At 67.5% G+C, this 57,671-nt stretch carries 48 protein-coding genes and 1 pseudogene (1 of these 49 running past the window's edge); 32 read left to right on the forward strand and 17 right to left on the reverse strand.

The window, feature by feature from the left end; genetic code table 11:
- A pseudogene (locus tag CJ014_RS28235) lies at positions 1-139 on the forward strand (IS110 family transposase); the annotation flags it as partial.
- 231 nt (positions 140-370) lie between these two features.
- Here the strand turns inward: CJ014_RS28235 and CJ014_RS23925 are convergent.
- Complete coding sequence (locus CJ014_RS23925; protein WP_100083023.1) at positions 371-1,387, reverse strand: LacI family DNA-binding transcriptional regulator; 1,017 nt, start codon at positions 1,385-1,387, stop codon at positions 371-373.
- A 521-nt stretch (positions 1,388-1,908) separates the two neighbouring features.
- On the opposite strand from CJ014_RS23925, the gene CJ014_RS23930 reads away from it, so the two are divergent.
- From CJ014_RS23930 to CJ014_RS23995, 14 genes are all read left to right on the forward strand, one after another.
- The gene (locus CJ014_RS23930; protein ID WP_100083024.1) at positions 1,909-2,889 is read left to right on the forward strand and encodes an ABC transporter permease; all 981 of its coding nucleotides are present in this window, start codon (positions 1,909-1,911) and stop codon (positions 2,887-2,889) included.
- A 129-nt stretch (positions 2,890-3,018) separates the two neighbouring features.
- Entirely contained in the window at positions 3,019-4,044 is a 1,026-nt protein-coding gene (locus CJ014_RS23935) for a sugar ABC transporter substrate-binding protein (RefSeq protein WP_100083025.1), read from the forward strand.
- Between the two features lie 158 nt (positions 4,045-4,202).
- Positions 4,203-6,407 (forward strand): ABC transporter permease, encoded by a 2,205-nt coding sequence (locus tag CJ014_RS23940; RefSeq protein WP_100083065.1) that lies wholly within the window; start codon positions 4,203-4,205, stop codon positions 6,405-6,407.
- A 3-nt stretch (positions 6,408-6,410) separates the two neighbouring features.
- Positions 6,411-7,490 carry an SMP-30/gluconolactonase/LRE family protein gene (locus tag CJ014_RS23945; RefSeq protein ID WP_100083026.1) on the forward strand — a complete coding sequence of 360 codons (1,080 nt, stop codon included), beginning with the start codon at positions 6,411-6,413 and terminating at the stop codon, positions 7,488-7,490.
- A complete protein-coding gene (locus tag CJ014_RS23950; RefSeq protein ID WP_100083027.1) occupies positions 7,487-8,974 on the forward strand; it encodes a sugar ABC transporter ATP-binding protein in 1,488 nt (495 codons plus the stop codon). The genes CJ014_RS23945 and CJ014_RS23950 overlap by 4 nt, the downstream gene beginning before the upstream one ends.
- Positions 8,975-9,009: 35 nt before the next feature.
- Positions 9,010-9,855 (forward strand): branched-chain amino acid aminotransferase, encoded by an 846-nt coding sequence (locus CJ014_RS23955; RefSeq protein WP_100083066.1) that lies wholly within the window; start codon positions 9,010-9,012, stop codon positions 9,853-9,855.
- 9 nt (positions 9,856-9,864) lie between these two features.
- Entirely contained in the window at positions 9,865-10,269 is a 405-nt protein-coding gene (locus tag CJ014_RS23960; RefSeq protein WP_100083028.1) for a carboxymuconolactone decarboxylase family protein, read from the forward strand.
- Between the two features lie 13 nt (positions 10,270-10,282).
- Complete coding sequence (locus tag CJ014_RS23965; RefSeq protein ID WP_100083029.1) at positions 10,283-11,257, forward strand: quinone oxidoreductase family protein; 975 nt, start codon at positions 10,283-10,285, stop codon at positions 11,255-11,257.
- Positions 11,258-11,326: 69 nt separating this feature from the next.
- Positions 11,327-12,250 carry a LysR family transcriptional regulator gene (locus tag CJ014_RS23970; protein WP_100083030.1) on the forward strand — a complete coding sequence of 308 codons (924 nt, stop codon included), beginning with the start codon at positions 11,327-11,329 and terminating at the stop codon, positions 12,248-12,250.
- A gap of 237 nt (positions 12,251-12,487) precedes the next feature.
- The gene (locus tag CJ014_RS23975) at positions 12,488-13,150 is read left to right on the forward strand and encodes an amino acid ABC transporter permease (protein WP_100083031.1); all 663 of its coding nucleotides are present in this window, start codon (positions 12,488-12,490) and stop codon (positions 13,148-13,150) included.
- Entirely contained in the window at positions 13,150-13,821 is a 672-nt protein-coding gene (locus CJ014_RS23980) for an amino acid ABC transporter permease (RefSeq protein WP_100083032.1), read from the forward strand. Before CJ014_RS23975 ends, CJ014_RS23980 begins: the two co-directional genes overlap by 1 nt.
- Positions 13,821-14,555 carry an amino acid ABC transporter ATP-binding protein gene (locus CJ014_RS23985; RefSeq protein WP_100083033.1) on the forward strand — a complete coding sequence of 245 codons (735 nt, stop codon included), beginning with the start codon at positions 13,821-13,823 and terminating at the stop codon, positions 14,553-14,555. Before CJ014_RS23980 ends, CJ014_RS23985 begins: the two co-directional genes overlap by 1 nt.
- Positions 14,556-14,558: 3 nt before the next feature.
- On the forward strand, positions 14,559-15,476 hold the full coding sequence (locus CJ014_RS23990; RefSeq protein WP_100083034.1) for a glycosylasparaginase: 918 nt from the start codon (positions 14,559-14,561) through the stop codon (positions 15,474-15,476).
- Between the two features lie 16 nt (positions 15,477-15,492).
- The gene (locus CJ014_RS23995) at positions 15,493-16,290 is read left to right on the forward strand and encodes a transporter substrate-binding domain-containing protein (protein WP_100083035.1); all 798 of its coding nucleotides are present in this window, start codon (positions 15,493-15,495) and stop codon (positions 16,288-16,290) included.
- A 90-nt stretch (positions 16,291-16,380) separates the two neighbouring features.
- Here CJ014_RS23995 and CJ014_RS24000 read toward each other — a convergent pair whose 3' ends face one another.
- The gene (locus CJ014_RS24000) at positions 16,381-17,373 is read right to left on the reverse strand and encodes a LacI family DNA-binding transcriptional regulator (protein WP_100083067.1); all 993 of its coding nucleotides are present in this window, start codon (positions 17,371-17,373) and stop codon (positions 16,381-16,383) included.
- A gap of 186 nt (positions 17,374-17,559) precedes the next feature.
- On the opposite strand from CJ014_RS24000, the gene CJ014_RS24005 reads away from it, so the two are divergent.
- Positions 17,560-19,242: a methyl-accepting chemotaxis domain-containing protein gene (locus CJ014_RS24005; protein ID WP_133121929.1), complete on the forward strand. Its 1,683-nt coding sequence runs from the start codon at positions 17,560-17,562 to the stop codon at positions 19,240-19,242.
- A gap of 185 nt (positions 19,243-19,427) precedes the next feature.
- Positions 19,428-20,378, forward strand: a complete 951-nt coding sequence (locus CJ014_RS24010; protein ID WP_100083037.1) for an aldo/keto reductase — start codon at positions 19,428-19,430, stop codon at positions 20,376-20,378.
- A gap of 66 nt (positions 20,379-20,444) precedes the next feature.
- Here the strand turns inward: CJ014_RS24010 and deoC are convergent, their stop codons facing one another.
- Together deoC and CJ014_RS24020 are read right to left on the reverse strand one after the other, a co-directional pair.
- A complete protein-coding gene (deoC, locus tag CJ014_RS24015) occupies positions 20,445-21,119 on the reverse strand; it encodes a deoxyribose-phosphate aldolase (RefSeq protein ID WP_100083038.1) in 675 nt (224 codons plus the stop codon).
- Positions 21,120-21,263: 144 nt separating this feature from the next.
- Entirely contained in the window at positions 21,264-23,372 is a 2,109-nt protein-coding gene (locus CJ014_RS24020) for an EAL domain-containing protein (protein WP_165790971.1), read from the reverse strand.
- Positions 23,373-24,048: 676 nt separating this feature from the next.
- On the opposite strand from CJ014_RS24020, the gene CJ014_RS24025 reads away from it, so the two are divergent.
- Both CJ014_RS24025 and CJ014_RS24030 read left to right on the forward strand, forming a co-directional pair.
- Complete coding sequence (locus CJ014_RS24025) at positions 24,049-27,876, forward strand: PAS domain-containing sensor histidine kinase (protein WP_100083040.1); 3,828 nt, start codon at positions 24,049-24,051, stop codon at positions 27,874-27,876.
- Positions 27,877-28,155: 279 nt separating this feature from the next.
- Entirely contained in the window at positions 28,156-28,449 is a 294-nt protein-coding gene (locus tag CJ014_RS24030) for a (2Fe-2S)-binding protein (protein ID WP_100083041.1), read from the forward strand.
- A 157-nt stretch (positions 28,450-28,606) separates the two neighbouring features.
- On the opposite strand, the gene bfr is transcribed toward CJ014_RS24030, so the two are convergent.
- The 5 genes from bfr to CJ014_RS24055 form a co-directional block, all read right to left on the reverse strand.
- On the reverse strand, positions 28,607-29,092 hold the full coding sequence (bfr, locus tag CJ014_RS24035) for a bacterioferritin (protein ID WP_100083042.1): 486 nt from the start codon (positions 29,090-29,092) through the stop codon (positions 28,607-28,609).
- Between the two features lie 225 nt (positions 29,093-29,317).
- Entirely contained in the window at positions 29,318-30,139 is an 822-nt protein-coding gene (locus CJ014_RS24040) for an ABC transporter permease (protein WP_100083043.1), read from the reverse strand.
- Between the two features lie 10 nt (positions 30,140-30,149).
- Positions 30,150-31,058: an ABC transporter permease subunit gene (locus CJ014_RS24045; RefSeq protein WP_100083044.1), complete on the reverse strand. Its 909-nt coding sequence runs from the start codon at positions 31,056-31,058 to the stop codon at positions 30,150-30,152.
- Positions 31,059-31,069: 11 nt separating this feature from the next.
- The gene (locus CJ014_RS24050) at positions 31,070-32,221 is read right to left on the reverse strand and encodes an ABC transporter ATP-binding protein (RefSeq protein WP_100083045.1); all 1,152 of its coding nucleotides are present in this window, start codon (positions 32,219-32,221) and stop codon (positions 31,070-31,072) included.
- Between the two features lie 109 nt (positions 32,222-32,330).
- A complete protein-coding gene (locus tag CJ014_RS24055) occupies positions 32,331-33,422 on the reverse strand; it encodes a polyamine ABC transporter substrate-binding protein (RefSeq protein ID WP_100083046.1) in 1,092 nt (363 codons plus the stop codon).
- Between the two features lie 369 nt (positions 33,423-33,791).
- Here CJ014_RS24055 and CJ014_RS24060 point away from each other — a divergent pair, with 369 nt between their 5' ends.
- The 11 genes from CJ014_RS24060 to CJ014_RS24110 all read left to right on the forward strand — a co-directional run bounded on the left by CJ014_RS24060 (position 33,792) and on the right by CJ014_RS24110 (position 46,679).
- On the forward strand, positions 33,792-35,207 hold the full coding sequence (locus tag CJ014_RS24060) for a glutamine synthetase family protein (protein ID WP_100083068.1): 1,416 nt from the start codon (positions 33,792-33,794) through the stop codon (positions 35,205-35,207).
- A 57-nt stretch (positions 35,208-35,264) separates the two neighbouring features.
- Complete coding sequence (locus CJ014_RS24065; RefSeq protein WP_100083047.1) at positions 35,265-35,504, forward strand: type II toxin-antitoxin system VapB family antitoxin; 240 nt, start codon at positions 35,265-35,267, stop codon at positions 35,502-35,504.
- Positions 35,505-35,921 (forward strand): type II toxin-antitoxin system VapC family toxin, encoded by a 417-nt coding sequence (locus CJ014_RS24070; RefSeq protein ID WP_100083048.1) that lies wholly within the window; start codon positions 35,505-35,507, stop codon positions 35,919-35,921.
- A 26-nt stretch (positions 35,922-35,947) separates the two neighbouring features.
- Complete coding sequence (locus tag CJ014_RS24075; protein WP_100083049.1) at positions 35,948-37,333, forward strand: aspartate aminotransferase family protein; 1,386 nt, start codon at positions 35,948-35,950, stop codon at positions 37,331-37,333.
- Positions 37,334-37,417: 84 nt separating this feature from the next.
- Positions 37,418-38,713 carry an NAD(P)/FAD-dependent oxidoreductase gene (locus CJ014_RS24080; protein ID WP_245427610.1) on the forward strand — a complete coding sequence of 432 codons (1,296 nt, stop codon included), beginning with the start codon at positions 37,418-37,420 and terminating at the stop codon, positions 38,711-38,713.
- A 185-nt stretch (positions 38,714-38,898) separates the two neighbouring features.
- The gene (locus CJ014_RS27950) at positions 38,899-39,189 is read left to right on the forward strand and encodes a DUF2849 domain-containing protein (protein WP_165790972.1); all 291 of its coding nucleotides are present in this window, start codon (positions 38,899-38,901) and stop codon (positions 39,187-39,189) included.
- 14 nt (positions 39,190-39,203) lie between these two features.
- Positions 39,204-40,859, forward strand: coding sequence for a nitrite/sulfite reductase (locus tag CJ014_RS24090; protein ID WP_100083051.1), 1,656 nt, complete (start codon positions 39,204-39,206; stop codon positions 40,857-40,859).
- Positions 40,849-41,601 carry a phosphoadenylyl-sulfate reductase gene (locus tag CJ014_RS24095; RefSeq protein WP_100083052.1) on the forward strand — a complete coding sequence of 251 codons (753 nt, stop codon included), beginning with the start codon at positions 40,849-40,851 and terminating at the stop codon, positions 41,599-41,601. Before CJ014_RS24090 ends, CJ014_RS24095 begins: the two co-directional genes overlap by 11 nt.
- A 3-nt stretch (positions 41,602-41,604) precedes the next feature.
- Positions 41,605-42,150, forward strand: coding sequence for a DUF934 domain-containing protein (locus tag CJ014_RS24100; protein WP_100083053.1), 546 nt, complete (start codon positions 41,605-41,607; stop codon positions 42,148-42,150).
- 141 nt (positions 42,151-42,291) lie between these two features.
- The gene (locus CJ014_RS24105; RefSeq protein ID WP_100083054.1) at positions 42,292-43,530 is read left to right on the forward strand and encodes an efflux RND transporter periplasmic adaptor subunit; all 1,239 of its coding nucleotides are present in this window, start codon (positions 42,292-42,294) and stop codon (positions 43,528-43,530) included.
- Complete coding sequence (locus tag CJ014_RS24110) at positions 43,527-46,679, forward strand: efflux RND transporter permease subunit (RefSeq protein ID WP_100083055.1); 3,153 nt, start codon at positions 43,527-43,529, stop codon at positions 46,677-46,679. Before CJ014_RS24105 ends, CJ014_RS24110 begins: the two co-directional genes overlap by 4 nt.
- A 105-nt stretch (positions 46,680-46,784) precedes the next feature.
- Here CJ014_RS24110 and CJ014_RS24115 read toward each other — a convergent pair whose 3' ends face one another.
- The 6 genes from CJ014_RS24115 to CJ014_RS24135 all read right to left on the reverse strand — a co-directional run bounded on the left by CJ014_RS24115 (position 46,785) and on the right by CJ014_RS24135 (position 53,112).
- Positions 46,785-47,951, reverse strand: a complete 1,167-nt coding sequence (locus tag CJ014_RS24115) for an ROK family transcriptional regulator (RefSeq protein ID WP_100083056.1) — start codon at positions 47,949-47,951, stop codon at positions 46,785-46,787.
- A 41-nt stretch (positions 47,952-47,992) separates the two neighbouring features.
- Positions 47,993-49,000, reverse strand: a complete 1,008-nt coding sequence (locus tag CJ014_RS24120; protein WP_100083057.1) for a substrate-binding domain-containing protein — start codon at positions 48,998-49,000, stop codon at positions 47,993-47,995.
- 37 nt (positions 49,001-49,037) lie between these two features.
- Positions 49,038-50,009 carry an ABC transporter permease gene (locus CJ014_RS24125; RefSeq protein WP_100083058.1) on the reverse strand — a complete coding sequence of 324 codons (972 nt, stop codon included), beginning with the start codon at positions 50,007-50,009 and terminating at the stop codon, positions 49,038-49,040.
- Between the two features lie 63 nt (positions 50,010-50,072).
- The gene (locus CJ014_RS24130; RefSeq protein ID WP_207765852.1) at positions 50,073-51,602 is read right to left on the reverse strand and encodes a sugar ABC transporter ATP-binding protein; all 1,530 of its coding nucleotides are present in this window, start codon (positions 51,600-51,602) and stop codon (positions 50,073-50,075) included.
- Between the two features lie 346 nt (positions 51,603-51,948).
- Complete coding sequence (locus CJ014_RS27955) at positions 51,949-52,098, reverse strand: class II D-tagatose-bisphosphate aldolase, non-catalytic subunit (RefSeq protein WP_165790973.1); 150 nt, start codon at positions 52,096-52,098, stop codon at positions 51,949-51,951.
- 54 nt (positions 52,099-52,152) lie between these two features.
- Positions 52,153-53,112 (reverse strand): tagatose kinase, encoded by a 960-nt coding sequence (locus tag CJ014_RS24135; RefSeq protein ID WP_100083059.1) that lies wholly within the window; start codon positions 53,110-53,112, stop codon positions 52,153-52,155.
- A gap of 359 nt (positions 53,113-53,471) precedes the next feature.
- Between CJ014_RS24135 and CJ014_RS24140 the strand changes: the two genes are divergently transcribed.
- The gene (locus CJ014_RS24140) at positions 53,472-54,347 is read left to right on the forward strand and encodes a D-psicose 3-epimerase (RefSeq protein WP_100083060.1); all 876 of its coding nucleotides are present in this window, start codon (positions 53,472-53,474) and stop codon (positions 54,345-54,347) included.
- A 289-nt stretch (positions 54,348-54,636) separates the two neighbouring features.
- Here the strand turns inward: CJ014_RS24140 and CJ014_RS24145 are convergent, their stop codons facing one another.
- Positions 54,637-55,926, reverse strand: a complete 1,290-nt coding sequence (locus CJ014_RS24145; RefSeq protein WP_100083061.1) for an ROK family transcriptional regulator — start codon at positions 55,924-55,926, stop codon at positions 54,637-54,639.
- A gap of 397 nt (positions 55,927-56,323) precedes the next feature.
- Here CJ014_RS24145 and CJ014_RS24150 point away from each other — a divergent pair, with 397 nt between their 5' ends.
- Positions 56,324-57,340: a substrate-binding domain-containing protein gene (locus CJ014_RS24150; protein WP_100083062.1), complete on the forward strand. Its 1,017-nt coding sequence runs from the start codon at positions 56,324-56,326 to the stop codon at positions 57,338-57,340.
- Positions 57,341-57,355: 15 nt separating this feature from the next.
- Here CJ014_RS24150 and CJ014_RS24155 read toward each other — a convergent pair whose 3' ends face one another.
- A protein-coding gene (locus tag CJ014_RS24155; protein WP_165790974.1) for an NUDIX domain-containing protein crosses the window boundary here: on the reverse strand, positions 57,356-57,671 show its 3' portion. 293 nt of this gene lie beyond the right edge of the window; 316 of the gene's 609 nt are visible here — the last part of the coding sequence; its start codon lies beyond the right edge, outside the window; its stop codon occupies positions 57,356-57,358.

Below are 57,671 nucleotides of genomic sequence, written 5' to 3' on the forward strand. Positions count from 1 at the left end.
CAAGGGGCCATTACGAGAGGTCTATCAACGCCTTGTCCAAAACGGAAAAAAGCCAATCGTCGCCATCGGAGCTCTCATGAGAAAGATCATCGTCATCCTCAATGCAAAACTGAGAGACCTCAACGCAAAACAGAGTTGATGACAGCTTTATATGAGGATGATAGCTTTATATATGAGGAACAAAGGGATAGGTCGGGCACACTGGTACCGGAGGCAAATTTCCGGGCACGCTGATTTCCGGGCACGCTGGCGCAATATTTCCGGTCCCGCATGGGCGGGATTATGCCATTTCAATTGCCTGATGAACATTGCCGCCGCTTTCCAAGCGGCGTTTCTCAAGCTGGCCCGGGAATTTGCCCCGGATACGTGGTCAGGCCGAGGTGCGCAGCATGATCTCGGCGTTGAGCAGCACGCGCTCGTTCGGCTGCGGCTCGACGTCCTCGTCGAAGCGGGCGTTGATCTTGTGCAGCAGCAGCTCGATGGCGATGCGGCCGATCTCGTTGTAGTTCTGCGCCACCGTGGTCAGCGGCGGGCAGGTGTAGCGCGACAGCGGGTGGTCGTCGTGGCCGGCGATGCGCAGGTCGCAATCGTCGCCGCGGCCGACCTTGAGGCCGGCTTGGTAGGCGGCGGCCAGCACGCCGAAGGCGATGCGGTCGTTGGCGCAGAGCACGGTGCGCGTCGGAAAGCCGCCCTCGCCCAGCATGCGGACCGCCTCGGTGAAGCCGAAGCGCTCGAAATCCCAGGAGGTATCCGGCAGCGTCGCCACGTAGCGCGGCTCCAGCTTCAGCGCCTCCATGGCGAGGCGATAGGCCTCCCGGCGCTCGGTGGCGTTGCGGTTGACCGAGGGCATGCCGAAATAGCAGGGCGCGTCGCCCGAGCGCGACAGGTAGTCGACGATCAGGCGGAAGCTCTGGCGGTTGTTGGTGCCGACGAAGGCCGAGGCGGCGTCGAGCTGCGAGTCGACGTAGATCAGCGGGATGCTGGCGCCGAGCCGGGCCAGCTTGTCGTGATGCGACTGCACGCCGAGCGGCGCGATGACGACACCGGCGACGTTCATCGCCTTGAAGGTCTCGATCGCCCGCTCCTCCAGCTTCGGCTTGCCGTCCGACGACAGCACGAAGGCGAGATAGCCCGCTTCCTCGGCCAGCACCTCGATGCGGCGGGTCAGCGCCATGTAGAACACGTCGGTCGAGTTGGGAATGATGATGCCGAGGATATTGGTGCGCCGGCGGTTGAGGTTGACGGCGAACAGATTGGGCCGGAAGCCGGATTCCCGGATCGCCTTCTCGATGGCTTCCCGCGTCTGGCGGCGGACGGAATTGGGATCGTTGAAATAGCGGGAGACGGTTGGCCGAGACAGTCCGACATAATCGGAAAACTCTTCCATCGTTCGGATCGTCGTGGTCACTCTGCCATCCCCGTTCCACCCACAACCGGAGCACCACGGCCATTGTAGATGCTTCCATGGCGGGACGCCAATCGGCAGATTGCCGCCCAAAGGCCGGCAAGGCCAAGTGCGCTTCTCGACTGGCGAATTTCGCAGCCGGCATTTCTTGCGTCAAGTTCTAATTTTCCGCATGTAAAAAACATGCCGGCTGAATTTGAGGCGTCCTCACCGGGGAAATGCGGCGGATGCGGGCATGCCCGTCTCAGGGCATGGCGAGGGAGAAAGCCCGGAAGAAAGTCCGGCCCTCCGTCGCCACGTGCCAAAAAACTTATGATCCCTGGACGCCTTTTCGGCGCAAAGCCATTCCACGAAATTCGCTCGCGCCGCACTTGCTTTGCGTTTCTTGCGCCTTTCGCCGCATCTATTCCCGTTCCGCATCGATTTCGATCCGAAATTTGCATTGGACGCATTTATGGCGGGCTTTTAGGCTGACTGCGTTTTCAGCAAAGAGAGTTGGCGGCATGTCCGTCCTGAAGTCCGGAACGCTCAGCCAGGAGCGCATCGTTTTCCTGTTCGCCATCGTGCTGTTCGCCGCCTACGCCGTCCTTCTCGACGGCTTTCTGGCGCCGAACAACCTGGTGGCGATCCTGCGCTCGGTATCGGTGCTGGGCATCCTCGCCGTCGGCATGGGCGTCGTGGTGATCGGCCGCGGCATCGACCTCTCGATGGTGGCGGTGATGGCCATGGCCACCGCCTGGCAGCTCGCCATGATGAACGCCGGCACCTCGCCGCTCATCGCCACGTCCATCGTGCTGGCCGGCGTGGTGGCGGTCGGCATCATCAACGGCCTGCTGATCGCCTATGCCGAGGTGCCGCCGGTGTTCGCCACGCTGGCCACCGCCAGCTTCGTGTTCGGCCTCGTCCGATCGCGCTTCATCGTGCAGGACGCCATACCGGTGCCGCCGTCGGCGTCGTTCATCCTGGAGTTCGGGCAGGCGCGGCTCGCCCACATGCCGATCGAGGTGGTGATGTTCGCCGTCGCCGCCTTCCTGAGCTTCCTGACGCTGCGCTTCACCAAGTTCGGCCGCTACGTCTACTACATGGGCGACAACTTCGAGGCCGCCCGCACCATGGGCATCCCGGTGCGGCCGATGGTGATCGGCCAGTATGTGGTGTCGGCGCTGATCGCCTGGCTGGCCGGCCTGATCACCGCCGCCGGCCTGCAGTCGATCAACACCCGCGTTGTCAACTCGACGCTGCTCTACGACGTGATCCTCGTCGTGGTGATCGGCGGCATCGGCCTCTCGGGCGGCAAGGGCGGCATGCGCAACGTCGTCATCGGCGCCCTCCTCATCGGCATCATGCTGAACGGCATGACCATCCTCGACCTGCCGAACATCTACCAGAACCTCATCAAGGCGACGATCCTGCTCGTCGCCCTCATCGTCGACAGCCGCCTCAACCCGCGCGACGAGCAGGTCGGGCAGCAGGGAGACATCTGATCCGCTTCCGGCGGCCGCAGCGCGATGCGGCCACCGGAAAGGGGACGGGAATTGGAAATCCATCGCTTGGCTCGAGGGGGGCGAAGCGATGCACTCACCGGGTCGGAACCCCTTGAAAAGGAACCACTCATGACCATCAAGACAACGCTGGCGCTTGCCGCTGCCCTCTGCCTCGCCACCCTGCCCGCATTCGCCCAGGAAACCGGCGACCCCGGCCCGGCCTACGTCCAGCAGTCGCTCGCCGGCAAGAAGGTGGTACTGATCCCGCTCGCCCTCGGCTTCGACCTGGCGCAGGGCTGGAACCACTATATCGGCACCGAAGTGCGCGGCTTCGGCGGCGTCTGGGAAACCCGCGATCCCAACTGGGACACGGCGGCCGGCGCCCAGGCGATCACCGATCTGATCTCCTCGGCCGACAAGCCGGCGGCGATCCTCGTCCATACGCCCGACCTCACCTCCTATTCCAGGCTGTTCAAGCGGGCGCAGGACGCCGGCATCTTCGTGATCCAGGTCGACAACCGCTCCAACTTCGCCTCCGACGCCTTCGTCGGCTCCAACTGGGAGACGCTCGGCGAGCTCGAGGCCAAGGCGGCCGTGGCGGCCTGCGGCGAGGGCTCGTCGAAGAAGATCGGCCTCATCCAGGGCGACCAGGTCAACTCGTCGTCGCTCGACCAGTATGCCGGCATCGCCAAGGTGCTGAAGGATCATCCGGACTTCGAGATCGTCGGCGCGCCGGACAGCAACTGGGACGTCACCACCGCCCGCAACGTGGCGACGACGTTGCTGCAGCAGCATCCGGAAGTGTGCTCGATCATCGACTTCTGGGACAACACGGCCGCCGGCACCGCCGCCGCCATCCGCGACGCCGGCCTCACCGACAAGGTCAAGCTGGTGACCACCGGCGGCGGCGAGGAGCTCGACTGCAAGGCGCTGGAGGACGGCACCTTCCACGCCGTGGTCATGACCGACGTCAAGGGCCAGTCGCGCGACATCTCGGCGCTCCTGAAGTTCCTGCTCCAGTCCGGCCTCAAGCCCGGCCAGGCCAAGAGCTGGATCTATACGCTGGAGACCGCCACCACCAAGGCCGATCTCAAGCCCGGCACCTGCTGGAGCCTCAAGGACGTGCAGGCCGCCGAGGCGGCGCTCGCCAAGTAAGGCACGCACGGCGGTCCTCCCTGTTCGAGCCGGGGACCCACGCGCGTCAACGAGGAGGCGGCCGAGCCAGCGGCCGCCTCCATCCGTCGTCCCGGATGGCGGACGCGGACCATTCCGATCCGGCCATGGGCCGGCCGATCGATCAGGTGGAAGTCTCCATGCGCCTACCCGAGAGCCTGTCGCGCCTCATCTACAACGCGATCCCCTCCCACCTCGTCGGCGAAATCCTCACCAAGCGCTGGGCCGACAACCTCGTGCCCTTCCTGCTGCTCGCCGCCGTGATCGCCATCTTCGGCACGGCGATCAACGGCTTCTTCGCGCCGGCCAGCCTGCTCGACACGACGCGCCAGCTCGGCGAGTTCCTGATCGTCGTCATCGGCCTGACCATCGTCATGCTGGGCGGCGGCATCGACCTGTCGGTCGGCTCGATCTACGCCCTGTCCGTGTTCATGTCGGTGGTCGGCATCTATCTCTGGGAACTGCCGGCCTCGCTCGCCCTCGTCCTGGCGATCGCCACCGGCGGCCTGTGCGGCGCCTTCAACGGCGTGCTGATCGGCTACCTGCGCCTGCGCGCCTTCCTGACGACGCTGGTCACCCTGATCATGGGCCGGTCGCTCTACGACATCCTGATCATCGCCTGGGGCAGAGAACTTCAGATGTCGCCGGTCCTCAACGACCGGTTCGACTATATCGGCACCGGTTCGCTCGGCGGCCTGCCGGTGTCGATCCTGATCGCCGGCGTCTTCGCCCTGCTCGCCCACGTGCTGCTCAGCCGCTCGCGGCTCGGCTGGCATATCTCCGCCGTCGGCGGCTCGCGGCGCTCGGCCTACAACGCCGGCATTCCGGTGCGCCGCACGGTGTTCCTCACCTACGTCATCTCCGGCCTCAGCGCCGGCATCGCCGGCTTCCTGTTCGCCGCCCGCCTGTCGGGCGCCGGTCCCGGCACCGGCTCGGGCCTCGAACTCGCCGCGCTGACCGCCGCCGTGGTCGGCGGCAATTCGCTGGGCGGCGGCCGCGGTTCGATCGCCAAGGGGCTGATGGGCGCCGTCGCCGTGCTGACCATGACCAACGGCCTGATCCGCCTCGGCTACGGCACCGGCTCCAACCAACTGGTGCTCGGCTTCATGCTGGCCTTCGCCGTGGTGCTCGACATCCGCTGGGCGAAGAACCGGCACAAGGTGTTGGCCGAGGTCTACGTGGCGCCCGTCCATCACCGGATGAGCGGCGACGAATCGGCGCTGCCGAACGGCGGCGGCGCCTATGCGCTCAACGATCGCCTGTCGGACGCCTCCCCGATCGCCCTCGGCGAGGTGGAGGGACCAGAGGACGTCATCCTCGACGAGGACGGCAACCTCTATGCCGGCACCCGCCACGGCGAGATCGTCCGCTGGTTCGCGCCCGACTACCGGCGCTCGGAAGTGTTCGCCCATATCGGCGGCTTCCCGCTCGGCCTCGCCATGGACCACGACGGCGCCATCAAGACCTGCGTCGGCGCCATGGGCCTCTATTCCATCGCCAAGGACGGCGAGGTGACGCGGCTGTCCACCGAGACCAACCGCTCGTGGGCCTCGGTGGTCGACGACGCCCGCCTGCGCGACCCCAACGACTGCGACATCGGTCCGGACGGCCGCATCTGGTTCACCGATTCCACCACCCGCTACGACGCCCACGACTGGGTGCTCGATTCCATCGAGAGCCGGCCGACCGGCCGCCTGCTGGTCTACGACCCGAAGACCGGCAAGACGAAGACGGTGCGCGACGGCCTGCGCTATGCCAACGGCGTCTGCCTTGCCCATGACGGCCGCTCGATCCTGATCGCCGAGAGCTGGGCCTGCTCGGTGCACCGCTACTGGATCGACGGACCGAAGGCCGGCAGCATGGAATGCCTGATCGCCGACATGCCCGGCTATCCCGACAACATCAACCGCGCCTCCGACGGCTGCTACTGGATGGCCTGGCTCGGCGTGCGCACGCCGACCTTCGACCTGTCGCTGCGCCATCCCGGCTTCCGCAAGCGGATGACCCGCCGCCTGCCGGGCGACGACTGGCTGTTTCCCAACATCAACACCGGCGGCGTCATCAAGTTCGACGAGACCGGCCGCATCGTCGGCACGCTCGGCGACCTCACCGGCAAGAGCCATCCGATGGTCACCTCGATGCGCGAGCACAAGGGCGAGCTGTTCGTCGGCGGCATCCTCAACAACCGCATCGGCCGGTTCAGGATTCCCGGCGCCGATTCGGAATGGACCAGCTGGAAGTCCTATTGGAGCGGCAAGACGCCCCCCGTCGCTGAAGGCGACCCGAGCCAAGCGGCGAGGCGGCGCGACAGCGCCGAAACCGCCCTTCCCGAAGGGAGGGCCTAGGATATGTGGTGGGACGCTCTTCTCGACCCCTTCCGCGGCAAGGCCGTCACCATCCCGCCGATGGACGGCGCCTTCCGGCCCAACACGCTTCTGGAAACCGCCGAAACCTTCGCCGAGGCGGCGCACCCGGAGGCGCTGCTCGTTCACGAGGGGCGGCTGCTGGTCGCCTCCGGCGCCGACCTTCTCGCCTTCCCATTGGAGGGTGGCGCGCCGGTGCCGCTCCATCGCTTCGAGACCCCGATCTCGGCCTTGGCGGCCTTTCCGGACGGCGGCCTCGCCATTGCGCTGGTGGCCGGTGAGGTGCGCATCCTTGGCGGCCGCTTCGATGGGCGCGTCGTCACCGAGGTGGCCGGCCGCCGCGTTCACGCGCCGACGGCTCTCGCGACGGTCGGCGACGGCGTCCTTTATGTTGCCGACGGGTCGGCGCGTTTTTCCGCCGACGACTGGCAGAGCGACCTGATGGCGCACGGGGCGAGCGGCGCCGTGCTGCGGCTCGATCTTGTCGAGGGCGACGGCCGGATCGTCGCCGACGGCCTCGCCTGGCCGGCCGGCCTTCTCGTCGAGCCCGACCGGTCGCTGATCGTGTCGGAAGCCTCGCGCCATCGGCTGGTGCGCATCACCGGCGACGGCCGATCGAAGCCGCAGCCCGTCCTTGCCAATCTGCCCGGCTACCCGGCCCGGCTGACGCGGGCGGCCGGCGGCGGCGCCTGGCTGGCGCTGATGGCGCCGCGCAACCGCCTCGTCGAGCTGGTGCTGAGCGAGCGCGCCTATCGCGAGGACATGATGGCCGGCATTGCGCGCGACCTGTGGATCGCGCCGCAGATGAGCTCGGGCAATTCCTTCCTCGAACCGCTGCAATGCGGCGGCGTCGTCACCATGGGCGTGCGCAAGCCCTGGGCGCCGGGCCGTTCCTACGGCCTGATCGCCCGGCTCGACGACCGTTTCCGGCCGGTATCGAGCCTGCACAGCCGGGCCGACGGCCGCCGGCACGGCATCAAGGACATGGCGGAAATCGGCGGCGTGCTGTTCGCCGCCTCGCGGGGCGGCAACGCCGTGCTCGAAATCGAGACAGGTGCGGCATGACGCTGATCGAGACGCGCGCCCTTTCCAAGAGCTATCGCGGCAACCTCGCCGTCGACGCCGTCGATTTCGACATCGCCGAGGGTGAGGTGCACGCCCTTCTCGGCGAGAACGGCGCCGGCAAGTCGACGCTGACCAAGATGATCGCCGGTGTGGTGCCGCCGTCGTCGGGCGACATACTGCTGGACGGCCAGCCGCTCGGCTTCGAGGGGCCGGCCGATGCGCTGAGGCAGGGCATCGCCATGGTGTTCCAGGAGACCTCGCTGGTGCCGTCGATGACGGTGGCGCAGAACCTCTATCTCGGCGACGAGAAATTCCTGAACCGGCTGCGCGGCGTCGCCATCTCGGCGCAGCAGTTCCTGCAATCGCTCAACTTCACCGTCGATCCGACGGCGACGGTGGCCACCCTCGGCGCCGCCAAGCGGCAGATGGTGGAGATCGCCCGCGCCGTGCGCCTCAAGGCGCGGGTCATCATCTTCGACGAGCCAACGGCGACGCTGACGCCCGAGGAGAAGCGGCATTTCTTCGCCCTCGTCCGCCGGCTCAAGGAACGCAAGGTGGCGGTGATCTTCATCAGCCATGCCCTCGAAGAGGCGCTGGAGATTTCCGACCGCATCACGGTGATGCGCGACGGCGCCCGCGTCGTCACCGACGTCACCGCCAACTTCACCCGCGAGACCATCGTCCGCGCCATGGTCGGCCGGACGCTCCTCGGCGGCGAGGCGGCGCGCAAGACGGCCGTCCGCCCGGCCGGCGACAAGGTGCTGTCGGTGCAGGACCTTTCGATGGGCGCCATCGTCAAGAACACGTCGTTCTCGGTGTTCGCCGGCCAGATCACCGGCCTGTTCGGCCTGGTCGGCTCCGGCCGCACCGAGACGGCCAAGATCGTCGCCGGCGTGATGAAGCGCGACTTCAACCGCGGCGGCGAGGTGGCGCTCGACGGCCGGCCGGTGCGCTACAACACGCCGCGGCCGGCGATGCGCGACGGCATCGTCTACGTCACCGAGGACAGGAAGCTCGAAGGCTTCTTCGAGACCATGTCGATCGCCGAGAACCTCTATTCGGGCCACCTCGCCGCCGGCCAGAACAGGCTGCCGGTGGTCAGCCGCGCCGAGATGACCCGCCTTGCCGAGAGCTGGAGCCGGACGCTCAGCATTCGCGCCATCAACCCGGATGCCCGCGTCGTCGAGCTCAGCGGCGGCAACCAGCAGAAGGTGGTGATCGGCAAGGGCCTGGTGCAGCGCCCGCGCCTCGTCATCTTCGACGAGCCGACGCGCGGCGTCGACGTGGCGGCGATCGCCGAGATCCATCACCTGATCGAGAAGCTCGCCGACGACGGCCTCGCGGTGGTGGTGATCTCCTCCTACCTGCCGGAAATCCTGAAACTCTCCGACCGCATCCTGGTCTGTCGCCAGGGCCGCGTGGTCGAGGAATTTTCCCCGCTGGATGCCAGCGAGGAGCGCATCATGTACGCTTCCGTCCATTGATGGGAAAGCGCAACGACAAGAGGAAAGCCAAGACCATGCCGCATATCTGGACCTATTACCACGGCGCCTGGCACGAGGGCGACGTTCGCGTGCTCGGTGCCAATTCGCACGCCACCTGGCTGGGATCGCTGGTGTTCGACGGCGCCCGCGCCTTCGAGGGCGTCTCCCCCGACCTCGACCTGCACGCGGCGCGCGTCAACCAGTCGGCCAGGAACCTCGGCCTAGAACCGACGCTCAGCGACGCCGACATCATCGGCCTGACGCAGGACGGCCTCAAGAAGTTCGGCCCCAATCCCGCCGTCTACATCCGGCCGATGTACTGGGCCGAGGAAGGCGACGCGTCGGTGGTGGCCGCCGATCCCGCCTCGACCGACTTCGCGCTCTGCCTCGAGCAAATGCCGATGGTCGAGCCGACGGGCTTCACCATCACCACGACGCGGTTCCGCCGGCCGACGGTGGAGTGCATGCCGACCAACGCCAAGGCGGCCTGCCTCTACCCCAACAACGCCCGCATGATCCGCGAGGCGCACGCCAAGGGCTTCCACAACGCGCTGGTGCAGGATTTCGCCGGCAACGTCGCGGAACTGGCCACCGCCAACGTCTTCCTGGTGAAGGACGGCGAATATTTCACGCCGGTGCCGAACGGCACCTTCCTCGCCGGCATCACCCGCAAGCGCGTCATCGGCCTGCTGCGCGAAGCCGGCGAGACGGTCCACGAGATCACCCTGTCGGTCGACGACTTCCGCGCCGCCGACGAAATCTTCTCGACCGGCAACATCTCCAAGGTGGTGCCGGTGATCGGCTTCGACGACAAGGCGCTTGTCTTCGGCCCCAAGGGCCGCAAGGCGCGCGAGCTCTACTGGGCCTGGGCCCACCGCTGAGGATTGATCATGACGACCGTGAAACTCTGGACCGACGCCGAGGTCGAGGCCGATCCGCGCGTCAAGGCGGTGTTCGACGACATCCGCGCCACCCGCAAGTCGGACTTCGTCAACAACTTCTGGCGCGGCCTCGCCAACCAGCCGCAGCTTCTCGAACGCACCTGGGCCAGCCTCAAGGAGGTGATGGTGGCGCCGGGCGAGCTGTCGCCGGTGGTCAAGGAGATGATCTACGTCGCCGTCTCCACGGTGAACGGCTGCAGCTACTGCATCCACTCGCATACGGCGCAGGCCAAGGCCAAGGGCATGACCGAGGGCATGCACGCCGAACTGCTGTCGGTCATCGGCATGGCGTCGGAGACCAACGCCATCGTGCAGGCGCTGCAAATCCCGGTCGATCCGGAATTCCAGGCCTGACGGGGTAGCCAGAATGTCGAAAGCCATGCTGCTCGGCGCACCCGGCGGTCCGGAGGCGCTGAGCTGGGAGGAGGTTGCCGACCGCGCGCCGGCGGCCGGCGAAGCCGCCGTGCGCCATACCGCCGTCGGCGTCAACTTCATCGATACCTACTATCGCTCCGGCCTCTACGCCTGGCCAGAGGCGCCGCTGGTCGTCGGCGCCGAGGCGGCCGGCGTGGTGGAGAGCGTCGGGCCGGGCGTCGAGGGACTGAAGGCCGGCGACCGGGTCGCCTACACGACGCCGCTCGGCGCCTACCGCGAGCGGCGGCTGATCGCCGCCGACCGGCTGGTCAGGCTGCCCGACGGCATTTCCGACGAGATCGCCGCCACCGTCATGCTGAAGGGGCTGACCGTGCAGTATCTCGTCACCTCGACCTTTCCGGTGAAGGCCGGCGACGTGGCGCTGGTGCACGCGGCGGCCGGCGGCGTCGGCCTCCTGATGGGCCAATGGCTGAAGGCGCTCGGCGCCACCACCATCGGCACCGTCGGCTCGCCCGAGAAGGCCGAACTCGCCCGCGCCCACGGCTATGACCATGTGATCGACTATCGCCGCGACGACTTCGTGGCGACGGCGCTTGGCATCACCGACGGCCGCGGCTGCGACGTGGTCTACGACAGCGTCGGCCGCGACACCTGGACCGGCTCGCTGAAATCCCTCCGGAAGCGCGGCGCCTTCGTCTCCTTCGGCCAGTCGTCGGGGCCGATCGAGGGCTTTTCGCTGTCGATGCTGGCGCAGGGCGGATCGCTTTCCGCTTCCAGACCCATGCTGTTCCATTTCATCGAGGAGCGGGCCGAGCTGGAAGCGCGGGCCGCCGACCTGTTCGGCCGCCTCGCCTCCGGCGCCGTGACGGCCGAGGTGCGCCAGCGGTTTGCCTTGTCGGCGGCCGCCGAAGCCCATCGCGCCCTCGAAGGACGGGCGACCACCGGCGCGTCGGTGCTGACGGTATGACGCTCCTCCCTTGAGGGGAATGGCCGGTCCGTGTAGGACGTAAGGCTTATTCCCAATGGGAGCCGGGCCATGGACGACAGGCTGCTGCAAAGCTTCATGACGGTTGCCGAATGCGGCAGCTTCACCATCGCCGCCGACAGGCTGTCGATCACCCAGTCGGCGCTGTCGCGGCAGATCCAGAGCGTCGAGCAGACGCTGGGGGTGGAGTTGTTCGAGCGGATCGGCAAGAAGATCCGCGTGTCGCCCGAGGGCGAGGCGCTGCGCGCCCGCATCAACGAGGTGCTGATCGCCACCAAGAATCTGCGGCTGTCGGCCGAAGAGCTGAAGAAGGGCGAGGCGGGCGTCCTCAAGGTCGGCGCCTGCTCGCAGCTCATCGAGCGCTATTTTCCCGACTTCCTGCGCGAGTGGCAGGACGAGCATCCGCGCGTCGACATCCGGCTCGAGGAAGGCGGCGGCGCCGACCTCGACGCCAAGCTGATGTCGGGCGTCGTGCAGCTCACCATCAATGCTTCCAGCTATGCCCGCACGCCGGACGTCGAGGCGCGGCCGCTCTGCCATCTCGCGGTGCTGGCCATCGGCGCGGCGGAGCGCATCGGCAGGAGCGGCGCGCCGATCGACATCGCCGATGTCTGCTCCCATCCGCTGTTGCTGCTCAACCGCCGCCACGTCAGCCGCGAGATGTTCGACGCCGCCTGCCGCCTCGCCGGGCTGGAGCCGCGCGTCGCCCTCGAAAGCGGCTCGCCGCATACCGTGTTCTCCATGGCGATCGGCAACGTCGGCGTCGCCGTGCTGCCGTCCTCCATCCGGGCGCTGAAGACCGACCTGACCGTCCGGCCGATCGCCATCGACGGACGGCCGGTCGAATTCGAGATCTCCGCCATCTGGTCGCGCTCGACGCCGCTGCCGGCCTACGGCCGCCGCTTCGTCGACGCCCTGGCCGCCCATATCGCCCGCGAGCAGGATCAAGGATCGGGGACCGCAGCGGTCGCTTGAAAGTATTTTCCGCCTCAGTCGCCGGCGGACCTCCGGTCCTTGGCTTCCGCTCCGCTTTGCGCCTGACGAGGCGATGCTCGCCACGTCAGGCCCGCTCCGCGCGGCGCCGCTTGGCGCCGGAAGCCGCTCACGCGGCTTCGGTGATGGTGCCGCCTGCCCCGTTTGCTTGACAGCCTCCGGAATCGTCCGTACAAAAAATGAAACCGCTTTCACAATAAAAACGGCGGGGGAACATTCGTGCGCTTTTGGAGGGTGATCGAGCCCTACATCGGCTTTCTGCTGCAGGGCTTCGCCCTGACGATCGCCGCTTGCCTGCTGGCCATCGCCGGCGCGGTGCTGCTCGGCGCGCTGACCGCCTCGATGCGCTCGTCGGGCAACAGGCTGGTGCGCGGCGCCGCCAACGCCTATGGCGACGTGTTCCGCAACGTTCCCTTCCTCGTGCAACTGTTCTTCTTTTTCTACGGCCTGCCCGAGCTCGGCATCTACATCGGCGCCTTCGAGACCGGCGTCATCGCCATGTCGATCGCCGGCGGCGCCTTCGTCTCCGACGTGATCCTCTCCGGCATCCTGACCGTCGATGCCGGCGTGATCGATGCCGCCAAGGTGTCGGGCCTCAGCCGGGTCAAGATCTTCACCCGCGTGGTGCTGCCGATCGCGCTGCGCGTCTCGGTGCGGCCGATGGGCTCGGTGCTGATCAACCTGGTGCTGACCTCGTCGATCCTGTCGACCATCACCGTCAACGAGCTGACCGGCGCCGCCAAGATCGTCGCCGCCACCACCTTCAAGCCCTTCGAGGTCTATGCGGTGCTGCTGGTGCTCTACGCCTCGCTGACGACGCTGCTCTCCTTCGCCATCTCGGCGGTGCATCGCCGCCTCAACCGCTTCATGACGGGGGGCTGATGCGCTACGCCGACTTCACGCCCTACGACATCGTGCTTCTGCTGCAAGGCCTCGGCGTCACGCTGGCCCTGTTCATCGGCACGACGCTGATCGGCCTGACGATCGGCCTGCTGCTCGCCGTCGTCCACCACTATCGCGTCCCCGGCTGCCGGCCGGTGATCGTGCTCGTCACCGAGGCGCTGAAGAATTCGCCGGTGCTGGTGCAGCTCTTCCTGGTGTTCTTCGGCATTCCCGCCTTCCTGCACATCCGCATGACGCCGGTCGAGGCGGCGACGCTGACCATCAGCCTCAACACCGCCGCCTTCGCTTTCGTCGTCTTCCGCTCCGGCATCGAATCCGTCGACCGCGACCAGATCGAAGCGGCCGAGGTGTTCGGCCTCGGCCGATCGCAGATCCTGCGCCTGGTCATCGCGCCGCAGGCCGCCGCCTTCTCGGTGGGGCCGCTGGTCGGCATCCTGGTCAACCAGTTGCAGGTGACATCGCTGATCTCGGTGATCGGCGTGTTCGACCTCACCAAGATCGGCAACATCCTGAACCTCAGGACGCTGCAGCCCTTCATCGTCTGGGCGGTGATCGGCCTCATCTATTATCTCGCGGCGAAGACGCTCGCCCATGCCGGCGGCCGCATCGAGGCGGCGCTCCGCAGGTCCGTCAAATGGGGAGGCATCTGATGATCGTCGCCGAAAACGTCGAGAAGCGCTTCGGGGACGCCCTCGTGCTGAAGCGCGTCAACCTGCGGGTCGAGCCGGGCGAGGTGGTGACCATCCTCGGCGCCTCCGGCTCGGGCAAGTCGACACTGATCCGCTGCATCAACGGCCTGGAGGCGCTGACGGGCGGCAGGATCACCGTCGACGGCCACGACGTTTCCACCAAGGCCGGCCTCGTCGCCGCCCGCCGGGCGTCAGCCACCGTCTTCCAACTGTTCAACCTCTACCCGCACATGACGGCGCTTGGGAATATCACGCTGGCGCCGATCGAGGTGCTGAAGCTGCCGAAGGCCGAAGCCGAGGCGCGCGCCCGCGCGCTGCTCGACAAGGTGGGGCTCGGGGCCCAGGCCGATGCCTATCCGCAGCAGCTCTCCGGCGGCCAGCGCCAGCGCGTCGGCATCTGCCGGGCGCTTGCCATGCAGCCGCGCTACCTGCTGCTCGACGAGGTGACCTCCGCTCTCGATCCGGAGATGACCGGCGACGTGCTGCGCATCCTCGCCGAACTGGCCGCCGACGGCACCACCATGGTCTTCGTCACCCACGAGATCGAGTTCGCCCGCCATATTTCGAGCCGCATCGTCTTCCTGGAACAGGGCGAATTGATCGTCGACCTGCCGACGGCGGCGTTCTTCGCCGAGGACGGTGGCCTCGCGGTGCCGCGCATCCGGCAGTTCCTGTCCAAGATGAAGAAGGACTGAGCCTTGATTTTGCTTGCCAACACCGAGGCCGAGCCCGGCTTCTCCCATGCCGTCGACAGCCTTCTCGCCGGGGGCGCCGCCCTCGACGCGCTGGTGACCGGCATCGGCCATGTCGAGGCGGCGCCGAGCGTCCGCTCGGTCGGCTACGGCGGCTGGCCCAACATGGTCGGCGACATGGAATGCGACGGCGCGGTGATGGACGGCACCACGCTTTCTGTCGGCGCCGTCGGCGCCGTGCCGCGCACCCTGCACGTCGCCGCGCTGGCCCGCGAGGTGATGCGCCGCCTGCCGCACGTCATGCTGACCGGCGAGGGCGCCCGCCGTTTCGCAAATGAAATCGGTTTCACCGAGGACGACGTGCTGCACCCCGACAGCAAGCGGGTATGGCGCGAGAAGCTCGACGATCTCCTCGACGACGAGGCGCGCGCCGCCTTCCCCGACGTGCCGCTGATCCCGCTGTCCAACGCCATCACCGATCCCGAGCGGGTGCGCGACACCACCGTCTTCCTCGGCATCGACGCCGGCGGCAATGCCGCCGTCGCCACCTCGACCTCCGGCTGGGCCTGGAAATATCCCGGCCGGCTCGGCGACAGCCCGATCCCCGGCGCCGGCTTCTATGCCGACAGCCGCTACGGCGCCGCCGCCTGCACGCACACCGGCGAGATGACCATGCGCTGCGCCACCTCGCACGCCGTGGTGCAGGGACTGAAATTCGGCCTTTCCCTCGATGCGGCGGTGGAGCGCGCCGCCGAGGACCTCCTCGCCCTCAAGGGTGGCTTCATCGGCGAGGTGGTCATCCATGCGCTCGACAAAAACAACAAGCATCGCGTCGTCACGCTGAGGGGCGGCAAGCCGGTATCCTACTGGTTCTGGGAACCCGGCATGGCCGCGCCCGAGCGGCGGCAATCGGAACAGCTTTGACCACAGGAGACACATCATGCATCGGCTTCTGAAGACAACCCTCGCCGCCGCGGCCGTCTGCCTCGCGCTGGCCAGCACCGCCAGCGCCGGCTCCAAGCTGCAGGAAATCCTCGACGCCGGCGTCATCCGCATCGGCGTGTCGCTGGGCGGCGAGCCGATCGGCTTCCGCGACGACCAGAACAATCCGGTCGGCTACGACGTCGACGTCGCCACCCTCCTGGCCGAAAAGCTCGGCGTGAAGCCCGAGTTCACCGACGTCTCGGGCGACGCCCGCGTCTCCATGCTGGTCTCCAACCAGCTCGACCTCGTGGTCGCCAACACCTCGGCGACGCTCTCCCGCGCCAAGGCGGTCAGCTTCTCGATCCCCTACAACCGCGCCGGCCTCCGCATCATCGTGCAGGCCGATGCCGGCATCACCTCGCTCGAAGGCCTCGCCGGCAAGAAGGTGGTGGTCGGCCGCGGCACCACCGGCGAGACGTTCCTGAAGCGCGCCGTGCCGGACGCCGAGCTGGTCTACACCGACAACTTCTCGCCGGACGGCGTGCTGCTCCTGAAGCAGAAGCGCGTCGACGCCGGCATCGAGGATTCGTCGATGCTCGACTACCTCGCCACCAAGGATCCGTCGCTCACCACCCTGCCCGGCCTCTACTCCAACGACCCGATCGGCATCGCCATCGCCCAGGGCGATCCGGACCTGCAGCGCTGGGTCGACATGTTCGTCTCCGACTACATCCAGTCGGGCGCCTATGAGGCCAATTACAAGAAGTGGTGGGGCGAGAAGGCCAACCCGCCGGCGCTGACCCCACTCTGGTAAGGAGGCGGCGACAGTTCGCCGATTAGCGATCGCGGACCTACCCCGGCGCCGGCATAAGCTGGCGCCGGTTTTTCTTTGGCCCAAAGCATCTCAGCCGGTGCCGCGGGCGATGAAGCGGGTGGGAATGTCGAGCCCGGCGGCCGGGAACTCCTCCGGCGCCCCGAGATAGGCGAGGATGCCGGCGACCAGCGCCGAGCGATCGAAGCCGACGCTGGAAATGTCGTAGGCGGCGAAATTGCCCTTGTCGACGGCGTCGAAGCCATAGAGCAGGTAGTCGGCGGGCGGCCGCCGGCCCGCGCGGGCCAGGCCGTCCATCACCCCCATCGCCATGGAATCCGAGGTGCAGAACACGGCCTCCGGCATCGCCACGGCGATCACCGCCGCCGCCTTGACGCCGGAGCCATAGGAATAGTCGCCGCCCACCTCGGAGAGAAGGCGGACGCCGGCGGCGGCGCAGGCCGACCGATAGGCGGCGATCCGCGCTTCCTCGACCAGCGAGCTCACGCGCCCGGTGACCAGCACGGCGCTGCCGACGCCGCGGCCGCGGGCGTGCCGCACCAGCTCGTCGATGCCGCTCTGCTCGTCGATGCGGATGCGGGCGCTTTCGGCGTCGAAGCGGCCGTTCAGCATCAGCACGTTGTCGCTGTGGAACAGGGCGCGTACCTCGCCGGCGTCGGCGAAGTCGGAGAACACCAGCGCGGCGTGCACGTGGTAGCTCAGCGAATTGCGCAGGAAATCGTCGATGCGCTTGGTGCGGCCGACGCGGATCAGGATCGCCTGCTTGCCGAGCGACTGGATGGCGTCGAGCAGCGGATCGAACAGGTCGAGGTCGGAGAGGTCGCTGAGATAGTTGATGATGACCGCGACGAGGTCGATCGACTTGGTGGCGAGGCCGCGCGCCAGGGGGTTCTGGTGATAACCGAGCTCGGCCGCCGCCTTCAGCACCCGCTCCTTCTTTTCGAGCGACACCGGCCGGCGGCTCGGCGACAGGGCGCGCGACACGATGGCCGGCGCCACGCCGGCCGCGCGCGCCACGTCGGCGATCGTCGGTCGCTTGCCCTCACGAGGCGGCTTTTCGGTCATGGTCGGCAAGGTCCGTTCCGGAAGGGATGCGAGGGCTTATCGCATGATTGGCGGCACGGTGGAAAGCGTCGTTGCGCCCCATATCCGCCGGCCGACCGGCGATCGGTCACGGACCGGACGACTGGGGGTGGTGAACCGATATTTCACTCTTTTCTGGAACCATGCGGTCAAGACAGGAGTAGCAGCGTGAATTCCGACGGTATGTCCCGCCGACCCGACCTGCGCGCAATATCCGATCAGTTCGAGGCCGCCCGCTCGCGGATCGAGGACCGCTTCGTCGAGGGCGGCAAGGCGCTGATGGCCGCCCACGACATCGTCGCGCGCCTTCTCGCGGCGATCGACGGCATCACCGGCGCGCTCGACGACCACGCCTGCGACGAGGCCGCCGCCCGGCTGACCGCCACGCTGCAAGGCCTCACCGATCTCATGGAAAGCCAGGCCGCCGCCGGGCAGCGCCTCGCGTCGATCCTCGCCGACGGCGAAGCGATCACCCCGCGCACCCGCGACATGCAGCGCTCGCTGCGCTATCTCACCACCTGCGCCATGGAAACCCGCATCGCCGGCGCCGGCGTTGCCGAATTCGCCCAGTTCGCCGACGACGTCGACAAATACGTGGGATCGGCGATCGGCCAGATCGACGTTTTCGCCGCGAAGGTCGGCGAACTGAGCGCCCAGCTCGCCGCGGCCTGCGCCGGCGGCAAAGGCACCGGCCTCGAGGCGCAGGTGTCGGCCGTTTCATCCACCTTGACGGACGCGCTCGACGCGGTGGTCAGCCGCCGTGCCAGCCTCAGGCGGCTCGCCGCCGGCACAGCCGACGTCGCCAGATCGGTGCAGGACAAGGTCGGCAAAGTGCTGTCGGCGCTGCAAATCGGCGATGTCGCCCGGCAGCGGATCGAGCATGTGCAGGCCGGCATCGCCATCCTGCTCGACGAGCTCGCCCGCTGCGATTCGGAACGGCGGGCAGAGGCGCTCACCCGGGCCGCCGTCCGGCTGCTGGCCGCCCAGACCTCGGCGCTGATCAAGGACTTCACCGAACAGACGCACGTGGTCGTCGCCTCCATCGAGGGACTGGCCGGCGAGGCGGAGCGCGTGCTGGCGCTGAACGGCAAGGCGGGCCGCGGCGGCGGCGAAACCATGCAGGCGATCGAGGAGGGCGTCAGCCTCGCGCGCAGCGTGGTCGGCGACATCGAACGATCGGGCGCGCTCGCGGCGGCCGCCTATGCCGCCACCAGCCAGGTCGCCAGCGAACTGCTCAGCAACATGGGCAACATCGGCAACATCCGCAGCGTTCGCGACGACATCCGTTGCCTTGCCATCAACGCCTACCTCCGCAGCAACCGCCTGGGAGCGAAGGGCCGCGCCGTCGGCGTGGTGGCGGCCGAGATGAACACCTATGCGGCAAGGCTCGGCGTCGCCGCCGAGGACATTCTGCAACGCCTGTCGGCGATGCGGGAGACGGCGGCCGGCATCGATGCCGAGGATGGAGAGCGCCGGGTCGACATCGTCGGCGAGATCGACGGCGCCGTCGCCACCCTGCGCGAGGCCAGCCAGCGCACCAACCATCACCTCGGAGAGGCGGCGGAAAGCGGCAATGCCATTGCCGAACGCATCGGCCACATCGCCCGCGACATCGACTTCGCCAAGGACCTCGGCGAGCATCTGGAGACCTGCCGCCGGCTGTTCGGCAGCGACGACCATCCCGGCCCGGCGGAGGACGCCGGGGCGCACGCCGGCTTCGCCGAGCGGCTGCTCGCCGTCTACACCATGGCGGCGGAGCGCGATATTCACCGGGCGATCCTCGGGGCCGGCAACGCGCCGGCGCCGGCCGCGCCGGCGAACGACGACCTGTTCGACGACGTGCTGTTCTGAGCCTGCCGCCGGTCGGCTTGCCGTGGATTGGTCGAAGCGCGGACATGACGGGCGGCGCGCGCCCTCCTATAATCCCTCCGAGGAAGACGCGGCCCGAGGCGGACCGCTGCAGATTTTTGTGTGCGCATCGGACCGAAAGCCGGATTCCACTTTTCGGTCCGATGCTTCAGCGACCGGAGAGGAAAATGAAAAAGCGCCCGCTCGGCAAAACCGGCTTCGATATCGCGCCGCTGGTATTCGGCGGCAACGTCTTCGGCTGGACCATCGACGAGAAGGCCAGCTTCGACGTGCTGGACGCCTTCGTCGACCACGGCTTCGATGCCATCGACACCGCCGACGCCTATTCCCGCTGGAAGCCCGGCAATCAGGGCGGCGAATCCGAGACGATCATCGGCCGCTGGCTGAAGGCGCGGCCGGGCGTCCGCGACAAGCTGAAGATCTTCACCAAGGTCGGCTCCGACCTCGGCCGGCCCGGCGAGAAGGGCCTCGCCGAGACATGGATCCTGCAGGCGATCGACCGGTCGCTTGCCCGGCTCGGCATCGATCAGGTCGACCTTTACTTCTCCCACTGGCCGGACGACACCCCCTACGAGGAAACGCTCGGCGCCTACGACAAGCTGATCAAGGCGGGCAAGGTGCGGGCCATCGGCGTTTCCAACGTCAACGCCGAGCAGCTCGGGGCGGCGCTCGCCGTGTCGCGAGAGCGGCACCTGCCGGCCTATCAGGTGCTTCAGCCCAACTACAGCCTCGCCGAGCGGAGCCAGTTCGACGGCGCGCTGCGCGACCTGTGCATGCACGAGGACATCGGCGTCGTTTCCTACTACAGCCTCGCCTCGGGCTTCCTCTCCGGCAAGTATCGGTCCGCCGCCGACCTCGAGGGCAGCAGCCGGGCGGGCGGCGTCGAGAAATACATGAACGAGCGCGGCTTCAGGATTCTCGCGGCGCTCGACCAGGTGGCCGAAACCCACCACGCCAAGCCGGCCGAGGTGGCGCTCGCCTGGCTGATGGCGCGGCCGGGCATCACGGCGCCGATCGCCAGTGCCACCAAGGTGCCGCACGTCGAGAGCTTCGCCCGCGCGGCGACGCTGCACATGACGCCGGCCGAGATCGAGCTGCTGGACAAGGCGAGCGCCTGAGCCGCCGTTGCATGAGGGAATGCCGCGACGCCCCGGCCGGGCGGCGCGGCATTTTTTCCGCCGGTCTCACGCTCCGAAATGCGCTTCCCGCATCAGCGCGGTGCCGCGGCTGGTGCCGATGCGGCTCGCCCCGGCCCCGACCATCGCCATGGCCTCGGCAAACGAGCGGATGCCGCCGGATGCCTTGACGCCGATGTCCGGCCGCACCGTGCGGCGGATCAGGGCCACCGCTTCGACGGTGGCGCCCTTCTGGGTGAAGCCGGTGGAGGTCTTCACGAAATCGGCGCCCGCCGCCTCGGCGGCGAGCGAGGCGGCGACGATTTCCGCGTCGGTCAGGAGAGCCGTCTCGAGGATCACCTTGAGCAGCGCCGTCCCGCAAGCGGCCTTGAGCGCGGCGACCTCCTCGCCGACCGGGCCGGCGCCGACGCTCTTCAGCGTGCCGATGGAGATCACCATGTCCACCTCGGCGGCGCCCTCGGCGACCACCCATTCCACCTCGCGGCGCTTGACGTCGGTGGACGTCGCGCCGAGCGGGAAACCCACCACCGAGCACGCCTTCACCGGCGAACCGCCGAGGGCCGCCGCGACGCGCGGGATATTGAGCGGATTGACGCAGACGGAGGCGAAGCTCCACTGCAACGCCTCGGCGCAGAACTGCTCGACGTCGGCCTCGGTGGCATCCGGGCGCAGGATCGTATGGTCGATGATGGCGGCGAGCGCCGCCGACGAGGTGATGGACATCGTGCCTCCCATCGTTGCGCCAGAGCATCGGACCGGAAAGCGGATCCGCCTTGCGGCGAAATCCACGCGACCATTCCCGCGTTTGGTAGCACGCTTTCGGCCTCCGTCCCAGACGGGTCCGGACGGCATCGCCGCGGCCGGTGCTCAGGCGGCGGCGCCGGCGTTGGCCCGGATGTAGTCGAGGCACGGTCCGCTGCCGAGCGGCCGGGAAAAAAGATAGCCCTGGAAGCGGCCGCAGCCGAGATCGATGAACCGCGGCAATTGCTCGGGTTGCTCGATCCCCTCCACCACCGCCCTGAGACCGAGGGTGCGGCTGAGCGCGACGATCGACCGGATCACGTGCTCGTTGAGGTCGCCCTGGCTGGTGAAGGTGAGGGAGCGGTCGATCTTCAGCGTGTCGAGCGGCAGCTCGCGCAGGTAGTGCAGCGAGGTGTGGCCCATGCCGAAATCGTCGAGCGCGATGCGGACGCCGGCGTTGCGCAGCCGCAGCAGGGCGCCGAGAGCCTGGACGGCCGGCGCAAGCGACGTCGATTCGGTGATCTCGAGTTCGAGAAGGCTGGGCTTGAGCCCTTCCTCGGCGAGAATCCGGAAGATCGTCCGGTCGAAGTCGGCCGCCTGCAACTGGCGTGGCGACACGTTGACCGAGACGATGAGGTCCGAGGGTACGGCGTCGCCCCAGGCGGCGCGCTGCCGGCAGGCCATGCGCAGCACCCGCTCGCCCAGCCGGTCGACGACGCCCATGTCCTCGGCCAGCGCCACCGTCACCGACGGCGGAATGGGGCCGTAGATCTCGTGATCCCAGCGCAGCAGCGCCTCGACGCCGAACACCCGCTGCTCGTCGACGCAGACCTGCGGCTGATATTGAAGATAGATCTGGTCCGCCGCTCCGAGCGCCTCGCCGAGGTCGCTGGCCAGCGCGCCGGCGAAGCGCCCGGCCGGGCCGGGCAGGCCGATCAGCCGATAGCCCTGCACCGCCTCATCGGCCTCCGAGGCGTCGAGCAGCGTCTTCATCGCCTCGGCATTGGCGGCGCGTCGCAGCCGGGCGGCGATGCGCACGAAGGGCAGGTAGATGAGGGTGCCGGTCGCCAGCGCCATGAGCTGCACCACGGTCCCGGCCGACGAGCCGGTGGCCAGATAGCCGCTGACGAGGGGCGGCATGGTCCAGGGAACCGCCTGGCCGGCGACGGGCACGAAGCCGACGATCGTCGCGAAATAGCCGAGCAGCGACAGGACGACGGGGGTGAGGATGAAGGGAACGGCGTAGATCGGGTTGAGGATCAGCGGCAGGCCGAACACCAGGGGCTCGTTGACGTTGATCAGCGCCGGCAGCAGCGACAGCCAGGCGAGGCGGCGGGCCGACGGTTCGCGATCGGCGAACAGCAGGGCGACGATCAGGCAGAGGGTCGAACCGGAGCCGCCGAGGCCGGCGTAGACCGAAAAGAAGTTCCAGGTGACGACGCCGGCCGGCCCGCCCGCGTGGCCACCGGCCGACGCGACGATCCGTTCCAGCACCGGCCCCATCATGTTGGCCCCGTGCCCGCCGAGGAACCAGATCACCTGGCTCATCAGCGAGTAGCCGGCAACGAGCGGCGCCGATGGTTCGGCGTTGGCGAAGGGGGCCGACAGGGCGGCCGACAGGGCGGTCGTCAGGTCGGCGCCGCCGAGCCCGACCTGCGCCTGCCGGATCAGCGCGAAGACGGCGACCGTGGCGGCGGCGGCCGGCAATATGGAGAGCAGGTCGCCGACCAGCGGATCGGCGCCGAATCCGCGCAGCCGGAGGCGGAACCGCGGGCGCCGGGCGAGAAACAGAAACAGGCCGCTCGCGCCGGCCGCGACAACCAGCGCCGCCGGCAAGCCGCGTGCCGACGACAGCGCCTCCTTCCAGCCGTCCAGCGTGTCGGGAGCCACCACGATGAAGAAGCACGACAGCGCCACCACGGCGGCGCTTACCGGGTTGACCGGGTGGGGATCGGCACGCCTGCCCGTCTCGGCGGCCAGCGAATAGGAGAAGCCGATCACCGCCACCAGCGCCACAAGGCCGAAGGTGGCGCCGACGATGGCGCCGCAGACGGCGCGTACCACCTCGATCAGTTCGGCCGGGAACGCGACGGCGAAGGGAAACGAGGCCAAGGCGTCGATGAAGTGGGCGAAGGCGCCGACCAGCACCAACGGCAGCGACAGCAGCAGGGCGCGCCGCAGGGCGGTCATCGGCGGCCAGGCGGCAAAGCGCCCCATCATCTCGATGACCGGCAAGGATTGACGGCCGGGCGACCGAGTATTGTCAGGTCCGGGGACGGCCGACGCCGATGCCGCGCCCGGTTGTGTCTCCGCTGATCGGACTTGTTTCTCGCCTGCGATCGGCTCAACTGCCATGACTATCGCCCGCCCTGTCACGCTGCTGCTGTCATTCTCCCCCGACAGCTTTCCGGGGTCGCATCCTTGACCAAAAACGTTGCCGAAATACTGAATGGGTAGTCGAAGGCCGTTATTGTTCAACGAAAACGAGCATTCCGGCGATGTTGGCCGGGCCGCATCCGAGGCTGAAACGCTTCACGGAAGGAAAACCGTCATTTTCCGGAGAATTCCGCCTTTCGGGCGCCCGCCGCACGGCGCGCGGCGATATCCGCCGTTCATCTCATTGGCGCAAAACGATGTTCCACCGGTGGGCGCAAGCCGCGCGGCGACAATCTGCATAACGAGGCTTTCGGCGAGATCTTGAAGTTAAGGTTATTGATAGGTTGCCGGCGTAGCCTTGAAATCGACTGTGGCGCTCGCAACGGTGCCATATTATTAACGTATGGTTGACTGAAGAAGCTATACGGGCCGGCTTTTCATTATTCGGCCCGGTCGATCGGTCGGATACGGCGGATTCAGGATGCCGATGCCGGCGATCGGGATGCCCCGGTGTCGGGCAAGGTGGAGACGCGACATGTCCGGCGGAGCAGATCTGTTCAGAGTGCTGAGCCACGCGGAAAACGTCGAGGCGCTCGTCGCCGATACCCGGCCGTCCCTGGTGGTCGACCGGACCGGCGGCCGGCTGCTGTGGGCCAACGCCGCCGGCGCGGCCTTCTTCGGCGTTGCAACGGTGGACAAGCTGACGGCGCTGCGTTTCTCGGCCGCCTCGCCCTTCGCCCGCCGTATCGCCGCGCTGGACGACACGCTGGTCAGCGGCCTGGACCGGATCGAACGGCTGCCGCTGCAGCGCGGCATGCTGCCGCGCCCGACGGTGTGCAAGGCAAGCCGGGTGGTGGCGGATGGCGTCAAGGCGATCCTGCTGACCATCGTCGACGGGACGGGCTCGCTTGCCGGCGATCCGGCCGCCGCCTTCGCGGCCCTGGCCGCGACCGCCCTGCCCGAAGCCGCGCCCGCCGAGGATAGCGAAGCGGTCAGCGAAGACGTCGCGCCCGATGGCGCCAAGGGCGCCGACGAGACCGGACCGGCCGCCGCTGTCCCCGAGGAAATCGCAGCCGAATCCGTCACTGAAAATGATGGGACCGATGCCGAGGTGCCGGAGACGGCCGAGGTCGTCGACACGGCCTTGGAGGAAACGGTCTCCGATATCGTCGAAACCACCGGCGGGGAAGCTTCCGCCGAACCGGCCGCGACGGGCCAGGCGGACGCCGAAGACGTGACGTTCGAGGATGCCGAAGTTTCTGCCGAGGAAGCTCCGTCCGAGCCGCTAGAAGATGTCGAGGCTGCCGCTGAGCAAGCATTGCCCGAGACGATCGACGCCACCACGACCCTGGTTGAGGACGCCTTGCCCGAGCCGGTCGCGGACGCTGAAGACGTTGCCTCCGAGGATGCCGAAGTTGCTAGCGAAGAAGCTTCGCCCGAGCCGGAAGAAGATGTCGAGGCAATCGCTGAAGACGTGCGGCCGGAGACCGTAGAGGCCGCCGTGGCCCCGGTCGAGGACGCTTCGTCCGGGCCGGCAGACGACATCGAAGCAAGCGCCGGGGATACGCCATCCGAACCGGCCGAGGCGCCGCAGGCGGCCGCAGCGCCGGCGTTCGTCTTCCCGGCGCATGGCCGGGCGGTGCGCTTCGTGTTCGAGCTGGATCCGCAGCTCGTCTTCACGTTCGTTTCCGCCGATCTCGCCGAGACCGTCGGCCCCGGCATGGCCGATGTTGCCGGCCGCACCTGGACGGAGGTCGCCGGCCGTCTCGAATTCGATCCGGCGGGGCGGATCGCCGAAGCGCTCGGCCGCCGCGACACCTTTACCGGCCTCACCGTCGACTGGCCGGTGGAGGGGGAAAGCCTGCGCGTGCCGGCCGATCTGGCGGGCATGCCGGTATTCGGCCGCGAGCGGTCGTTCCGGGGCTATCGCGGCTTCGGCGTGCTGAAGACGGGCGCCGCCTTCGAAGCGCCGGTGCCGGCCGAGCCGATCGTCCTCTCCGAGCCGGAGGTATCGATCCCGCTGCCGGCCATCGGGGAGCGCGAACCGGAAGACGTCGTCGACGAACCGGCCGAGCCGGCACCAGCCGCGGAGATAGAGGCGATCGACGCCGGACAGGCGCCCGTCGCAGCGCCCGACAGCATCGACGAGCCGCCGACGGCGGACGAAGCCGTGCCGGAGGAGCCGGTCGCGGCGGTAACGGAAGCAGCCGCGACGGAAGCGGACGACGAACAGCCGGACGCCGTCGTCGAGACGCCGGAAGAGCTCGGTCCTTCCGAACCGGCCGATGTCGCCGAAGACGCCGCTCCGGACATATCCGAGACCGGGGAGCCGGATCCATCGGCGGAGACGGCGTCCGAACATATCGACTCGCTCGACGAAGTCCTTCCCGAAGACGCGGACATCGAGGTGGCGGACGAACCGGCCGGAGTTGTCCCGGAAGACGCTCCTTCCGAGCCGATCGTTGCCGCCGAAGAGCCCGTAGCGGAAGAGACGGAGCCCGTGGCGGACGAACCGGCCGAGACCGCTTCCGAGGAGGATCTCCCCGCGCCCGTCGACAGCGCCGAAGACGAGCCCGTGGTTGCCGGCGAGGAACCGGTCGAGGCGGACGAATTGTCCGAACCGCTGCCGCTGGTGACGCCGCCGCCGACGGACGACGCGGCGGACGCCGCCGATGCCGAGCCGCCCGCTCCGTCGGTCACCGAGGTGGTGTCCTCGGCGGCGCCGGCTCACCGCACGACCTTTGCCAGCCTGACCGGCGACAAGGCGCGGGCGCTGTCCAAGCCCGAGCGCGACGCCTTCGACAAGATCGCCGAGGCGCTGGCCGACGCCTTCGGCCCGCGCATCCTCGCCGAGCCGGTGGACCGGACCGCCCTTCCCCCGCTGCCCGTCGTCGGCCGCAAGGCGGAGGCGCCGGCGGACATCGGTCCGTCCATCGACATTGCCCTGCTCGACAAGCTGCCGGTGGCGCTCGCCATCCTGCGGGGTGGCGACATCATCCACGCCAACCGGGCCTTCCTGGATCTCTGCGGATATCCGGATGTCGCCGCGATCGATGCCGACGGCGGCTTCGCCCAGGTGTTCGAGGGCGCGGCCCTCAACCGCGACGCGGCCATTCCCGCCATCCGGCGGCGCGACGGCGTCGAAATCCCGGTGTCGGCGCGGTTGCACTCGATGCCGATGGAGGGCGGAATCGCCTCGTTGCTGGTGGTGCAGGAAACCGCTGCCGCCACCAGCCGCGACCGCCTCGCCACTGCCGAGCAGCGGGCGGAGGACATGGAGGCCATCCTCGACACCGCCACCGACGGCGTGCTGGTGCTCGACCAGAAGGGACTGGTCATCGGCGCCAACAAATCGGCCGAGGCGCTGTTCGGCAACGAGCGGTCGCACATGATCGGCATGGCCTTCGTCGACCTGCTGGCGCCGGAAAGCCACCGCTCGGCGCTGGACTACCTCGACGGCCTTAGCCGCAATGCTCTCTCCAGCGTGCTCAACGACGGGCGCGAGGTGATCGGCCGCGTCGCCGGCGGCGGCCTGGTGCCGCTGTTCATGACCGTCGGCCGCGTGTCGGCGACCAAGTTCTGCGCCGTGCTGCGCGACATCACCCAGTGGAAGCGGGCGGAGGAGGAGCTGACGTCCGCCAAGAAGGCGGCGGAGAACGCCTCGTCGCAGAAGTCCGACTTCCTGGCCAAGATGAGCCACGAGATCCGTACGCCGCTCAACGCCATCATCGGCTTCTCCGAGGTGATGATGGAGGAGCGGTTCGGCCCGGTGGGCAACGACCGCTACAAGGAATACCTGCGCGACATCCACGTGTCGGGCACCCACATCATGAGCCTGGTCAACGACCTGCTCGACCTGTCGAAAATCGAGGCCGGCAAGCTGGAGCTGACCTTCGAGGCGGTCGGCCTCAACGACGTGGTGCGGGAATGCGCGGCGCTGATGCAGCCGCAGGCCAACCGCGAGCGGATCATCATCCGCACGTCGCTGTCGTCGAGCCTGCCGCCGGTGGTGGCCGACAACCGCAGCCTGCGGCAGATCATCCTCAACCTTTTGTCCAACGCCGTGAAATTCAACTCGGCCGGCGGGCAGGTGATCGTCTCGACGCTCTACGAGGAATCCGGCGAGGTGGTGCTCAGGGTGCGCGATACCGGCCAGGGCATGAGCGAGGGCGACATCGTCAAGGCGATGGAGCCGTTCCGCCAGTTGTCGACGTCGCGGACCGGCGGCGGCACCGGCCTCGGCCTGCCGCTCACCAAGGCGCTGGTCGAAGCCAACCGCGCCTCCTTCCAGATCGATTCGACCCCCGGCCAGGGAACGATGATCCAGATCACCTTCCCCTCGACGCGCGTCCTCGCCGAATAGCGGCAACGCGGGACTCGTAAAATGCGGCGCCCGGCGGACAGTTCCGCCGGGCGTTCAGCTTTGGCTGCGCGGCCATCCGGGACGGGCGGCAGGCGCGGTGCCAGCCCTGCATTCGCCGCCCGACAGGTCTGCACCGACGATGCCGGATTTATGCGTGCTTGAAAATGAAGTTGATAATGATTATCAACATTAGCGCGCTGGCGAGAATGTCCGTCATTCTTGCCTGGGCGGAATGCGGAGAGCTGCGTGCGCCGCCGGTGGCGCCCCCGGAGTTCATCGATGATCGTTTGTCACTGTAACGTCCTGACCGTCGAAGACATCCAGGGGGCCGTCGACGAATTGCTGACCGAGATGCCGCTGCGCGTCATCACGCCCGGCCTCGTCTACCGCCGGCTCGGCACGCGCGGCCGCTGCTGCGGCTGCTTTCCGCTCGCCATCGACGTCATCAATGCGCATATCGAAAAGCGGCTCGCCACCGACGACCTCGCCGAACGCCGGCAGCAGATCGTCGAGCAGCAGCGGGCCTATCGCGCCAACATGCCGCAACGCCGCCGCATGGCCGCCGACGCCTGAGCATCGGCGGCGCAATCGGCCGGCTCGACAAATCGTCTCCGTTCGCCGTGCGTCCTGCCGGGCGCAAAGCGACGATCCAGTCTTTTGTCATCGCATCGGATGTTCCGAAAGCCGGATCCGGCTTTTCGGTCCGATGCTCCAACCGGAAACACCGGCGTCAGTCGACCTTGTCGGTGCTGTCGGCGTTGAGCTGGATGAAGGCGGCTTCGCCGATCTTGTCGTAGAGGGCGATCTGCGACTCCAGGAAGTTGATATGGCCTTCCTCGTCCTTCAAGAGATCGGTGAACAGCTCCATCGACACATAGTCGCCTTCCTCGGCGCAGAGCAGGCGCGAGGCACGGTAGGAGGTGCGCGCGTCGATCTCGCCGGCGAGGTCGGCCTCGAGAATCTCGCGCACCGTCTGGCCGATGCGCAGCGGCGGAATGGTCTGGAGGTTGGGGTGACCTTCGAGGAAGATGATGCGGTCGATCAGCCGGTCGGCGTGATGCATTTCCTCGATCGATTCCTCGCGCTCCTTCTTGGCGAACTTGGTGACGCCCTTGTCCTCGAGGAGACGGTAATGAAGCCAATATTGATTGACGGCGCCCAGCTCGAGGAACAGCGCCTCGTTGAGCCGTTCAATGACCTTCTCGTTCCCACGCATGAAAGCCTCCTTGGTTAGAATTCTTCTAACTTACGATAAGTCGGAAGAAATGCAAGCTGTCTTCGCGTGGGTGTCCCCCGTCCGGCTCACCCGGAAATCAATCTAGAAGCAATCGGCTAGCGGTGGCAATCGACCTTGCGCCGCAAATCACCCGGAAATTCCGGCTTGCCGGCGCGTGCCGCCGGCGGAGGCCGGCCCTTGGAAAAAAAATCTTCGGCGGCCGGCTCAGCCGCCGAGAAACACCGCCCGCTCGGCCCTCTCTTTTTCCACCTGCGAGCGGTGCGACAGGACCGACGCCACGATGACGCCGACGGCGATCACCGAGATCAGGATGGTGGAGATGGCGTTGATTTCCGGCGTCACGCCGAGGCGGACCATCGAGTAGATCTTGATCGGCAGCGTCGTGGCGCCGGGGCCGGTATTGAAGGAGGCGATGACGAGATCGTCGAGCGACAGCGTGAAGGCTAGCATCCAGCCGGCGACGACGCCGGGCAGGATCAGCGGCAGGGTGATCAGGAAGAAGGTCTTCACCGGCGGGCAGCCGAGATCGAGGGCCGCCTCCTCCAGGCTGCGGTCGAGCGTGACGAGGCGCGACTGGACCACCACGGCGACGAAGCACATGGTGAGCGTGGTGTGGGCGATCACCACCGCCCAGAAGCCGCGGTCGAAGCCGATGGCGACGAACAGCAGCAGCAGCGACAGGCCGGTGATCACCTCCGGCATGACCAGCGGCGCGTAGACCATGCCCGAGAACAGGGCACGGCCATGGAACTTCAAGTAGCGGTCGAGCACCAGGGCCGCCATGGTGCCGAGCACGGTGGCAAACGAGGCCGACAGGATGCCGACGCGGACGGTCACCCAGGCGGCGTCGATGATCGCCTGGTCGTGCATCAGCTCGACATACCAGCGCGCCGACAGGCCGCCCCAGACGGTGACCAGCTTCGAGGCGTTGAAGGAATAGACCACCAGGATGAGGATCGGCACGTAGAGGAAGGCGAAGCCGAACACCAGCGAGGTGACGTTGAACCAGCTCGTCGTCTTGTTCATGGCGCGCCCCTCAGGCCTTCTTCTGCTGGTTCTGGAAGATGACGATCGGCACCACCAGGATGATCAGCAGCACCACGGCCACCGCCGACGACACCGGCCAGTCGCGGTTGTTGAAGAACTCGGCCCACAGCGTCTTGCCGATCATCAGCGTCTCGGAGCCGCCGAGCAGGTCGGGGATGACGAACTCGCCGACGATCGGGATGAAGCACAGGAAGCAGCCGGCGATGACGCCGGGCAGCGACAGCGGGAAGGTGATCACCCAGAAGGACTTGGTCGGCGGGCAGCCGAGGTCGGCCGCCGCCTCCAAGAGCGTCGCGTCGAGCTTCTCGAGGGCGGCGTAGAGCGGCAGCACCATGAACGGCAGGTAGGAATAGACGATGCCGATGAACACGGCGGTCTCGGTGTTGTAGATGTGGATCTGCTGGCCCGGTCCGAGGATGCCGAGCCCCTGCAGGGCGATGGTGATGAGGCCCTCCGGCTTCAGGATGCCGATCCAGGCGTAGACGCGGATCAGGAAGCTGGTCCAGAACGGCAGGATCACCGCCATGACCAGGGCGTTGCGCAGGCTTTTGGGCGCCCGCGCCATGCCGTAGGCGATCGGATAGCCGACGATCAGCAGCAGCACCGTCGAGATCAGCGCGATGCGGAGGCTGGACAGATAGGCCGAGTAGTAGAGCGGGTCCTCGGTGAGGAAGACGTAGTTGTCGAAGGTGAAGTCGGTAAGCTTCGCCCAGAAGTCGCCGATGCCGTTGATCACCGGCGTATAGGGCGGCATGGCGATCGCCGTCTGCGACAGCGATATCTTGAAGATGATCAGGAACGGCGCCAGGAAGAACAGCAGGCTCCACAGATAGGGAACCGCCACCAGCGCCCATTTGGCGAGGAAGGGCCTTATCCCCTGCGTGCCGCGCTCCGCCATGGCCCGTTCCCTCATTTCAGCAGGATGACGCCGGCATCGGCCGGCCAGGTCAGGAACACCTTGTCTTCCCAGGTGATCGGCCGCTCGACGATGCGCGTCAGGTTGGCGACGGTCGCCTTGACGATGGAGCCGCCGGGCAGACGGACGCGGTAGACGGAAATATCGCCGAGATAGCCGATGTCCCACACTTCGCCGGAGAGCACGTTGGGCGTGCCGGCCGGCGGCGCCTCCAGCGAGATCTGCACCTTCTCCGGCCGGATGGCGAAGCCGGCCTCGGCGCCGACCGCCACCTCGCCCGGCCCGGCCTCGGCGACGATGGTGGCGTCGACGCCGGCGCAATGAAGCGTGGCGACGCCGTCGTCCACCGCCGACACCGTGCCGTCGATCAGGTTGATGTCGCCGACGAAATCGGCGACGTAGCGCGAGGCCGGCTGCTCGTAGATCTCCGAGGCGGTGCCGATCTGGGCGATGACGCCGTGGTTCATGACGGCGATGCGGTCGGAAACCGTCATCGCCTCCTCCTGATCGTGGGTGACGATCAGGAAGGTCATGCCGAGTTCCATCTGGATGTCCATCAGCTCGAACTGGGTCTCCTCGCGCAGCTTCCTGTCGAGCGCGCCGAGCGGCTCGTCGAGCAGCAGCACCTTCGGGCGCTTGGCGAGCGAACGGGCGAGCGCCACGCGCTGGCGCTGGCCGCCGGACAACTGATGCGGCTTGCGCTTGGCGAACTTCTCCAGCTTGACCAGTTCCAGCATCTCGGCGACGCGCGTGTTGATGTTGGAGGTATCCATGCCCTCCTGCTTGAGGCCGAAGGCGATGTTGCCCTCCACCGTCATATGCGGGAACAGCGCGTAGGACTGGAACATCATGTTGACCGGCCGCTTGTAGGGCGGAATGCCGGACAGATCCTTGCCGTCGAGCAGGATGCGGCCCTCGGTCGGCTGCTCGAAGCCGGCGAGCATGCGCATCAGCGTCGTCTTACCGCAGCCCGACGGCCCCAGGAGGGCGAAGAATTCGCGCTCGTAGATGTCGAGCGTCAGATCGTCGACGGCGGTGAAATCGCCGAAGCGCTTGGTGACGTTCTCGAAGCGGATGAACGGCTTGAGCGTCGGATCGTCCCAGGGAGCAAACTTGCGCTTGATCGGCCCAACCGCCTCGATCATCTCGGGAACCCTCGTTTCCATCCAGCCTGACGTGCCACCACAACCTGTCACATGCAAGCACCCGGCCAGACGGCCGGGTGCTTTTCGACAGTTCCTTGCCGGCCGGCTCTCACATGCCCGTCTTGACCGAGGTCCAGACGCGGGTCAGCACGCGCTGGGCCTTGGCGTCGTAGGGCGTGGTCGAGAACAGGTTGGCCAGCGTCTCCTTGTCGGGGTAGATCGAGGTATCCGACAGGATGGCCGGGTCGACGAACTTCTGCGAGGCGAGGTTGCCGTTGGCATAGGCGACGTAGTTGGTCGACTTGGCGATGACGTCCGGCTTCATCATGAAGTTGATGAAGGCGTGGGCGGCGTCCGGGTTCGGCGCGTCCTTGGGGATCGCCATGATGTCGAACCACATGTTGGCGCCTTCCTTGGGGATCACATACTGGATGGTGACGCCGTTCTTGGCCTCCTCGGCGCGGTTGCGCGCCTGCAGGATGTCGCCCGAATAGCCGACGGCCAGGCAGATGTCGCCGTTGGCGAGCGCGTTGATGTATTCCGACGAATGGAACTTCTGGACGTAGGGCTTGACCGAGGCGAGCAGCTTGCCGGCCTCCTCCATGTCGGCGGCCTCCTTGGAATCGGGATTCTTGCCGAGATACTTGAGCGCGGCCGGGATCAGCTCCTCGGACGCGTCGAGGAACTGCACGCCGCAGTCCTTGAACTTCGAGACGATCTCCGGCTTGAACACCATGTCCCAGCTATTGACCGGCGCGTCGGGCATGATTGCCTTGATCTTCTCGACGTTGTAGCCGATGCCGGTGGTGCCCCACATGTAGTCGACGCCATACTGGTTGCCCGGATCGTATTCGGCGACGCGGCTCGTCACCTCCGGCCACAGGTTGGAGAGGTTGGGCAGCTTGGACTTGTCGAGCGGCTGGTAGACGCCGGCGGCGATCTGGCGGGCGAGGAACGGACCGGTGATCACCACCACGTCGTAGCCCGAGCCGCCGGCCAGCATCTTGGTCTCGACGATGTCCTGGTTGTCGAACACGTCGTAGACCACCTTGATGCCGGTCTCCTTGGTGAACTCCTCCAGCACGGATTCGTCGATATAGTCGGACCAGTTGTAGACGTTGACGACCTTGTCCTCGGCCACGGCACCCGTCGCGAGCGCGACCGTCAGCGCGGCGGCACCCAGAAGACGCTGTCTCACCATTTTCGTCATGCTCCCTGTCCCCTGTCGCGGCCGCCCCCGGTCGCCGCAATGGCGAAGCCGGTGGGGTCGGTCCGGGCCCCGGCGCTCTCTCGTAGGACGACTGGAGAATCCGGCGTTCTACGCACCCGGCGGTCGGGCGCATTTATGCACAGCGGCGGAGGGACGACAACTGGTCGCTGCCTATTTTCTGGCGCGTGGCATTTTCTCACCACTCGCCGCATCGGTTCCGGCGAAAATGCAATTGCGCGGCCGGGAAAATGCCATCACAAATAAGGGGTCTGCATTTTCCGAAACACAAAGGCGTGCGTTCGGACGGGCGGGATGGAAGAGGCTCCCGCCTTCGCGCGCCAGCAACGAAAGAAAGCGATCATGAGTTTGATTTCGACCGAGCCCAAGGACGCGCCGAGGGTCGGCGAACGCAAGCCGGAGCGGGGCGTCGATACGCTCGCCGAGGCCAGGACCTGGCTCAAGGAGCGGGGCATCGAGGACATCGAGTGCATCACGCCGGATCTTGCCGGCGTTGCCCGCGGCAAGCTGATGCCGGCCGACAAATTCTTCTCCTCGACCGTCATGTCGATGCCGTCGTCGGTGTTCACCACGACGATCACCGGCGAGTATCCGGAGGAGGACGACGCCTTCCAGCACGACCCCTCCGACGGCGACGTGTTCCTGAAGCCGGACTTCTCGACGCTGACCGCCGTGCCCTGGGCGTCGGAGCCGACCGCCCAGATCATCCACGACGCCTTCCACCGCGACGGCCGGGCCTTCGACCTCGGGCCGCGCCAGATCCTGAGGCGGATCGTCGGCCTCTACGAGCGCGAAGGCCTCAGGGCGGTGGTGGCGCCGGAAATCGAGTTCTATCTCGTCAAGCAGAACCTCGATCCCGACTATCCGCTGGAGCCGCCGATCGGCCGCTCCGGCCGCGCCGAGGCCAGCCGGCAGTCCTACTCGATCCAGCACGTCAACGAGTTCGACGACCTGTTCGACGACATCTACGAGTTCTCCGAGAAGCAGGGCCTGGAGATCGACACGCTGATCCACGAGGAAGGCGCCGCGCAGATGGAGATCAACCTGCGCCATGGCGACCCGCTCGCCCTCGCCGACCAGGTGTTCACCTTCAAACGGACGATCCGCGAGGCGGCGCTCAGGCACAAGATGTACGCCACCTTCATGGCCAAGCCGATGAGCCGCGAGCCGGGCTCGGCCATGCACATCCACCAGTCGGTGGTGGACATCGAGACCGGCCGCAACATCTTCTCGGACGACGAGGGCAACCCCACCCCGGCCTTCTTCTCCTTCATCGCCGGGCTGCAGAAATACCTGCCGGCGGTGATGTGCATCCTCGCTCCCTACGTCAATTCCTTCCGGCGCCTCACGCGCGGCACGGCGGCGCCGATCAACGTCCACTGGGGCTACGACAACCGCACCGTCGGCATCCGCGTGCCCAATTCCGGGCCGGGCTCGCGACGCGTCGAGAACCGGGTGCCGTCGTCGGACGCCAATCCCTATCTCGCCGTCGCCGCCTCGCTGGCCTGCGGGCTTCTCGGCATGCAGCAGCGGCTCGCGCCCGAGGAGCCGATCTCGGGTTCGGCGCGCGGCCTGCCCTTCGGCCTGCCGCGCGGCCTCCTGGAGGCGCTGGCGCTGTTCGAGGACAGCGGCGACCTTGCCGAGGTGTTCGGTCCGCGCTTCATGGCGACCTACCGGGCGATCAAGCAGCAGGAATACGAGACGTTCATGAACGTCATCTCCAGTTGGGAACGGCAGCATCTGCTGCTGGCGGTGTAAGCGTTGCCAGTCTGTGTAGACAGGATTATATTCCTGTCTACACACGAGGAGGGAGCCATGGGACTGAACATCCGCAGCGAGGAGGTCAACCGCCTCGCCACCCAACTTGCCGAGCAGCGCAAGGTCACCAAGACCGAGGCGGTGCGGCTGGCGCTCGCCAACGAACTTGCCCGCAAGGCAGAGGAAAAGTCCCTGTGGGAAAAGATCGCCCCGATCCGCGCGTCGATCGCCGCGGCGCCCAAGACCGGCCTGCCGGCCGACAAGGCATTCTTCGACGAAATCAACGGTGACTATTAAATGTTCGTCGATGCATCGGCGATAATCGCCATGATTGCCGAGGAAACGGACGGCGAGAGGCTGGCCGGACAGCTTCAGTCGGCGCCGCCGTCGGAGCGGATCACCTCGGTCGTCGCCGTCTGGGAGGCGGTGGCCGGTCTCCATCGCCTCACCAAGCTGCCGCTTTCCGCCATCGAGCTCAAGGTCCGCAGCTTTCTTGCCACCGCGTCGATCGAGGTGGTCCCGCTAACGCTCGACCACCTCTCGCCCGCCCTCGACGCCTTCGACCGCTACGGCCGCCACCGCCTGCCGGAGAGCGAACGGAACAAGGCGCTCAACCTCGGCGACTGTTTCCACTACGCCGCCGCCCGACGCGCCGGAACCGGCATCCTGCACAAGGACGCCGGCCTCGCCCTCACCGACCTGCCGCCCGCCTGAACGGCCGCCTTCATCCCGAGGCTTCCATGCTCATTCACAACGCCTATCCCACCGAGCACTACCGCGCCCTCGACGCGGCGCATCATCTGCATCCCTTCTCGGATGCCCGCTCGCTCAATGCCGGCGGCGTCCGCGTCATCGTCAAGGGGGAAGGCGTCTGGCTGACCGACAGCGACGGCAATCGCATCCTCGACGGCATGTCGGGCCTGTGGTGCGTCAACATCGGCCATGGCCGGCCGGAGATCGCCGAGGCCGTGCAGAAGCAGATGGCCGAGATCTCCTATTACAATACCTTCTTCAAGACGACGCATCCGCCGGCGGTCGAGCTGGCCGCGCTGATCGCCGAAGTGACGCCCGAAGGCTTCAACCGCGTCTTCTTCTGCGGCTCGGGGTCGGAGGCCAACGACACCGTGCTCCGGATGGTACGCACCTACTGGGCGACGCTCGGCAAGCCGGACAAGCAGGTGATCATCGCCCGCCGCAACGCCTATCACGGCTCGACGGTGGCCGGCGCCTCGCTCGGCGGCATGGCGCCGATGCACGCCCAGGGCGGGTTGCCCATTCCCGGCATCCGCCACATCGGCCAGCCCTACTGGTTCGACGAGGGCGGCGAGCTGACGCCGGCCGAATTCGGCCTCAGGGCGGCGCGCGAACTGGAAGCGGCGATCGACGAGATCGGCGAGGACAAGGTGGCCGCCTTCATCGCCGAGCCGATCCAGGGGGCGGGCGGCGTCATCATCCCGCCGGACACCTACTGGCCGGAAGTCGCCCGCATCTGCCGCGAGCGCGACATCCTGTTCGTCTCCGACGAGGTGATCTGCGGCTTCGGCCGGCTCGGCAGCTGGTTCGGCGCCGAGCGCTTCGGCCTGAAGCCCGACCTGATGCCGGTCGCCAAGGGCCTGTCGTCGGGCTACCTGCCGATCGGCGGCGTGCTGGTCTCCGACAAGGTGGCCGGGGTGATCGAGGACACCGGCGAGTTCAACCACGGCTTCACCTATTCGGCCCATCCGGTCTGCGCGGCGGCGGCGATCGCCAACCTCAAAATTCTGCGCGACGAAAAGCTGGTGGAGCGCGTCCGCGACGACATCGGCCCCTATCTCCGCGAGCGCTGGCTGAAGCTTGCCGACCATACGCTGGTCGGCGAGGCGCGCATGACCGGCCTGATGGGGGCGCTGGAACTCGTTCCGGCGAAACCGTCGCACCAGCGCTTTGTCGGCGACGGCAGCATCGGCCTGCGCTGCCGGGAGCATTCGTTCCGGAACGGCCTGGTGATGCGCCATGTCCACGATACCATGGTCATCGCGCCGCCCTTCGTGCTCACCCACGAGGAGGCGGACGAGCTGATCCGCCTCGCCGCCCTGACGCTCGACATGACGCACGCCGACCTCCGGCGCGACGGCGTCATGGGCTGAGCCTGCCCAACTTTAGGACATAGCGGCCCGCGGCGTTTCGGCTATGGTACCGGCGAAAAAAGACGATTCTCGAAACGGATCCGCATGTTCTCCGCGCCGACCTTCATGCCCGCCGAGGGCCGAGCCCCGCATGTCGCCTCCTGGTATGCCGCTTCCGCCGGCGCTATCCCGACCTATCCGGCCCTGAAGGGCCATTGCCGGGCCGACGTCGCCATCGTCGGCGGCGGCTACACCGGCCTGTCGGCCGCGCTGTCGCTGTCCAAGGCCGGCTACCGGGTGGTGGTGCTGGAAGCCAACAAGATCGGCTGGGGCGCCTCGGGCCGCAACGGCGGCCAGATCCATCCCGGCCAGCGCCAGGATCCCGACTGGCTGGCCGCCCGCATCGGCGAGGGGCCGACCCGCGATCTGCTGCGGCTGGCCGACGAGGCGCGCGACCATCTCGACCGGCTGATCACTGAAAATGCCATCGACTGCGACTTCCGGCCCGGCCTCATCCACGCCGTCCACAAGCCGCGCTGGGTGGAGGCGGAAAAGCGCCACGTCGACCACCTGCGAACGAAGTGGGGCATCGAACGGCAGTTTCTCGACCGGCACGAGACGGCGCGGCGCATCGGCACCGACGTCTACCACGCCGGCAGCTTCGACCCGAAAGGCGGCAAGCTGCACCCGCTGAAATTCGCCCTCGGCCTTGCCGGGGCGGCGGTCGCCGCCGGCGCGACGCTCCATGAGGACAGCCGCGTCACGGAAATCCGCCATGGCGCCAAGCCGATCGTCGTCACCGCCGGCGGCGAGGCGATGGTCGACACGGTGATCCTCGCCGGCAACGGCTATCTCGGCGGCCTCGACGCCGAGACCGACGCCCGCGTGTTGCCGATCAACAACTTCGTGGTGGCCACCGAGCCGCTCGACGAGCTGCTGATCCCCGGCGAGGAGGCGGTGAGCGACAGCCGCTTCGTCGTCCACTACTGGCACCAGACGCCCGACCGGCGGCTGGTATTCGGCGGCGGCGAGACCTACAGCCACGCCTTCCCCGAGGATATCGCCGCCTTCGTGCGGCCGCATCTCGCCCGCGTCTATCCGAAGCTCGCCGGCGTGCCGGTCAGCCACGCCTGGGGCGGCACGCTCGGCATCACCTTCAACCGCATGCCGTTCATCCGGCGGCCGAAGCCCAACGTCTACATCGCCGCCGGCTATTCCGGACAGGGCGTCATGCTGGCGCCCTTCGTCGGCCACGTCATCGCCGAAGCGGTGGGCGGCGCCATGGGACGGTTCGATATGTTCGCCAAGGTACCGGTGATGCCCTTCCCCGGCGGCACGCTGCTGCGCTGGCCGACGCTGGTGGCGGCCATGACGTGGTTCAAGCTGATGGACAGTATCTGACGCCGCCAGATGCCTTCTTTTCGCAGAAAATAGACTATATCCTTTGTAGTCTTTCAATAATCCGGCGATGGCGGGATGTTTTTTCCGCCGTCGTCGCGCTTTTTGAAACGAGCACGCAGGCCCTTGGCAAGACGATCGACTATGTGTTCAGTCAGGATCATCCCTTCGCGGACGCCGGAATGCCTATGCCTGAAATTCTGACCGCCAACCGACTTTCCGACGGCGACGTCGTCTATCGCACCGCCGCGGGCGACTGGGTCACCGACGTGGACGCCGCCGAGCCGATCGACGGCGCCGAGCGGTTGGCCGCCGCCCAGGCGGCCGCCGACGCCGACGTGAAGGCGTCGCGCGTGCTCGACGTCGTCGCCATCGCCGTCGAGATAGCGGATGGCCGGATCGTGCCGAAGCGGCTGCGCGAGCGCATCCGCGCCTTCGGCCCCACCGTCAAGTCCGACCACCGGCCCGGTGCCGTCTGAGGAAGGAGGCCGCCATGTACCGCTACGACGAATTCGACGCCGCCTTCGTGCGCGAGCGCGTCGCCCAGTTCTCCGATCAGGTGGAGCGCCGGCTGAAGGGCGAGCTCACCGAGGACGAGTTCAAGCCGCTGCGCCTGATGAACGGCGTCTATCTGCAGCTCCACGCCTACATGCTGCGCATCGCCGTTCCCTACGGCACACTGTCGTCGACGCAGATGCGCCGCCTCGCCCGCATCGCCCGGACCTACGACAAGGGCTACGGCCACTTCACCACCCGGCAGAACATCCAGTTCAACTGGCCTGCCCTGAAAGACGTGCCGGCCATCCTCGGCGAGCTCGCCGAAGTGGAGATGCACGCCATCCAGACCTCCGGCAACTGCATCCGCAACGTCACCGCCGACCATTTCGCCGGCGCCGCCTTCGACGAGGCCGACGATCCCCGACCCTATGCGGAGATCCTCAGGCAATGGTCGTCGCTGCATCCGGAATTCTCGTTCCTGCCGCGCAAGTTCAAGATCGCGGTGACCGGCGCCGCCCACGACCGGGCGGCCATCCGCCTGCACGACATCGGCCTCGAGGTGAAGCGCGGCGACGACGGCGGCATCGGCTTTGCCGTCTACGTCGGCGGCGGCCAGGGCCGCACGCCGATGCTCGCCCGCGAGATCAATCCCTTCGTGCCGGAGGCCGACCTCCTCGCCTATGTCGACGCGATCCTGCGCGTCTACAATCTGTTCGGCCGGCGCGACAACAAGTACAAGGCGCGCATCAAGATCCTGGTCCACGAGACCGGCATCGACGAACTGCGGCGGCTGGTGGAAGAGGAGTTCGCGCAGATCCGCGGCGGCGTGCTCGGCCTGCCGGCCGAGGAGGCGGAGCGCATCCGCGCCTATTTCGCGCCGCCCCGCTTCGAGGACCGGCCGGCGGTCTCCGCCAGGCTCGACGCCGCCCGCGCCGCCAATCCGGCCCTCGACCGCTTCGCCCGGCAGAACCTCCATCGCCACAAGGCGCCGGGCTACACCTCGCTGACCATCTCGCTGAAGCCGATCGGCGGCATCCCCGGCGACGCCTCGGCCGACCAGATGGACGCGGTCGCCGCCATCGCCGAGAAATGGGCGTTCTCGGAGATCCGCGTCAGCCACGAGCAGAACCTGATCCTGCCACACCTCCTGCTCGACGAGGTGCCGGAGATCTATGAGGCGCTCGCCGCGGCGGGGCTTGCCACCGCCAACGCCGGCGCCATCACCGACATCATCGCCTGCCCCGGCCTCGACTATTGCGCGCTCGCCAACGCCCGTTCGATCCCGATCGCCTCGCAACTGTCCGAGCGGTTCGGCGCGCCGGAGCGGCAGGACGAGATCGGGCCGCTGTCGATCAAGATTTCCGGCTGCATCAACGCCTGCGGCCATCACCACGTCGGCCACATCGGCATCCTCGGCGTCGACCGCAAGGGCGAGGAATTCTATCAGATCAGCCTCGGCGGCAATCCCGACGAGAGCGCCTCGATCGGCGAGATCGTCGGCCCCGGCTTTTACGCCGACGGCGTCGTCGACGCGGTCGAAACCGTCGTCGACACCTATATCAGGCTCCGCGCCTCACCGGAGGAAACCTTCCTCGCCGCCTATCGGCGGCTCGGCGAGGCGCCGTTCAAGGAGGCGCTCTATGGTGCCTGACGCGCTCGGCCTCGCGCTCGATCGCGAGGAGGGGCTCGCCTCCGAGGCGCGCCTTCTGTCCGCCCGACACGAGGGGGAGGCGGCGGAAGCCATACTTGCCGCCGCGCTCGATCTCTACGCCGGCAGGATCGCGCTGGTGTCGAGCTTCGGCGCCGACAGCGCCGTGCTGCTCGCCATGGTGGCCGACATCGACCGGTCCCTGCCGGTGATCTTCCTCGACACCGGCAAGCTGTTCCCGGCAACCGTCGCCTATCGCGACAGGCTGGTGGAGGCGCTCGGCCTCACCGGCGTCTTCACCCGGCAACCGGACGCCGCCGATCTCGCCGCGGCCGATCCGGCCGGCGCCCTGTGGATGGCCGACACCGACGCCTGCTGCGACATCCGCAAGGTGAAACCGCTCGCCGCCGCCCTCCAGTCCTATGCCGCCTGGATTTCCGGCCGCAAGCGCTATCAGGCGGCGACGCGCGCGCAACTGCCGTTGTTCGAGGCGGCCGACGGCCGCATCAAGGTCAACCCGCTGCTCGGCTGGGACCGCGCGCGCATCGAAGCCTATCGCGAGGCGCGCCGCCTGCCGCCGCATCCGCTGGTCGCCGAGGGTTATCCGTCGATCGGCTGCCTGCCCTGCACCGACAAGGTCAGGCCGGGCGAGGACGAACGGGCGGGCCGCTGGCGCGGCAAGGCGAAGACCGAATGCGGCATTCATCTCGACCGGCCGTCCGGCGCGGTCATCGCGGGGATTTGAATCATGGTCGCCACCGCCATCGTGCCGCAGGCCGCCGCCACCGGCACCTCGACGCCGGACGTCTATCGGGGCGGCCGCTTCGAACCCAACGACTTCGTCATCGCCGCCGAGGACAGCGGCGGCGACGGCCTGATCCTGCCGCTTGCCGCATTGCGGACGGCGCTCGAGCACGACGGCCCCGGCAACCGCCGGCTGGGCCTGCTGTTTTCGCCGGCCGACCGCCTCGAGGACGCGCTGCCGCTGCTCGATCGCGTCGCCGTTCTTGCCATCGATTTTCCGAAATATGCCGATGGCCGCGGCTTCAGCCATGCCGCCCGTTTCGTCCGCGCCGGTTTCACCGGCGAGATCCGAGCGGTCGGCGATGTGCTGATCGACGAGATCCCGCTGATGCGCCGCGTCGGCTTCACGGCTTTCGAAGTCAGGAACGCGACGACCCGCCGCTATCTCTCCGAAGGCCGCGATCCCTCGCCCGGCCTCCATTATCAGCCGGGCGCCGTGCCGGAACCACCGGCCGGCACCCGCCCCTGGCTGCGCCGGCGCGCCACCTGAGACCGGCCATCCCGACCGCTACCGGCGGCGTAATGGAGCCGCGCCCGGCCGCGTGATACACTCGCGTACACTTTCGCCGCTTTCGTATCTCAAGTTTTCCGGATTATCCCTTAGGCTACAGTGCCGAAACGGAGCCGGACCATGGCCTTCTGGAAACAACTGGTGCTCGCCCTGCTCCTGGGGCTGGCGGGAATCGTCGGCTGGGGCGCTCTCGACCCGGCGGCGCGTCCTCGGCTGATCGCCGCCGGTGTTCCCGGAGCACTGCTGCCCGAATGGGCCTTCCTCGCCGCCGGCGACAGCGCGGCCGCGGCAACGCCGAAAGCCGAGGGCAGCCGCCGCAACGGCAACGAAACCGGCGGCGGCCGATCCGCCGACGCCGCGGGCGGCGGCTCCGGAGGCGCGCGAGCGGCGCTGGTGGTCACCGCCCCCGTCGTCATGACCGAAACCGCCGATCGCGTCAGCGCCATCGGCACCGCCGAGGCGGCGCGCACCGTCGTCATCTTCCCGCGCGCCGTCGGCATGGTGACCGAGATCACCTTCACATCGGGCGAGCGGGTCGAGGCCGGCGCCACGCTCGTCCGTCTCGACGACGACAGCGAGAAGATCGCCGTCGAGCAGGCGAGGGTCGCCCTGCAGGATGCCGACGCCAGGGCGACGCGCAACGACCGGCTGGCCGAGACGCGGGCGATTTCCGCCGCCGAGCGCGACACGGCCCGCTTCGAGCTGTCGAAGGCGCGCCTGGCCCTGCAGGAAGCCGAGCTCAACCTCAGCCGCCGCACCATCGCCGCGCCGTTCGCCGGCGTCGTCGGCCTCACCTCGGTCGAGGTGGGCGACATGGTGTCGAGCTCCACCGAGATCGTCACCCTCGACGACCGCTCGGACATCAAGGTCGAATTCCGCGTCCCCGAGGCCTTCGCCGCCCGCCTCGCCATCGACCAGCCGATCGAGGTGGCGACGCCGTCGCAACCCGGCGCCCGCTTTGCCGGCAAGGTCACCGCCGTCGGCAGCCGCATCGAATCCGACAGCCGGACGCTGGTGGCGCAGGCGACGGTGCGGAACCGCGACGACGTCCTCCGGCCCGGCATGTCGTTCGCCGTGAGCGTCCGCTTTCCCGGCATCCGGAAGACCGCCGTACCGGCGCCGTCGGTGCAGTGGGATCGCGACGGCGCCTATGTCTGGGCCGTCGACGACGGCAAGGCGAAGCGGGTCGGCGTCGCCATCGTCGAGCGGAACAAGGACACGGTGCTGGTCAGCGGCGACCTCGCGGCCGGCGACCCGGTGGTCGTCGAAGGCATTCAGTCGGTGCGGGCCGGCGCGCCCGTCCGGATGGCCGGCGAACCGAGGCAACTGGCCGACGGAAGCGAGGGGGCGGAACCATGAGCGGCCGCAGCCACGCCCTCACCGCGCTGTTCGTCCGCCGGCCGGTGCTGGCGCTGGTGGTCAACGCGCTGGTCGTCGTCGCCGGACTGGCCGCCTATCGCGACGTGGAAGTGCGCGAGCTGCCGGACGTCGACCGTCCCGTGGTGACGGTGACCGTCGGCTACGACGGCGCCGCGCCGGAGACCATCGATACCGACGTCACCGCCCGCGTCGAGGCGGCGGTGTCGCGGGTCGCTGGCGTCACCTCGATCTCCGGCCGGTCGAGCTTCGGACGGTCGCGCGTCACCATCGAGTTTTCCGAGAACACCGACCTCAACGTCGCCGCCAACGACACCCGCGACGTGGTGAGCCGCATCCGCAACCAGTTGCCGGACGACGTCGACGAGCCGCAGATCGTCAAGGCCGACGCCGACGGCGACGCCATCATCCGCCTCGCCGTCACCTCCGACCGGGTGTCGCTGGAGGAGCTGACCAGCCTGGTCAACGACCGCATCGCCGACGCGCTGGCCGCCGTCGACGGCGTCGCCGACGTGCAGGTGTTCGGCGACCAGGAGCCGGTGTTCCGCGTCGACATCGACCAGACGGCGCTGGCGGCGCGCGGCCTCACCATCGCCGACCTCATCGCGACGCTGTCCACCGTGTCGATGGACAGCCCGGCCGGCGCGCTCGCCAATCGCGACCTCAGCCTGGTGGTGCGCGCCGACGCCCGCGTCACCGACGCGGCGGCCATGGCGCGCCTGCTGATCGACGCCAACACGCGGCTCGGCGACGTGGCGACGGTGTCGCTCGCCCCCGACACCGGCACCTCGCAGCTCAAGATCAACGGCAAGGCCGGCATCGGCATGGGCATCGTCCGGGCCGCCCGCTCCAACTCGATCCAGATTTCCGACGACGTCGCCCGCGTGGTGGCGAGCCTGAAGCCGACGCTGCCGGACGGCGTCGAGCTCGCCGTCACCTCCGACGAGGCGCGCTTCATCAACGGCGCCCTGCACGAGGTGATCCTGGCGCTCGGCCTCGGCGTCGTCATCGTCGTCGCCGTCATCTACCTGTTCCTCGCCAACTGGCGGGCGACGCTGATCCCGGCCATCACCATCCCGGTGTCGCTGGTCGGCACGCTGGCGGCGATGTGGCTGACCGGCTTCTCGATCAATATCGTCACCCTGCTGGCGCTGGTGCTGGCCACCGGCCTGGTGGTCGACGACGCCATCGTCGTGCTGGAGAACATCGTCCGCCGCCGCCACATGGGCATGAAGCCGCGCGCCGCCGCGGTGCTCGGCACCGAGGAGGTGTTCTTCGCCGTGCTGGCCACCACGGCGACGCTCGCCGCCGTCTTCGTGCCGATCTCCTTCCTGCCGGGCACCGCCGGCAGCCTGTTCCGCGAATTCGGCTTCGTGCTGGCCATCGCCGTCACCATCTCCGGCGTCACGGCGCTGACCTTCGCGCCGATGCTCGCCGCCACCATCCTGCCGGCCGAGGAACGGCAGAAGCGGGCGATCATGCCGCGGCTGCTCGGGGCCGTCGGCCGGCCGCTCGCCGCGCTCTACGGCCGGCTGCTCGACGCGGCGCTCGCCGCCCCGCTGGTGGTCATCGCCCTGTCGGTCGCCTTCGGCGGCGTCGCCTGGATCATCTTCCAGGGCCTGCCGAGCGAGCTGACGCCGCGCGAGGACCGCGGCTCGGTGTCGTTGATGATCACCGCGCCGCCGGGCATTTCCATCGACAACATGGGGCGGCAGATGGACAAGGTGGCCGCCGTGGTCCAGCCCTATCTCGACAGCGGCGAGGCGACGGCCAGCTTCGCCATCGCCGGGCGTGGCGACACCAACTCCGGCTTCATGATGGTGACGCTGGCCCCGTGGGAAGAGCGGGCGCGCGGCCAGGCGGCGATCGCCGCCGAGATCAACGCCAAGCTGGCCGCCATCCCGTCGATCCAGGCGCGCATGCTCGGCTCCAACTCGCTCGGCATCCGCGGCGGCGGCCAGGGCCTGCGCCTGTCGCTGGTCGGGCCCGACTTCGAGGGCCTGTCCCAGGTCGGCGACGCCTTCATCAAGGCCCTGGAGACGCGGCCGGAGGTGCGCGGCGCCACCCTCGACTACCAGCCGACGCAGCCGCAGCTCTCCGTGCGCATCGATCGCGACCGGGCGCAGGATCTCGGCATTCCCGTCGCCGGGCTGGCGCAGGCGCTGCAGGCGGTGCTCGACGGCCGCGAGGTGGTGGACGTGTCGGTCGGCGACCGGATCATTCCGGTCAAGCTGGTGTCGAGCGCCACGCCGATCGACGACCCGACCGACCTCGGCAACGTCTTCCTCAGGACCGCCGACAAGCGGATGGTGCCGATGAGCGCCATCGCCACGCTCGTCGAGGGCTCGACGGCGCCCGGCCTGTCGCGCGACGGCCAGCAGCGGGCGGTGCCGATCACCGTCGACCCGGCGCCCGGCGTGGCGCTCCGCCAGGCGATGGCGGTGGCCGACGAGGTGGCGGCCTCGGTGCTGCCGGCCGGCTACGGCATCAAGCAAACCGGCGAGGCGGCGGCGCTGGCCCAGACGTCGGCCGGCCTCGCCACCACCTTCGGCTTCGCGCTGATCGTGGTGCTCCTGGTGCTCGCCGCCCAGTTCGAGAGCTTCGTCGCCGCGCTGATCATCATCGCCACCGTGCCCTTCGGCCTCGCCGCCGCCGTGTTCGCCATCCGCTTCACCGGCGGCACGCTCAACATCTACAGCCAGATCGGTCTCGTCATGGTGGTCGGCATCATGGCCAAGAACGGCATCCTGATCGTCGAGTTCGCCAATCAGCTGCGCGACGAAGGCCGCAGCGTCCGCGAGGCGATCAATGCGGCCGCCCGCATCCGCCTGAGGCCGGTGATGATGACGATGATCGCCACCATCGTCGGCGCCGTGCCGCTGGTGCTGGCCTTCGGCGCCGGCGCCGAGGCGCGCGTCGCCCTCGGCTGGGTGCTGGTGGGCGGCCTCGGCTTTGCGACGGTCTTCACGCTGTTCCTGACGCCGGTCGCCTATCTGCTTCTGGCCGGCTTCGCCAAGCCGCGCGGCCATGTCGAGCGGCTGCTGTCCGGCGAACTCACCGCCGCCGAGGCGATCGGCCTCACCGAACGCGAGACGGCGGCCCCGGCGGCATCGAAGCTCGCCGCCGAATAGAAGATCATGGCAACCCGCGAAGAGGCCGACGCAGCCGCTCGGCGAGGCGACTGGAGCATTTCCGGATGCAAGACGGGTTCCGACGTTTGCCGCAATTGCTCGATGTCAACTGCCGGCGCTGAAGAATCGCTGATGCACCATACAGGCAGCGCCGAAAGCCGCGCCGGATGGTCCCAGGGTTGAAAGCTCTATTTTGGGCCGCGGCAAACCGACGATCAGCATCGAATCGAGATTCTCGCGCACCCGCTTCTCGACGAACGGATAGATCGGCGCCACCGAGCCGCCGAGCACCACGAGGTCGGGATCGAGCACCTTGACCAGTTGCGCCAGGCCATGGCTGAGGTCGTCGGCCCATGCGTCGGCAATTCGCCGCGCCATCTCATCGCCGCGGGCAAGCGCCGCCAGGAACCGGTCGAGGTCGGGCTGTCCACCCTGTTCTTCGTAGGTGCCGAGCACCATGTCCTTGCCGATCAGCGTTTCGAGTTCGCCGGCCGTACCACGCCGGGCCGGCCGGCCGTTGCGCTCGATCGTCAGATGGCCGAATTCGCCGGCGAAGCCGAAGGCGCCGCGGAACAGCCTGCCGCCAGCGGTAATGGCGCCGCCGACGCCGTTCTCGATGTGAAGGAAGATGCTGGTGTTGGACCAGTCCAGGTCGCCGCTGTAGATCTCGCCGATGGCGAAGGCATTGGCATCGTTCTCCGCCGTCACATCGATCGGAAAAGGAAGGAACTCCCGCAGCATGTCCGTGACCGGCGTGTCCCGCCAGCCGAGCATGTGAGCGTTGCGGGCGTTGCCGGCATGATCGAGCAGCGCCGGCAGCGTGACGCATATGCCCTTCAGCCGGCTTTCCTCGACGGTCGGCAGGACGCTGGCGGCGAGAGCCGCCGCCTTGGCGATCACCGCCTCCGGCGGGAAGGAAGGACTGTCGAAGGCGACCGACTTTTGCTGCACGGTCGACGCCGAGAGGTCGATCACCACCGCGCTCAGCCGGTCGACGCCGATCTCCACGCCGGTAAAATAGCCGCCGTCGGGCGAGAGACGGATCTCGATGCCGGGCCGCCCGGTCCGTTTCTCTTCTCCGGGACGAGGCGTGTCCGGCGCTTCGATCACCAGACCCGACGACATGAGGGACGCCACGATGTTGCCCGTCGACGACCGGTTGAGCCCGAGCACGCGCGCAAGCTCGGCCCGGCTCATCCCACCCTTCCGAAACAGGGCGTTCAACGCATCAATCTCATTCAAATATCGAATGGTCTGGGGATTATTCATCATGAAAACTGCGGGAGGGGACTGCCCCCTCCCGCACCCTAAGCTTAGTGGGCGGACAACACATGATCAACGTTCGCCGAGGTGACGGCGAGCCACGGCACGTAATAGTGCTGTTCCTTGCCCTCATTCCAGGCCAGGGAGCCGCCGTTCGCGTCCCACACCGCCGCGCGCGGCTTGTAGCCGTCGATCAGCTTGTTGAGGGCCAGGTCGATGGCACCCTGAGACTGACCTTTGGCATCCTGCAGGATCGACATCAACTGGTCTCCGCGCTTGACCGCCTCGAGCGCGTCCTTGATGCCGTCGACGCCGGCAACCGGAACGGAACCCGGGGCGAGGCCATAGTTGCGGATACCCTCGATGGCGCCAACCGCCATCTCGTCGTTTTCGGCCAGCACGCCCTTGATCTGGTCGCCATTGGCGGTGAGGAAGTTCTCCATCAACGTGATGGCCTCGGCGCGCGACCAGTTGGCCGTGTTCTGGCCGAGGACGGTGACGTTCGGCTTCCCGGCGAGCACATTCTGGATGCCCTGGAACCGCTGGACCTGCGCCGACTGGCCGATCATGCCCTCGAGGATGACGATCTTGGCGTCGTCGCCGGCCTTGTCGATCACTGCCTTGGCCAGCATCTCGCCGGCCTCGACGTCGTTCGAGTTGATGTAGGCGTCATAGAGCTCGGTCTTGGAAACGACCGTGTTGGAACCGAACACCGGAATGCCGGCCTTGCGGGCCCGTTCGAGCGGCTCGTTGCCGGCGTCGATATCCACCGGGATGAAGATGATGGCGTCATACTTCTCGGTGATGGCGGTGTCGAACAGGTTGGACTGGGTCAGCACGTCCTGCCGGCCGTCCAGGATGGTCAGCGTCGCCGTACCGTCGGCGAGCGCCGGATGTTCCTTGGCGGCATCGGCCCAGAGCACGTTGTATTCGGTATTGAGGCTCTGAACGATGGCGGCGATCCGAAGCGGAGCGGCGCTGGCGGCAGTGGCGATCAGCATCGGCAGAGCCACGGCAACGCCGGCGGCCTGGAGCATCAGTCTACGATTTACCCTCATTTCTTCCTCCACTTTCAATGGGCTTTCCGTTTGCCCGTCACAACTCACCGCGATCCTTGGAACGGTCGATCAACACCGCCAGGACGATGATGGAACCTTTGATGATCTGCTGGTAATACGAAGACACACCCATCAGATCGAGCCCGTTGCTGATCATGCCGATGATCAGGACGCCGACGAGCGTGTAGGTGATGCGGCCAATGCCGCCGGTGAGGCTGGTGCCGCCGATGACGACCGCGGCGATGGCATCGAGCTCGTAGCCGATGCCGGCCTGCGGCAGCGCCGAGGTGGTGCGCGCCGTCAGCATGACGCCGGCGAGGCCCGCCAGCCCGCCCATCAGGGCGTAGACGGAAAAGACGATGCCGCGCGTGTTGATGCCCGACGTCTTGGCGCTGCGCGGGTTGCCGCCCACCGCGTAGACGCGCCGGCCGTAGACCGAGTAGCGCAGCGTCACGTAGGCGATCGCGAACACGATGGCGAAGATGATCACCGGCACCGGGATGCCGAGCACCGCGCCCTGGCCGAGCCAGCGGAACTCCGGGCTGAGGTTGGGGATCGGCCGGCCGCCGCTATAGAGCAACGTGGCGCCGCGGGCGACGCTGAGCAGACCCAGCGTCGCCACGAAGGGCGGCACGCTGAAATAGGCGATCAAGCCGCCGTTGATCACGCCGCAGGCCGTGCCGACGAGCACGCCGGCGATGACGGCGAAGACGGCCGGCTGCGCGTCGCCGCCGGTGACCAGGCTGGCGGCCACCGCGCCGGCCAGCGCCAGGATCGAGCCGATCGACAGATCGATGCCCGCCGTCAGGATGACGAAGGTCATGCCGACCGCCAGCACGCCGTTGATGGAAACCTGCCGCAGGACGTTCACGAGGTTGTTGGACGTCAGGAAGTTGTTCGACAGGAACGACAGAATCAGAAACAGAACCAGAAAGGAGATGACGATACCGTAGCGAGATACGAGTTCGGCCAAACCCCATTCGCGGCGCCCACTTTCAGCAGCCTTCACGACCCTTACTCCCCATAAGCTTGTTATGATGTTCCCAAGCGCGCGGCATTCGGTCCGCCGGCATCAGGACGCCAGATGGACCAGCATCTCCTGCGTCGCCTCGCCGCCGATGACCTCACCGGCGATCCGGCCGCGGCGGAACACGATGATCCGGTCGGAATTGCCGAGGATTTCCGGCACCTCGGAGGAAATCATCAGCACCGAGTTGCCCTCGGCTACGAAGGCGGAAAGAAAGGCATAGATCTCGCGCTTGGCGCCCTCGTCGACGCCGCGGGTCGGCTCGTCGCAGATCAGGATGCGCGGCTTCGGATCGAGGCAGCGCGCCAGCACCACCTTCTGCTGGTTGCCGCCGGAGAGCTTCTGGACCGCCTGATCGAACGAGGCGACCTTGATCGAGAAGCGCTTGACCTGATCGGCCACGCTCCGGCGTTCGGCCCGTTCGTCGAGGAAGCCGACGCGGGTGTAATGCGGCAAGTTGGCGACGGTAACGTTGTGCGCCACCGACGCGGTGAGCGACAGGCCGGTCTGCTTGCGGTCTTCGGTGACGAGGGCGATGCCGGCACGGATCGAATCCGCCGGCGTCTTCAATTGGGCGGGTCGTCCGTCAAGCCGGATCTCGCCGCTGTCGCGCGGCTCGGTGCCGTAGAGGGAATTGACGAACTCGCTGCGGCCCGATCCCAGAAGCCCGTAAAGCCCGAGGATCTCGCCTTTGTGCAGCGTGAGGTCGATGCCCTCGAACTTGCCGCGCCGCGAGAAGCCTTTGACCTCGATCACCGGCTCGGCCTTGCCGTCGGCCTTCGGCCGGCGCCGGTGCTCGAGAAGATCGCGCCCGACGATGGATCGGATGAGGCCGAGCCGGTCGATATCCTTGATCGAGCCGCTGTCGACATGGCGGCCGTCGCGGAACACCGTGTAGTCGTCGGCGATCTCGAAGATCTCGGTCAGCCGGTGCGAGACGTAGATGATGCCGACCCCCTGGGCGGTCAGATTGCGGATGGCGTCGAACAGGATCTGCGTTTCCCGTTCGCCGATGGCCGAGGTCGGCTCGTCCATGATCAGGATTTCGCTCTGCCGGCTGATCGCCTTGGCGATCTCCACCAACTGCGCCTGGGCGACGGAGAGGTCGCGCAGCCGCGCGGTCGGCGGCAGAGGGAACTTCAGCCGCGCCAGCAGTTCCTCGGCGTCGGTGATCATCTTGCGATCGTCGACGAACAACCGGCTGCGACGCTGCTCGCGCCCGAGATAGAGGTTCTCGGCCACCGTCATGTCGAGGAAGGGGCTGAGCTCCTGGGTGATGATGGCGACGCCACCGGCGAGCGCCTCCGCCGGGCTGGCGAATTCGACCTCCGAGCCCTTGATCTCGATGACGCCGGCATCGCGGCGGTAAAGGCCCATCAGGATGTTGAGGAAGGTCGATTTGCCGGCACCGTTGCCGCCGCAGAGCGCGTTGACCGTACCGGCGCGCAGCCGGATCCGCCCGTCGATCAGCGCCGCCACCTTGTTGAAGGTCTTGGACACCGCATCGGCCGAGAGCAGCAGCGGCGCCGCGCCCATCGTGCCGACATCGTTCAGTGGCGTTTCGCTGGAAATCATGTTTTCCTCCTCGCCTCCCTATCGGCGGGTCCTTCTCGGCGGCCCTGTACCGGGCATCGAGACCCGGCCTCCCCGGCCGATGCCGGCCGCGTGGGCCATTGGCTTTCGGTTCCGATCCGATGGCAGCCCGTTTCCCGGTCCGGGACTTTATTCAGGTCGTTCTGTTTACCACGATCCTGTTAGTTTGTATGTTTTAGCAACAAACATAGTATGGCGACTATGTCAAGTGGCGGTTGGGTGACCTAACCGAAAGTCGGCATCCACTGAAAACCGGGCCTTTCCGCCTCGCGCGGCAACGGCGCAACCCGGCCGGGACGAGCCGCCGAGCCGTCTTGCAGCACAGGCCTCACGCCCTCGCGGTCGCGAAATCGTAGTCCGCCAGGACGAGGCCGATATTGGCGAGCACCAGCTCGCGCGCCACCGGCCGGGCCCGTCCCGCGGCCACCCTCTCATGCAGCCGTCCGAGAGGGATCTCGCGGTCGCCGAGCGCGGCCATCAGCGCGTCGACTGCCGCGCGCCGCGATGGCCGACAGGCATTGGGTAGCGCCGGTCATGCGTGGGCTTCCTTGCGAATTTCGGCCGACGCCAGAAAGGCGGCGATCTGCGCCGTGCTGGATGCGCCCTCCATCGGCCCCTTGCGCGTCACGGCGAGCGCGCCGGCGGCATTTGCCAGCCGCAGCGCCTCGGCGGGCGCCAAGCCCCTCAGCCAGTGCGTGACGAAGGCCGCGCCGAAGCAGTCGCCGGCGCCCGTCGGGTCGACTTCCTCGACCACGAAGCCCGGCATCTCCACGCTTTCGCGGCGGCTGTGGAATGCGGCGCCGGCGGCACCCTTCTTGACCACCACGGCCGAGATTCCGCGCGACAGCAGCTCGGCCACCGCTCCGGCTTCGTCTTCGGCTTGGGCGAACAGGAAGATTTCCGGACCGCTCGGCAGGAACAGGTCGGTCTGCTCCAGGATGGCGTCGAGGGCGGCGCGCATCCCGGAGGCGCCGAGTATCTCCTTGCGGACGTTGGGATCGAACGACACCGTGCCTCCCCTGGCCTTTACCGCGGCGATGCCCGCTCTCACCACCTCGACCACCCGGTCGGAGAAGAGAGACGACCCCATGACATGGAAGTGGTCGGCGCCGGCCAGCAGCGCTTCCGCCGCCGCGTCGATGGCGATCCGGCCGCAGGCGCTTTGCGGGATGTTGAAGATGAAGGCGCGGCTGCCGTCGGCGGCGTAGCGCACGAAGGCGGTGCCGGTGACCGCATCCGCATGCACGGCGATCGCCGAGACGTCGACGCCGTCGGCCCGCAGGCGGTCGAGGTTGAGCTTGCCGAAATCGTCGGCGCCGACGCTGGAGATCATGCCGCAGGGCTGACCGAGGCGGGCGGCCTGGCTGATGAAGATCGCCGGCGCACCCGACGGATAGGGGCCGGCCCACCGGCCCGGCTCAAGAAACGTCTGTCCGATCTCGGTCGCCATGATCTCGACGACGATCTCCCCGGCCGTCACGATTTTCTTCATCGGCTGCCTCCCGTGCCAACGGCGTCCTCTTCGCCTGAACGCCTATTGACAAGGTGCGTATCATATATTTGTTTGTAGTCGCAACATACATTTTATCGCTAGGGGGTTCAGGGCTCCAAGGCGATGGGGAGGAAGCGAATGAGACGCCTGGGCATTCACGCATGCGAGCGGGAGGTCGGCTGGAGGGGCTTCGAGTCGATGCCCGAACCGTTGGAGCCTGCGGCCGCAAGCTCATCGAGTTTCCATCTGACTATCACGGCTAAAAATTCCAGTCAGACGAAGTAGATACGAAGCCCACCGGATGACTTCACATAGTCGACACGGCTTGTGGAAGTCAAATTCAAAAGAAAGCAGCGAAAATGAAGTTCGGTACACTGTACTCCTACTGGAGCCCGGAATGGAACTGTGATTGCAATAGCTATGCCAAGCTTATCGAAAAGGCGTCGGAGATCGGCTTCGATATCCTCGAGGTAAGCGCAGACCACGTCTATCGCATGTCCGCCCCGGAGCTGAGGCGCCTCAACGAACTGAGCAAGAAGCACAATATCATATTTACGACCAATAGCGGCCCGGCCAAGGAATACGATCTGTCGTCAACCGATGAGAAGGTCAGGCAGAACGGAATTGAATATTTCAACGTCGTCATGGAGAAGATGGTCGAACTGGGGTCGAATTCGCTGGCAGGCGCCATCTATTCATTCTGGCCCTGCGACTTCGAGTCCACCGACAAGGAAGGTGCCTGGAGCCGGAGCATCGATGCGCTCAGGATCGTGGCGAAGACGGCCGAGCGGCTGGGCATCACCATTTCGCTCGAAGTCCTGAATCGCAACGAATCCTACATTTTGAACACATGCGAGGAAGCGATCGCGTACTGCGAGAAGGTCGGCAGCCCGGCAGTGAAGATCTTGCTGGACACCTACCATATGAATATCGAGGAAGACAGCCTGCCTGATGCGGTGCGCGCCGCGGGCCCATTGCTGGGGCATCTGCATGTCGGCGAAAACAACCGCAAGCTTCCCGGCATGAATAACACCATAGATTGGAAGGCCCTGGCGGGGGCGCTGCATGATATCCGTTACGATGGAACCGTCGTAATGGAGCCATTCCTCATTGCCGGCGGTTCGGTTGGATACTCAATTCGTCTTTGGCGGGACCTCAGCAACCACGCCAACGGCAGGGAAATGGACCGGTACATAACCGAATCGCTCCGCTTCCTGAAAGAGAGCTTCGCATAAACGACCGCCTAGCGCCTTGCGAAGCTTTGCATGAGAGCTGTCCCGAAAAGAGTTGAGCGATTTCAGCGGGATGCGATTCCGTTCGTTGCCATGCGGAATGGAACGCCGCATACCTTGGGCTGAAATCGCTCATTGCCAGCCTGCTCGGGCGCCGACGCGTCATGCAAGCGACCTTGCCGACTGGAACGGGAGCAAATGGCTCCGTAACTGCGTTGAGGATGCCACTGCCAGAAGACGCATCGCAAGCGATCGCGCATATCGCCGAGGTTTCGCCTCTGGCACTCGGATATCAGCTTATCCGGAAGCGCCGGGCCTCGGCCGGGTTGGCGAAGACCTCGCGGTCGAGGCGCGTCAGCATGTAGGAGATCAGGCCGGTCATGATCATGTCGGTCTGCCAGGGTAGCGTCTCGATCACCGTCGACCGGCGCAGGTCCTCGACCAGCGCCGCCTCGATCGCCGCCTTCAGCCCCGCCTCAAACAGCGGATAGGCGCGCACCGAGCCGCCGGTCAGCACGATGCGGCTGGGGTTGATCAGCGCCATCAACCGGGCGAGCCCGTAGCCGAGCGCCTCGCCGGCCCGATGGTAGATCGCCCGCATCGCCTCGTCGCCGGCATAGGCGGCCGCCTCGTGGGCGATCAGTTCCCCCTGCGTCGGCCGCACGCTGAGCGGCGGCGCGTCCTCCGGCAGGCCGAGCGCCTGGCGGTGGATGGCGTAGTCGGCGATATAGGCTTCGAGGCAGCCGCGCCGGCCGCACTGGCAGAGGGCGCCGCCCGGCAGATGGTTCATATGGCCGAATTCGGCCGCCGAGCCGGCGGCGCCGTGGTGCAGCCGGTCGCCGACGAACAGGCCGGCGCCGACGCCCTGGTCGACGAAGATCACCGCGAAGGTGCCGTTGTAGACGTCGGGGTTGGCCTCGTGCAGCGCCTGGGCGATCATGTTGGCGTCGTTGGAGAGGATGCAGTTGCGGCCGGTCAGCACCCTGAGCGGCTCGACCAGGCGCATGTCGCGGACGCTGAAGGCCGGCGACCACATCACCGATCCGGTGTTGGTGTCGACGAAGCCCTGGGCGCCGATGGCGATCTCGGCCACCTGGCGGAAATCGATGCCGTTGTCGGCGACGATGCCGCCGAGCAGGTCGGCGAGCTTGACGGGGAAGCTGTCGCGCGTCTCCTCGTAGGTCGGCACCACCGCCTCCTGGCGGTCGATGATGCGGCCGTCGAAATCGGCAAGCTGCAGCACGACGCTGTCGCGGGAGATCTTGGCCGCCAGCACGTAGCCGGCGGTCGGGTCGAGGCGCAGCATGACGCGCGGCCGGCCGCGGCGCGCCGGCTCGGCCTGCACCTCGCCGGCCTCCGCCTCGTCGTCGCGCGCCTCGATCAGCCCTTCGGCGATCAGGTCGGCGGTGATGGCGGTGATGGTCGCCGGCGACAGGCGCGTCTCGGCGCCGAGGTCGACGCGAGCGATCGGCTCGCGCCGCCTGAGCGCCGACAGCACCAGCGACCGGTTTTGCCGACGAACGTGATCGCTGTCGGCCTTGCCGACGGAAACGCGCCGCGTTCCATCTCCACGCACGGTCATGATGATGCCTGTCCTCCCCGACGGGGGCCTCCCCTCTCCGGCGCCCGCTTTATCCTACTGGACCAGCTCCGCCGAAAACGGCCTCGCCGAAACCGGTCCATCTCCTTGTTTCGACGCAAAACCGCCCGCTTTGCCGGCATTGCTCCGCGACGTCCGCCTGTCCGGCCGTCCCGGCCGTCGCCTCGCACCGCCGCAGGACCGTCCGTTCGCCCCCCGCGCGGCGGCCGGTCCAAATCGGCCCGAATATTGACATCGCGCCCCGCCTCGGTCCACGCTTTTTTTGGACTTCAAAGATAATCATTGGGTCGAGCGGCTTCGCCGCCGCGCTTCACAACGCGTGGGCCCGCGCGTATTGTCCGCGCGCCCATGGGAACGCCATTCGGGGGACGTCTTCGACATGTGGAGGGTGCTGCCGGCCATCGTCCTCGGGCTGCTCGGTCAGGCGGCGGCGTCGCCGGTCATCGGCGTCAGCTGGCCCGGCGATATGGCGCGTCAGTGGAAAGCCGATTCGGAAACCATCCGCGCGGCGGTGGCGGCCGCCGCCGGCGCGGTGATCGAAACCGACGCCCAGCTGTCGGCGGCCAAGCAGATCCTCGACGTCAAAAGCCTGATCGACGCGGACGTCGACGTCCTGATCGTCGCGGCCGTCGACTCGCGGGCGCTGGAGCCGTCGATCCGCGCGGCCGTTGCCGCCGGCGTGTCGGTCATCGGCTACGATCGGCCGATCGGCCTCGACGGCGTGATCTCGATCGGCTTCAACCAGACCGATATCGGCCGGCTGCAGGCGATGGCTCTCTATGCCGCGCGGCCGCGCGGCAACTGGGTGCTGCTGAAAGGCGATTTCGACGATCCCCAGACCGCCCGCCTCTATGCCGGCCAGACCGGCGTCCTCAAGGATTCCATCAATGCCGGGCTGATCCGGATCGCCGGCGAGGCCTATACGCCCGGCGGCCTGTCGCTCAACGCGCGGCGGGCCTTCGGCAACATCCTCGACGACACGCGCAACGCCGTCGACGCCGTGCTGACGCCGGATGACGCCAGCGCCGGCGAGGCCATCTCGGTGCTGGAGGAGCGGGGCCTCGCCGACAAGGTGGCCGTCGTCGGCCAGGGCGGCGACCCGGCGACGCTCAACCGCATCGCCCGCGGATTGCAGGCGGCCACCATCTGGGAAGATCACGCGGCATTGGCCCGCAAGGCGGGCGAGGTGGCGCTGAAGCTGGCCGACGGCCGGCCGCTCGGCGAGCTCGGGGTAGCCAAGCCGGCCGACGACGGACAGGGGACGACGTACGAGCTCTACCTCCAGCCGTTCACCATCACCGTCGATGCGCTCGGCCTCGCCCTGACGGCCGGCTGGATCGACACGCAGCGTCTCTGCGAGGACGTGCCGGCCGGCCGCGTCGCCGACTGTCGCTGAAAGCCGTGGGCCGGATCAGGCGAACAGCTCGGGCCGGCGCCGGCGCAGCGCCTCGACGAGCAGCCGCGTCTTGAGATCGAGCGCCTCGCCGCCATCGGCGAGATCGGCCAGCGCGGACAGCGGCAGCTCGACCACCTCGATCTCCTCGTTTTCCTCGGCGAGCCCGCCGCCCTTGCCGCGCGGCGCGGTGGCGTCGACCTCGCCCAGATAGAGCCAGACCCGCTCGGTCAGCGAGCCGGGCGAAGCGTAGGGCCGGCCGAGGAACTCGAGCTTGCCGACGACGCAGCCCGCCTCTTCCCAGGCCTCGCGGCGCACGGTGGTCTCGCCGTTC

It is taken from the genome of Pleomorphomonas carboxyditropha (assembly GCF_002770725.1).
GTDB lineage: Bacteria > Pseudomonadota > Alphaproteobacteria > Rhizobiales > Pleomorphomonadaceae > Pleomorphomonas > Pleomorphomonas carboxyditropha.

Bases quoted from the DNA above. Each gene is read 5' to 3' on its own strand.
- CJ014_RS23925 (WP_100083023.1), bottom strand. From the start codon at position 1,387: ATGGAAGAGTTTTCCGATTATGTCGGACTGTCTCGGCCAACCGTCTCC.
- CJ014_RS23930 (WP_100083024.1), top strand. From the start codon at position 1,909: ATGTCCGTCCTGAAGTCCGGAACGCTCAGCCAGGAGCGCATCGTTTTC.
- CJ014_RS23935 (WP_100083025.1), top strand. From the start codon at position 3,019: ATGACCATCAAGACAACGCTGGCGCTTGCCGCTGCCCTCTGCCTCGCC.
- CJ014_RS23940 (WP_100083065.1), top strand. From the start codon at position 4,203: ATGCGCCTACCCGAGAGCCTGTCGCGCCTCATCTACAACGCGATCCCC.
- CJ014_RS23945 (WP_100083026.1), top strand. From the start codon at position 6,411: ATGTGGTGGGACGCTCTTCTCGACCCCTTCCGCGGCAAGGCCGTCACC.
- CJ014_RS23950 (WP_100083027.1), top strand. From the start codon at position 7,487: ATGACGCTGATCGAGACGCGCGCCCTTTCCAAGAGCTATCGCGGCAAC.
- CJ014_RS23955 (WP_100083066.1), top strand. From the start codon at position 9,010: ATGCCGCATATCTGGACCTATTACCACGGCGCCTGGCACGAGGGCGAC.
- CJ014_RS23960 (WP_100083028.1), top strand. From the start codon at position 9,865: ATGACGACCGTGAAACTCTGGACCGACGCCGAGGTCGAGGCCGATCCG.
- CJ014_RS23965 (WP_100083029.1), top strand. From the start codon at position 10,283: ATGTCGAAAGCCATGCTGCTCGGCGCACCCGGCGGTCCGGAGGCGCTG.
- CJ014_RS23970 (WP_100083030.1), top strand. From the start codon at position 11,327: ATGGACGACAGGCTGCTGCAAAGCTTCATGACGGTTGCCGAATGCGGC.
- CJ014_RS23980 (WP_100083032.1), top strand. From the start codon at position 13,150: ATGCGCTACGCCGACTTCACGCCCTACGACATCGTGCTTCTGCTGCAA.
- CJ014_RS23985 (WP_100083033.1), top strand. From the start codon at position 13,821: ATGATCGTCGCCGAAAACGTCGAGAAGCGCTTCGGGGACGCCCTCGTG.
- CJ014_RS23995 (WP_100083035.1), top strand. From the start codon at position 15,493: ATGCATCGGCTTCTGAAGACAACCCTCGCCGCCGCGGCCGTCTGCCTC.
- CJ014_RS24000 (WP_100083067.1), bottom strand. From the start codon at position 17,373: ATGACCGAAAAGCCGCCTCGTGAGGGCAAGCGACCGACGATCGCCGAC.
- CJ014_RS24010 (WP_100083037.1), top strand. From the start codon at position 19,428: ATGAAAAAGCGCCCGCTCGGCAAAACCGGCTTCGATATCGCGCCGCTG.
- deoC (WP_100083038.1), bottom strand. From the start codon at position 21,119: ATGTCCATCACCTCGTCGGCGGCGCTCGCCGCCATCATCGACCATACG.
- CJ014_RS24025 (WP_100083040.1), top strand. From the start codon at position 24,049: ATGTCCGGCGGAGCAGATCTGTTCAGAGTGCTGAGCCACGCGGAAAAC.
- CJ014_RS24030 (WP_100083041.1), top strand. From the start codon at position 28,156: ATGATCGTTTGTCACTGTAACGTCCTGACCGTCGAAGACATCCAGGGG.
- bfr (WP_100083042.1), bottom strand. From the start codon at position 29,092: ATGCGTGGGAACGAGAAGGTCATTGAACGGCTCAACGAGGCGCTGTTC.
- CJ014_RS24040 (WP_100083043.1), bottom strand. From the start codon at position 30,139: ATGAACAAGACGACGAGCTGGTTCAACGTCACCTCGCTGGTGTTCGGC.
- CJ014_RS24045 (WP_100083044.1), bottom strand. From the start codon at position 31,058: ATGGCGGAGCGCGGCACGCAGGGGATAAGGCCCTTCCTCGCCAAATGG.
- CJ014_RS24050 (WP_100083045.1), bottom strand. From the start codon at position 32,221: ATGATCGAGGCGGTTGGGCCGATCAAGCGCAAGTTTGCTCCCTGGGAC.
- CJ014_RS24055 (WP_100083046.1), bottom strand. From the start codon at position 33,422: ATGGTGAGACAGCGTCTTCTGGGTGCCGCCGCGCTGACGGTCGCGCTC.
- CJ014_RS24060 (WP_100083068.1), top strand. From the start codon at position 33,792: ATGAGTTTGATTTCGACCGAGCCCAAGGACGCGCCGAGGGTCGGCGAA.
- CJ014_RS24065 (WP_100083047.1), top strand. From the start codon at position 35,265: ATGGGACTGAACATCCGCAGCGAGGAGGTCAACCGCCTCGCCACCCAA.
- CJ014_RS24070 (WP_100083048.1), top strand. From the start codon at position 35,505: ATGTTCGTCGATGCATCGGCGATAATCGCCATGATTGCCGAGGAAACG.
- CJ014_RS24075 (WP_100083049.1), top strand. From the start codon at position 35,948: ATGCTCATTCACAACGCCTATCCCACCGAGCACTACCGCGCCCTCGAC.
- CJ014_RS24080 (WP_245427610.1), top strand. From the start codon at position 37,418: ATGTTCTCCGCGCCGACCTTCATGCCCGCCGAGGGCCGAGCCCCGCAT.
- CJ014_RS27950 (WP_165790972.1), top strand. From the start codon at position 38,899: ATGCCTGAAATTCTGACCGCCAACCGACTTTCCGACGGCGACGTCGTC.
- CJ014_RS24090 (WP_100083051.1), top strand. From the start codon at position 39,204: ATGTACCGCTACGACGAATTCGACGCCGCCTTCGTGCGCGAGCGCGTC.
- CJ014_RS24095 (WP_100083052.1), top strand. From the start codon at position 40,849: ATGGTGCCTGACGCGCTCGGCCTCGCGCTCGATCGCGAGGAGGGGCTC.
- CJ014_RS24100 (WP_100083053.1), top strand. From the start codon at position 41,605: ATGGTCGCCACCGCCATCGTGCCGCAGGCCGCCGCCACCGGCACCTCG.
- CJ014_RS24105 (WP_100083054.1), top strand. From the start codon at position 42,292: ATGGCCTTCTGGAAACAACTGGTGCTCGCCCTGCTCCTGGGGCTGGCG.
- CJ014_RS24110 (WP_100083055.1), top strand. From the start codon at position 43,527: ATGAGCGGCCGCAGCCACGCCCTCACCGCGCTGTTCGTCCGCCGGCCG.
- CJ014_RS24115 (WP_100083056.1), bottom strand. From the start codon at position 47,951: ATGATGAATAATCCCCAGACCATTCGATATTTGAATGAGATTGATGCG.
- CJ014_RS24120 (WP_100083057.1), bottom strand. From the start codon at position 49,000: ATGAGGGTAAATCGTAGACTGATGCTCCAGGCCGCCGGCGTTGCCGTG.
- CJ014_RS24130 (WP_207765852.1), bottom strand. From the start codon at position 51,602: ATGATTTCCAGCGAAACGCCACTGAACGATGTCGGCACGATGGGCGCG.
- CJ014_RS27955 (WP_165790973.1), bottom strand. From the start codon at position 52,098: ATGGCCGCGCTCGGCGACCGCGAGATCCCTCTCGGACGGCTGCATGAG.
- CJ014_RS24135 (WP_100083059.1), bottom strand. From the start codon at position 53,112: ATGAAGAAAATCGTGACGGCCGGGGAGATCGTCGTCGAGATCATGGCG.
- CJ014_RS24140 (WP_100083060.1), top strand. From the start codon at position 53,472: ATGAAGTTCGGTACACTGTACTCCTACTGGAGCCCGGAATGGAACTGT.
- CJ014_RS24145 (WP_100083061.1), bottom strand. From the start codon at position 55,926: ATGACCGTGCGTGGAGATGGAACGCGGCGCGTTTCCGTCGGCAAGGCC.
- CJ014_RS24150 (WP_100083062.1), top strand. From the start codon at position 56,324: ATGTGGAGGGTGCTGCCGGCCATCGTCCTCGGGCTGCTCGGTCAGGCG.